At 72.1% G+C, this 56,568-nt stretch carries 50 protein-coding genes, 1 tRNA gene and 1 pseudogene (1 of these 52 only partly in view); 34 read left to right on the forward strand and 18 right to left on the reverse strand.

What is annotated here, in order from left to right:
• Nucleotides 1–104: 104 nt before the first annotated feature.
• From ACLZOT_RS24170 to ACLZOT_RS24180, 3 genes are read right to left on the reverse strand one after another with little or no spacing between them, the layout of a single operon-like run.
• A complete protein-coding gene (locus ACLZOT_RS24170; RefSeq protein ID WP_416971139.1) occupies nt 105–2,252 on the reverse strand; it encodes an acetate--CoA ligase family protein in 2,148 nt (715 codons plus the stop codon).
• A 1-nt stretch (nt 2,253) separates the two neighbouring features.
• Complete coding sequence (gene frc, locus ACLZOT_RS24175) at nt 2,254–3,486, reverse strand: formyl-CoA transferase (protein ID WP_416971343.1); 1,233 nt, start codon at nt 3,484–3,486, stop codon at nt 2,254–2,256.
• A gap of 11 nt (nt 3,487–3,497) precedes the next feature.
• Nucleotides 3,498–5,189, reverse strand: a complete 1,692-nt coding sequence (locus tag ACLZOT_RS24180; RefSeq protein ID WP_416971140.1) for a thiamine pyrophosphate-binding protein — start codon at nt 5,187–5,189, stop codon at nt 3,498–3,500.
• A 325-nt stretch (nt 5,190–5,514) separates the two neighbouring features.
• Between ACLZOT_RS24180 and ACLZOT_RS24185 the strand changes: the two genes are divergently transcribed.
• The 13 genes from ACLZOT_RS24185 (at nt 5,515) to ACLZOT_RS24245 (ending at nt 18,494) form a co-directional block, all read left to right on the forward strand.
• Nucleotides 5,515–5,602 (forward strand) — tRNA-Leu (locus tag ACLZOT_RS24185).
• Nucleotides 5,603–5,817: 215 nt separating this feature from the next.
• Complete coding sequence (locus tag ACLZOT_RS24190; protein WP_416971141.1) at nt 5,818–7,086, forward strand: ABC transporter substrate-binding protein; 1,269 nt, start codon at nt 5,818–5,820, stop codon at nt 7,084–7,086.
• 6 nt (nt 7,087–7,092) lie between these two features.
• Nucleotides 7,093–8,034, forward strand: coding sequence for a carbohydrate ABC transporter permease (locus ACLZOT_RS24195; protein ID WP_416971142.1), 942 nt, complete (start codon nt 7,093–7,095; stop codon nt 8,032–8,034).
• Nucleotides 8,034–8,975, forward strand: coding sequence for a carbohydrate ABC transporter permease (locus ACLZOT_RS24200; RefSeq protein WP_416971143.1), 942 nt, complete (start codon nt 8,034–8,036; stop codon nt 8,973–8,975). Before ACLZOT_RS24195 ends, ACLZOT_RS24200 begins: the two co-directional genes overlap by 1 nt.
• The gene (locus ACLZOT_RS24205) at nt 8,972–11,515 is read left to right on the forward strand and encodes a beta-galactosidase (protein ID WP_416971144.1); all 2,544 of its coding nucleotides are present in this window, start codon (nt 8,972–8,974) and stop codon (nt 11,513–11,515) included. The genes ACLZOT_RS24200 and ACLZOT_RS24205 overlap by 4 nt, the downstream gene beginning before the upstream one ends.
• 16 nt (nt 11,516–11,531) lie before the next feature.
• Nucleotides 11,532–12,755 (forward strand): ROK family protein, encoded by a 1,224-nt coding sequence (locus ACLZOT_RS24210; RefSeq protein WP_416971145.1) that lies wholly within the window; start codon nt 11,532–11,534, stop codon nt 12,753–12,755.
• A 303-nt stretch (nt 12,756–13,058) separates the two neighbouring features.
• The gene (locus tag ACLZOT_RS24215) at nt 13,059–14,261 is read left to right on the forward strand and encodes an ATP-binding protein (protein WP_416971146.1); all 1,203 of its coding nucleotides are present in this window, start codon (nt 13,059–13,061) and stop codon (nt 14,259–14,261) included.
• Nucleotides 14,258–14,659 (forward strand): roadblock/LC7 domain-containing protein, encoded by a 402-nt coding sequence (locus tag ACLZOT_RS24220; protein ID WP_416971147.1) that lies wholly within the window; start codon nt 14,258–14,260, stop codon nt 14,657–14,659. Before ACLZOT_RS24215 ends, ACLZOT_RS24220 begins: the two co-directional genes overlap by 4 nt.
• On the forward strand, nt 14,656–15,033 hold the full coding sequence (locus ACLZOT_RS24225) for a DUF742 domain-containing protein (protein ID WP_416971148.1): 378 nt from the start codon (nt 14,656–14,658) through the stop codon (nt 15,031–15,033). The genes ACLZOT_RS24220 and ACLZOT_RS24225 overlap by 4 nt, the downstream gene beginning before the upstream one ends.
• Entirely contained in the window at nt 15,008–15,601 is a 594-nt protein-coding gene (locus ACLZOT_RS24230) for a GTP-binding protein (RefSeq protein ID WP_416971149.1), read from the forward strand. The genes ACLZOT_RS24225 and ACLZOT_RS24230 overlap by 26 nt, the downstream gene beginning before the upstream one ends.
• A gap of 100 nt (nt 15,602–15,701) precedes the next feature.
• Complete coding sequence (locus tag ACLZOT_RS24235; protein ID WP_416971150.1) at nt 15,702–17,048, forward strand: cytochrome P450; 1,347 nt, start codon at nt 15,702–15,704, stop codon at nt 17,046–17,048.
• A gap of 103 nt (nt 17,049–17,151) precedes the next feature.
• The gene (locus ACLZOT_RS24240; protein WP_416971151.1) at nt 17,152–17,346 is read left to right on the forward strand and encodes a hypothetical protein; all 195 of its coding nucleotides are present in this window, start codon (nt 17,152–17,154) and stop codon (nt 17,344–17,346) included.
• Nucleotides 17,343–18,494, forward strand: a complete 1,152-nt coding sequence (locus ACLZOT_RS24245; protein WP_416971152.1) for a tryptophan dimethylallyltransferase family protein — start codon at nt 17,343–17,345, stop codon at nt 18,492–18,494. Before ACLZOT_RS24240 ends, ACLZOT_RS24245 begins: the two co-directional genes overlap by 4 nt.
• 71 nt (nt 18,495–18,565) lie before the next feature.
• Here ACLZOT_RS24245 and ACLZOT_RS24250 read toward each other — a convergent pair whose 3' ends face one another.
• From ACLZOT_RS24250 to ACLZOT_RS24280, 7 genes are all read right to left on the reverse strand, one after another.
• Nucleotides 18,566–19,879, reverse strand: a complete 1,314-nt coding sequence (locus ACLZOT_RS24250; protein ID WP_416971153.1) for a flavin-containing monooxygenase — start codon at nt 19,877–19,879, stop codon at nt 18,566–18,568.
• 174 nt (nt 19,880–20,053) lie between these two features.
• Nucleotides 20,054–20,716, reverse strand: a complete 663-nt coding sequence (locus tag ACLZOT_RS24255; RefSeq protein ID WP_416971154.1) for a GntR family transcriptional regulator — start codon at nt 20,714–20,716, stop codon at nt 20,054–20,056.
• Nucleotides 20,713–21,714, reverse strand: coding sequence for a proline racemase family protein (locus tag ACLZOT_RS24260; RefSeq protein WP_416971155.1), 1,002 nt, complete (start codon nt 21,712–21,714; stop codon nt 20,713–20,715). Before ACLZOT_RS24260 ends, ACLZOT_RS24255 begins: the two co-directional genes overlap by 4 nt.
• Before the next feature lie 58 nt (nt 21,715–21,772).
• Nucleotides 21,773–22,666 (reverse strand): dihydrodipicolinate synthase family protein, encoded by an 894-nt coding sequence (locus ACLZOT_RS24265; protein WP_416971156.1) that lies wholly within the window; start codon nt 22,664–22,666, stop codon nt 21,773–21,775.
• Nucleotides 22,667–22,724: 58 nt separating this feature from the next.
• Nucleotides 22,725–24,104: an NAD(P)/FAD-dependent oxidoreductase gene (locus tag ACLZOT_RS24270; RefSeq protein WP_416971157.1), complete on the reverse strand. Its 1,380-nt coding sequence runs from the start codon at nt 24,102–24,104 to the stop codon at nt 22,725–22,727.
• A complete protein-coding gene (locus tag ACLZOT_RS24275) occupies nt 24,097–24,393 on the reverse strand; it encodes a (2Fe-2S)-binding protein (protein WP_416971158.1) in 297 nt (98 codons plus the stop codon). The genes ACLZOT_RS24270 and ACLZOT_RS24275 overlap by 8 nt, the downstream gene beginning before the upstream one ends.
• Nucleotides 24,390–25,499: an NAD(P)/FAD-dependent oxidoreductase gene (locus tag ACLZOT_RS24280; protein ID WP_416971344.1), complete on the reverse strand. Its 1,110-nt coding sequence runs from the start codon at nt 25,497–25,499 to the stop codon at nt 24,390–24,392. The genes ACLZOT_RS24275 and ACLZOT_RS24280 overlap by 4 nt, the downstream gene beginning before the upstream one ends.
• A 175-nt stretch (nt 25,500–25,674) precedes the next feature.
• On the opposite strand from ACLZOT_RS24280, the gene ACLZOT_RS24285 reads away from it, so the two are divergent.
• Together ACLZOT_RS24285 and ACLZOT_RS24290 are read left to right on the forward strand one after the other, a co-directional pair.
• The gene (locus ACLZOT_RS24285) at nt 25,675–26,361 is read left to right on the forward strand and encodes a DNA polymerase beta superfamily protein (protein ID WP_416971159.1); all 687 of its coding nucleotides are present in this window, start codon (nt 25,675–25,677) and stop codon (nt 26,359–26,361) included.
• 352 nt (nt 26,362–26,713) lie between these two features.
• On the forward strand, nt 26,714–28,906 hold the full coding sequence (locus ACLZOT_RS24290; RefSeq protein ID WP_416971160.1) for an elongation factor G: 2,193 nt from the start codon (nt 26,714–26,716) through the stop codon (nt 28,904–28,906).
• 162 nt (nt 28,907–29,068) lie between these two features.
• Here the strand turns inward: ACLZOT_RS24290 and ACLZOT_RS24295 are convergent, their stop codons facing one another.
• Both ACLZOT_RS24295 and ACLZOT_RS24300 read right to left on the reverse strand, forming a co-directional pair.
• Nucleotides 29,069–29,461 carry an SCO5389 family protein gene (locus tag ACLZOT_RS24295; RefSeq protein WP_416971161.1) on the reverse strand — a complete coding sequence of 131 codons (393 nt, stop codon included), beginning with the start codon at nt 29,459–29,461 and terminating at the stop codon, nt 29,069–29,071.
• Between the two features lie 141 nt (nt 29,462–29,602).
• Nucleotides 29,603–30,550: an ArsA-related P-loop ATPase gene (locus ACLZOT_RS24300; RefSeq protein WP_416971162.1), complete on the reverse strand. Its 948-nt coding sequence runs from the start codon at nt 30,548–30,550 to the stop codon at nt 29,603–29,605.
• Nucleotides 30,551–31,121: 571 nt separating this feature from the next.
• Here ACLZOT_RS24300 and ACLZOT_RS24305 point away from each other — a divergent pair.
• The 6 genes from ACLZOT_RS24305 to ACLZOT_RS24330 are packed head-to-tail and all read left to right on the forward strand — an operon-like array spanning nt 31,122 to nt 37,644.
• Nucleotides 31,122–31,727: a GNAT family N-acetyltransferase gene (locus ACLZOT_RS24305; RefSeq protein ID WP_416971163.1), complete on the forward strand. Its 606-nt coding sequence runs from the start codon at nt 31,122–31,124 to the stop codon at nt 31,725–31,727.
• A 3-nt stretch (nt 31,728–31,730) separates the two neighbouring features.
• Entirely contained in the window at nt 31,731–33,230 is a 1,500-nt protein-coding gene (locus tag ACLZOT_RS24310) for an ABC transporter substrate-binding protein (protein ID WP_416971164.1), read from the forward strand.
• A gap of 4 nt (nt 33,231–33,234) precedes the next feature.
• Nucleotides 33,235–35,001, forward strand: coding sequence for an ABC transporter permease subunit (locus ACLZOT_RS24315; RefSeq protein ID WP_416971165.1), 1,767 nt, complete (start codon nt 33,235–33,237; stop codon nt 34,999–35,001).
• A complete protein-coding gene (locus tag ACLZOT_RS24320) occupies nt 34,998–36,281 on the forward strand; it encodes an MDR family MFS transporter (RefSeq protein ID WP_416971166.1) in 1,284 nt (427 codons plus the stop codon). Before ACLZOT_RS24315 ends, ACLZOT_RS24320 begins: the two co-directional genes overlap by 4 nt.
• 34 nt (nt 36,282–36,315) lie before the next feature.
• Entirely contained in the window at nt 36,316–36,924 is a 609-nt protein-coding gene (locus ACLZOT_RS24325; protein ID WP_416971167.1) for a hypothetical protein, read from the forward strand.
• 36 nt (nt 36,925–36,960) lie between these two features.
• Nucleotides 36,961–37,644: a YcnI family protein gene (locus ACLZOT_RS24330; RefSeq protein ID WP_416971168.1), complete on the forward strand. Its 684-nt coding sequence runs from the start codon at nt 36,961–36,963 to the stop codon at nt 37,642–37,644.
• A gap of 94 nt (nt 37,645–37,738) precedes the next feature.
• On the opposite strand, the gene ACLZOT_RS24335 is transcribed toward ACLZOT_RS24330, so the two are convergent.
• Nucleotides 37,739–38,644 carry a CDP-alcohol phosphatidyltransferase family protein gene (locus ACLZOT_RS24335; protein ID WP_416971169.1) on the reverse strand — a complete coding sequence of 302 codons (906 nt, stop codon included), beginning with the start codon at nt 38,642–38,644 and terminating at the stop codon, nt 37,739–37,741.
• A 108-nt stretch (nt 38,645–38,752) separates the two neighbouring features.
• On the opposite strand from ACLZOT_RS24335, the gene ACLZOT_RS24340 reads away from it, so the two are divergent.
• The 5 genes and pseudogenes from ACLZOT_RS24340 to ACLZOT_RS24360 all read left to right on the forward strand — a co-directional run.
• Nucleotides 38,753–39,730 carry a dehydrogenase gene (locus ACLZOT_RS24340; RefSeq protein ID WP_416971170.1) on the forward strand — a complete coding sequence of 326 codons (978 nt, stop codon included), beginning with the start codon at nt 38,753–38,755 and terminating at the stop codon, nt 39,728–39,730.
• A gap of 133 nt (nt 39,731–39,863) precedes the next feature.
• Nucleotides 39,864–40,262, forward strand: coding sequence for a 6-pyruvoyl trahydropterin synthase family protein (locus tag ACLZOT_RS24345; RefSeq protein WP_416971171.1), 399 nt, complete (start codon nt 39,864–39,866; stop codon nt 40,260–40,262).
• Nucleotides 40,259–41,473, forward strand: coding sequence for a glycosyltransferase family 4 protein (locus tag ACLZOT_RS24350; RefSeq protein ID WP_416971172.1), 1,215 nt, complete (start codon nt 40,259–40,261; stop codon nt 41,471–41,473). Before ACLZOT_RS24345 ends, ACLZOT_RS24350 begins: the two co-directional genes overlap by 4 nt.
• A complete protein-coding gene (locus ACLZOT_RS24355) occupies nt 41,470–42,381 on the forward strand; it encodes a methyltransferase domain-containing protein (protein WP_416971173.1) in 912 nt (303 codons plus the stop codon). The genes ACLZOT_RS24350 and ACLZOT_RS24355 overlap by 4 nt, the downstream gene beginning before the upstream one ends.
• Nucleotides 42,381–43,460 (forward strand): annotated as a pseudogene (locus ACLZOT_RS24360) (lysylphosphatidylglycerol synthase transmembrane domain-containing protein); the annotation flags it as partial. The gene ACLZOT_RS24355 and the pseudogene ACLZOT_RS24360, both read left to right, overlap by 1 nt.
• Before the next feature lie 86 nt (nt 43,461–43,546).
• On the opposite strand, the gene ACLZOT_RS24365 reads toward ACLZOT_RS24360, so the two are convergent.
• Nucleotides 43,547–44,323 carry a creatininase family protein gene (locus tag ACLZOT_RS24365; RefSeq protein ID WP_416971174.1) on the reverse strand — a complete coding sequence of 259 codons (777 nt, stop codon included), beginning with the start codon at nt 44,321–44,323 and terminating at the stop codon, nt 43,547–43,549.
• Between the two features lie 47 nt (nt 44,324–44,370).
• Here ACLZOT_RS24365 and ribA point away from each other — a divergent pair, with 47 nt between their 5' ends.
• From ribA to ACLZOT_RS24385, 4 genes are all read left to right on the forward strand, one after another.
• On the forward strand, nt 44,371–45,030 hold the full coding sequence (ribA, locus tag ACLZOT_RS24370; RefSeq protein ID WP_416971175.1) for a GTP cyclohydrolase II: 660 nt from the start codon (nt 44,371–44,373) through the stop codon (nt 45,028–45,030).
• A gap of 44 nt (nt 45,031–45,074) precedes the next feature.
• Nucleotides 45,075–46,220: an NAD(P)/FAD-dependent oxidoreductase gene (locus ACLZOT_RS24375; RefSeq protein ID WP_416971176.1), complete on the forward strand. Its 1,146-nt coding sequence runs from the start codon at nt 45,075–45,077 to the stop codon at nt 46,218–46,220.
• A complete protein-coding gene (locus ACLZOT_RS24380) occupies nt 46,217–47,260 on the forward strand; it encodes a saccharopine dehydrogenase (RefSeq protein WP_416971177.1) in 1,044 nt (347 codons plus the stop codon). The genes ACLZOT_RS24375 and ACLZOT_RS24380 overlap by 4 nt, the downstream gene beginning before the upstream one ends.
• A gap of 63 nt (nt 47,261–47,323) precedes the next feature.
• The gene (locus tag ACLZOT_RS24385; protein WP_416971178.1) at nt 47,324–48,469 is read left to right on the forward strand and encodes a saccharopine dehydrogenase family protein; all 1,146 of its coding nucleotides are present in this window, start codon (nt 47,324–47,326) and stop codon (nt 48,467–48,469) included.
• On the opposite strand, the gene ACLZOT_RS24390 is transcribed toward ACLZOT_RS24385, so the two are convergent.
• Both ACLZOT_RS24390 and ACLZOT_RS24395 read right to left on the reverse strand, forming a co-directional pair.
• On the reverse strand, nt 48,466–49,698 hold the full coding sequence (locus ACLZOT_RS24390) for a serine hydrolase domain-containing protein (RefSeq protein ID WP_416971179.1): 1,233 nt from the start codon (nt 49,696–49,698) through the stop codon (nt 48,466–48,468). The genes ACLZOT_RS24385 and ACLZOT_RS24390 overlap by 4 nt on opposite strands.
• 229 nt (nt 49,699–49,927) lie before the next feature.
• Nucleotides 49,928–50,803 carry a shikimate dehydrogenase gene (locus ACLZOT_RS24395; RefSeq protein ID WP_416971180.1) on the reverse strand — a complete coding sequence of 292 codons (876 nt, stop codon included), beginning with the start codon at nt 50,801–50,803 and terminating at the stop codon, nt 49,928–49,930.
• Nucleotides 50,804–50,943: 140 nt separating this feature from the next.
• Between ACLZOT_RS24395 and ACLZOT_RS24400 the strand changes: the two genes are divergently transcribed.
• Entirely contained in the window at nt 50,944–51,609 is a 666-nt protein-coding gene (locus tag ACLZOT_RS24400) for a TetR family transcriptional regulator (protein ID WP_416971181.1), read from the forward strand.
• A 229-nt stretch (nt 51,610–51,838) separates the two neighbouring features.
• A complete protein-coding gene (locus ACLZOT_RS24405; protein ID WP_416971182.1) occupies nt 51,839–53,188 on the forward strand; it encodes an MFS transporter in 1,350 nt (449 codons plus the stop codon).
• A gap of 50 nt (nt 53,189–53,238) precedes the next feature.
• Here the strand turns inward: ACLZOT_RS24405 and ACLZOT_RS24410 are convergent, their stop codons facing one another.
• Nucleotides 53,239–53,685 carry a PPOX class F420-dependent oxidoreductase gene (locus ACLZOT_RS24410; protein WP_416971183.1) on the reverse strand — a complete coding sequence of 149 codons (447 nt, stop codon included), beginning with the start codon at nt 53,683–53,685 and terminating at the stop codon, nt 53,239–53,241.
• Nucleotides 53,686–53,770: 85 nt separating this feature from the next.
• On the opposite strand from ACLZOT_RS24410, the gene ACLZOT_RS24415 reads away from it, so the two are divergent.
• Complete coding sequence (locus ACLZOT_RS24415; protein ID WP_416971184.1) at nt 53,771–54,331, forward strand: TetR/AcrR family transcriptional regulator; 561 nt, start codon at nt 53,771–53,773, stop codon at nt 54,329–54,331.
• Nucleotides 54,332–54,375: 44 nt separating this feature from the next.
• Nucleotides 54,376–55,671 (forward strand): MFS transporter, encoded by a 1,296-nt coding sequence (locus tag ACLZOT_RS24420; protein WP_416971345.1) that lies wholly within the window; start codon nt 54,376–54,378, stop codon nt 55,669–55,671.
• Here the strand turns inward: ACLZOT_RS24420 and ACLZOT_RS24425 are convergent.
• A protein-coding gene (locus tag ACLZOT_RS24425) for a membrane-associated oxidoreductase (RefSeq protein WP_416971185.1) crosses the window boundary here: on the reverse strand, nt 55,646–56,568 show its 3' portion. It continues 523 nt past the right edge of the window; 923 of the gene's 1,446 nt are visible here — the last part of the coding sequence; its start codon lies beyond the right edge, outside the window — the gene reads right to left on this strand; the stop codon is at nt 55,646–55,648. The two genes, ACLZOT_RS24420 and ACLZOT_RS24425, sit on opposite strands and share 26 nt — an antisense overlap.

A 56,568-nucleotide genomic window follows, 5' to 3' on the forward strand; every position in this document is an offset into this window, starting at 1 on the left:
GGGAGTAGCCGGGGGGGGGGGGGGGGGGGGGGCGGGGGGCGGGGCGGGGGGGGCGGGGGGGGGGGCCCCCGCCGCCCGGGGGCCCCCCCCCCGACCGCCTCACCTCATGAACCACCCCCGAGGAGCCCCGCCGCGCGCGCCCACCGGTACTTCGCGCCCAGCACGGCCACCGGCCGCTCCGTCGTGTACGGGTACGCGACGACCCCCCGCTCGAAGAGGTACTGGCACGCCTCCTCCACCTCGACGTCGCCCGCCAGCGACGCCACCACGGGCTTGTCGACGCCCCGTTCGCGGAACTCGGCCACCACGCGCGCGGTGAGCTCGGCGAAGACCATCGGGGGCGTGACGATCGTGTGCCAGTAACCGAGCACCAGCGCGTGCACGCGCGGGTCCTCCAGACCCAGCCGGATCGTCGCCTCGTACGTCGCGGGAGGCTCACCCCCGGTGATGTCCACCGGGTTGCCGGCCGCCCCGAACGGCGGGATGAACCGGCGGAACGCCGCATCCAGGTCCGGCGGGATCTCCATCAGGGACAGCCCGTTGTCCGTCACCGCGTCCGAAAGGAGCACCCCGCTGCCGCCCGCGCCGGTGATGATGACGACGTTGTCGCCGCGCGGCGTCGGCAGCACCGGCAACGCGCGCGCGTACTCCAGCATGTCGTGCAGCCCGGGAGCGCGGATCACCCCGGCCTGGCGCAGGATGTCGTCGTACACGGCGTCGTCGCCCGCCAGCGCGCCCGTGTGCGAGCCCGCGGCCCGCGCCCCAGCCGCCGTCCGCCCGGCCTTCAGGACGACGACCGGCTTCACCGGCACGGTCGCCCGCGCGGCCTCCACGAACGCCCGCCCGTCCTTCAGGTCCTCCAGGTGCATCGCCACGCACTCGGTGTGCGGGTCCTGCGCGAACCACGTCAGCAGGTCGTCCTCGTCCAGGTCCGACTTGTTGCCGAGGCCCACGATCGCCGACACGCCCGTGCGCGTACTGCGCGCGAACCCCAGGATCGCCATCCCGATCCCGCCCGACTGCGAGGTCAGCGCCACCCCGCCCTTCACGTCGTAGGGCGTGCAGAACGTCGCGCACAGGTCCTGCCAGGTCGAGTAGTAGCCGTAGATGTTCGGCCCCAGCAGCCGTACGCCGTACCGCTCGGCGATCTCCACGATCTCCGCCTGGAGGGCGTGCTCCCCGGTCTCCGCGAACCCCGAGGGGATCAGTACGGCGTTCGGGATGCCCTTGCGGCCGACCTCCTCCAGGGCGGCGGCGACGAACCGCGCGGGGATCGCGAACACGGCGACGTCCACCTCGCCCGGCACGTCCGCGACACTCCGGTACGCCTTGCGCCCCAGGATGTCGTCCGCCTTCGGGTTGACGGGGTGGATGTCCCCCGCGAACCCGCCGTCGACCAGGTTGCGCATCACCGAGTTGCCGATCTTGCCCGCCTCGTTGGACGCCCCGACGACAGCCACCGACCGGGGCCGCATCAGCCGCCCCATCGACGCGAGGATCTCCTCCCGCGAGTAACGCCGCCTCGCGCGCGCGGGCGCGTCGGACAGGATGATCCGTACGTCCGCCGCGCGCGCCCCCTCCGGGGTCGCGATCACCGGGTTGAGGTCCACCTCGGCGATCTCCGGGAACTCCGCGACCAGCAGCGACACCCGCCGGATCTGCTCCGCGAGCGCCCACCGGTCCACGCCGGGACGTCCCCGTACCCCTTCCAGTACGGGTGCCGCCCGGATCGAGTCCAGCATCGACAGCGCCTCGTCCGCGCTCACCGGCGCCAGCCGGAACGTGACGTCCTTCAGCACCTCGACGAGCACCCCGCCGAGCCCGAACGCCACCACCTTCCCGAACGTCGGATCGGTCACCGCCCCGACGATCACCTCCTGCCCCTCGGGCAGCAGCTCCTGGATCTGTACGCCCGTGATGCGCGCGTTCGCGTCGTACGCGCGCGCGTTGTCGACGATCCGGTGGAACGCGGCCCGCACGTCGGCCGCCCCCTCCACCCCGACGACCACCCCGCCGGCCTCCGTCTTGTGCAGGATGTCCGGCGACACGATCTTCATCACCACCGGCCCGCCGAACCGCGCCGCGTGCGCCACCGCCTCCTCGACGTCCCGCGCCAGCTCCTCGCCCGGTACGGCGATCCCGTACGCGTCGGCGACCTCCTTGCCCTCCGGCGCCGTCAGCGTCGTACGGCCCTGCGCGCGTACGGCGTCCAGCACCGCGCGCACGCGTGTCTCCCGGTCCTCGGCGAGCACCTCAGATCACCCCGTCCGACTTCAGCAGCCGCAGTTCGTCCGTGCCGAGGCCCAGCTCGGCGGCGTAGATCTCCTCGTTGTGCTCGCCCAGGAGCGGCGAACTCTTCACGTCGACGGGGGAGTCGGACAGTTTCAGCGGGCTGCCGACGGTCACGAACTCGCCCCGCTCCGGGTGCGCGACGCGCACGATCATCTCGTTCGCGATCAGCGACTCGTCCTCGACGATCTCCTTCGTCGACAGGATCGGCCCGCACGGCACGCCCCGGGCGTTCAGCCGGTCCAGGACCTCCCACTTCGGGAGCGTCGCCGACCACTCCTCGATCAGCTGGAACATCTTGTTCAGCTTCGGCAGCCGGGCCTGCGGGGTCGCCCACTCGGGGTCGTCGGCCAGCTCCGGACGCCCGATCAGCTCGGCGATCGGCCGCCAGCCGACGGGCTGCACGATGACGTACACGTAGTCGTTCGGACCGCCCGGGGCGCACCTGACCGCCCAGCCCGGCTGGCCGCCGCCGGACGCGTTTCCGGAACGGGGAACTTCCGTGCCGAAGTCGTCGTTCGGATATTCAGAGAGCGGCCCTCGTGCCAGGCGCTGCTGGTCCCGGAGCTTCACCCGGCACAGGTTGAGTACGGCGTGCTGCATGGCCACGCCGACCCGCTGACCGCGCCCGGTTTTCTCGCGCTGGAGCAGAGCCGCGAGAATCCCCGCCACGGCGTGCACCCCCGTCCCCGAGTCCCCGATCTGGGCCCCCGTCGCCAGCGGCGGCCCGTCCTCGAACCCCGTGGTCGACATCGACCCGCCCATCGCCTGAGCGACGACCTCGTACGCCTTGAAGTTCGTGTACGGGCCGTCCCCGAACCCCTTGATGGAGGCATAGACGATCCGTGGATTGATCTCCTGGACCCGCTCCCAGGTGAACCCCATCCGGTCCACCGCGCCCGGGCCGAAGTTCTCGACCAGGACGTCCGAGCGCCGGATCAGCTCGGTGAGGATCTCCTTGCCGCGCTCGGTCTTGGTGTTGAGGGTGATGCTGCGCTTGTTGCAGTTCAGCATCGTGAAGTACAGCGAGTCGACGTCCGGGAGGTCGCGCAGCTGGCCGCGCGTGATGTCCCCGGAGGGCGCCTCCAGCTTCACGACGTCCGCGCCGAGCCAGGCGAGCAGCTGGGTCGCGGAGGGGCCGGACTGGACGTGGGTCATGTCGAGGACACGGATGCCGTCTAGGGCCTTGCCGGTCATGGGCGTCAACCTCACTTGTACATCGTCTGGTTCATGGTTCCGGGGGCGTACGCGTCCGGGTCGACCCAGACGTTGATCAGCGAGGGCTTGCCAGACTCGCGGGCCCGCCGGAGCGCGGGGGCGATGTCGGTGGGGTCGCGGACCTCCTCGCCGTAGCCGCCGAGCATCCGCGCGAACTGGTCGTAGTGGACGTCGCCGAGGGTGTTGCCGACCCGCTGGCGGGCCTCGCCGTACTTGCGGGCCTGGCCGTAACGGATCTGGTTCATCGAGGAGTTGTTGCCGACGATGCCGACGAACGGCAGGTCGTAGCGCACGAGGGTCTCGAAGTCCCAGCCGGTCAGGGAGAACGCGCCGTCCCCGAACAGGGCGACGACCTCCTTGTCGGGGCGGGCCTGCTTCGCGGCGAGCACGAAGGGGACGCCGACGCCGAGGGTGCCGAGTGGGCCCGGGTCCATCCAGTGGCCGGGGGACTTGGGCTGCACGACCTGCCCCGAGAAGGTGACGATGTCGCCGCCGTCGCCGATGTAGATCGAGTCCTCGGTGAGGAAGTCGTTGATCTCGCTGACCAGCCGGTAGGGGTGGATCGGCGAGGCGTCCGACCGCAGTTGCGGCAACCGCTTCTCGAGCGCGGCCTGTTCGACGGCCCGCAGCTCGTCCAGCCACTCCTTGCGGCCCGCCGCACCGCCGTTGAGGCGCCCGGACGCGGCCTCGGTGACCTGCTTCAGGACGAGCCCCGCGTCGCCGACGATCCCGAGGTCGATGTCCCGGTTCTTGCCGACGGTGCGGTAGTCGAGGTCGATCTGGACGACCGTCGCGTCGGGGGAGAGGCGCTTGCCGTAGCCCATGCGGAAGTCGAACGGCGTCCCGACGATCACGATGACGTCGGCGCCGGAGAACGCGTAGCGGCGCGAGAGCTGGAAGTGGTGGGGGTCGCCGGGCGGGAGGGTGCCGCGGCCCGCGCCGTTCATGTACGCCGGGATGTTCAGGGTGCGGACCAGGTCGATCGCCGCCTCGGTGCCGCGCGTCGTCCACACCTGGCTGCCCAGCAGGATCGCCGGTTTCGCGGCGTGTATCAGCAGGTCGGCGAGGCGCTCGACCGCCTCGGGGTCGCCGGCCGAGCGGGTCGAGGCGCGGTAGGCGCCGGCCTGCGGGACACGGGCCTTGTCGACGGGGACCTTCGCGTCCAGGACGTCGCGCGGGATCTCCAGGAACGCCGGTCCCGGGGCGCCGTGGTAGCACTCGCGGAACGCCATCGACACCATGTCGGCGGCGCGGGCCGTGTCCGGGACGGTCGCCGCGAACTTCGTGATCGGCGCCATCATGTCGACGTGCGGGAGATCCTGGAGGGAGCCCATCTTGTGCTGGGTGAGCGCCCCTTGACCGCCGATCAGCAGCATCGGCGACTCGGCGCGGAAGGCGTTCGCGACGCCGGTCACCGCGTCCGTCGTACCCGGGCCCGCGGTGACGACCGCGCAGCCCGGTTTGCCGGTGATCCGGGCGTAGCCGTCGGCGGCGTGGGCGGCGACCTGTTCGTGGCGGACGTCGACTACTTCTATCCCCTCGTCGACGCAGCCGTCGTAGATGTCGATGATGTGGCCGCCGCAGAGCGTGTAGATGCGGTCGACCCCTTCGGCCTTCAGTGCTTTGGCGACGAGATGACCGCCGGAGACGGTGCTCCCGGCGTCCTGGGTGTCCTCGGGCATGGCGGAACCTGTCCCTTCGTAGGGGTGGTCGCAGGAGGAAGGAATGCCGTATGCGGCACATTGCATACAGTCGACGAATACTGTATGGACCTTGTTATCCCGCATCCGGGGGGCGGTGTCCAGAGGGTGCGGAACACTTTCGGACATCCGGATTCCGGCCCGCGGGGCCCTGTGGGGGTAGGGGCCGCAAGGTCGTGTGACGGGCCCGTCGCTCAAGGTGACGGCGCCCTCCGGCCTGCGGATACGCAGGTGAAACCCACCCCGAAACCTTGGTATTGTTGTCCATGTCGCCGCGGGGAACACCCCCGCGAACGGCAGACACCTTGTCCGGGTGGCGGAATGGCAGACGCGCTAGCTTGAGGTGCTAGTGCCCTTTATCGGGCGTGGGGGTTCAAGTCCCCCCTCGGACACCAGCGAAGACCCCTGTTGATCAGGGGTCTTTTTGTTGTCCAGGGCCCTCCCCGAAGTGGAACCCTGCCGAAACCGATGCGGAACAAGGGCTTGTGGCCGGTTTCATCGAGGGTTAATTTAACCGCCACGCAAAGCCGCGGCTGGCTGATCGGAACGTCCTGATGTGCGTTCGCACACCTCAACCTGGGGATGAGTCATGCCAGTTGACAGAATTCAGATGTCGCGCCGAGGGTTCCTCGGGATGAGCGCGGCGGCCGGGGTCGTCACGCTCACGGCGTGTGGGAGCTCCGCTTCGGGGTCCAGCGGGGGTCCGCTCGTGATGACCGTGTGGGGCGGCGACCCGGACCGCAAGGCGTACCAGGCGCGGATCGACGCGCTGGTGAAGAAGTTCCCGGAGCTGAAGGTCAAACTCCAGCTCATCCCCAGCGACTCGTACCCGCAGAAGGTCCAGACGATGATCGCGGGCGGCAACGGCCCCGACATCATGCAGGTCGCCGAGAGCGTCAACACCTACGCCAGCAAGAACCAGTTGCTGCCCCTCGACGACCTGGCCAAGAAGGCGTCCCTCGACACCACGCAGCGCTTCGGCCCGGTCGGTGACATCTACGCCTACCAGGACAAGAAGTACGCGATCCCGGACCGCTCCGGCGCGATGATCGTCTACTACAACAAGGAACTCTTCGCGAAGAAGGGCATCAAGGCCCCGACCGCCGAGTGGACGTGGGACGACGCGCTCGCCGCGTTCAAGGAACTCACCATCCCCGGCAAGCAGTGGGGCTACGGCGGCGCCGGCTGGTGGCCGCAGTGGTGGAGCTTCGTCTACCAGAACGGCGGCCAGATCATCGACGACAACGGCCGCCCCGCCGTCGACAGCGACGCGGCGGTCGAGGCCCTCCAGTGGGCCGGCGACCTGCTCTTCAAGCACAAGGTCGTGCCCAGCGCCAAGGACTACGCCGACATGGGCGCGAACATCGGCGGCGACCAGGCGTTCGCCAACCAGAAGGTCGCCGTCAACGCGACCGGCTTCTGGGCCATCGCCGGCCTGACGACCACGAAGTTCGCCTGGGACATCGCCCCGCTGTGGCGCGGCAAGAAGCAGGCGGTGTCCGCGTTCGGCAGCGGCCTCGCCATCTCCCGCACCTCGAAGCGGTCCGAGGACGCCTTCAAGGCCATCGACTTCCTCACCTCCGCCGAGGCCCAGAAGGAGATCATCTCCTCCGGTCAGGACGTCCCCGCCAACCTCGAAGTGCAGAAGAGCGACGCCTTCCTGAAGCCGGCGTGGATGAAGACCCAGGTCGACATGGGCGTGTTCGCCGAGTCCAGCGAGTTCGTCTTCCGCGCGCCCTTCATCCCCGAGTGGAACGAGATGCAGGCCGCGATGCAGAGCGGTCTCGCCGACTTCTGGCTCGGCAAGCAGACCGACGCCAAGAAGGTCCTGACGGCCGTTCAGAAGAGCCTCGAGTCCATCATCAAGTCCGCGGGATGACCGGCCATGGCAACCCCCACCGTGCCCTCGGCTCCCCTGAAGAAGCCGGGCGCCTCGAAGCGCCGCAGGCGTGAGGCCCTCGCCTTCTACCTCTTCATCTCCCCCTGGATCATCGGCTTCCTGGTCTTCCTCCTCGGGCCCATGATCGCGTCGGTCTACTACTCCCTCACCGACTGGGACTCCTTCACCCCGCCCAAGTGGGTCGGCCTCGACAACTACACGAAGCTCCTCACCGACGACCCGGTGTTCTGGAAGGCCCTCTGGAACACCTTCTACTACGCGGCCATCTCGGTCCCTCTCGGCCTGATCCTCGGCCTGTGGCTCGCGAACCTCCTCAACAAGCAGGTCAGGGCACGGAAGTTGTTCCGCACCCTGATCTACCTGCCCACGCTGGTCCCGCTCGTCGCCACCGCGATGATCTTCAAGATGGTCCTCGCCCCCTCGGGGCCGGTCAACGACTTCCTCGGCCTCTTCGGCATCTCGGGCCCGGCCTGGCTGATCGACGGACCCTGGGTGAAGCCCGCCCTCATCCTGATGTCCGTCTGGGGCGCGGGCAGCGCGACCGTCCTGCTTCTCGCCGCGATGAAGGGCATCCCGAGGGAGCTGTACGAGGCCGCCGAGGTCGACGGCGCCAGTGCCACCCGGCAGTTCTGGAGCATCACCCTGCCCCACCTGACGCCGATCATCTTCTTCAACCTGATCATGGGCCTGATCGGCGCGTTCCAGGTGTTCGCGCAGGTCTACATCCTCACCCCGAAGAGCAACGCGGCGGCCTACGACGCGGCCCAGACCATGGTGCCGCTCCTGTTCGACCAGGCGTTCGGCTTCTACCACATGGGATACGCCTCGGCGATCTCCTGGCTCCTGTTCGCCGTGATCCTCGTCTTCACGGCGCTCGCCTTCCGCACCGCCCGCCGCTGGGTGTTCTACGAGACCGAGGTGAAGTGATGGCCGGCCTGCTCACCGCCGCGCCCCCGCAGCCGGACGCGGCCCAGGAGCCGCAGGGCAAGCGGCGCCTGATCAAACGTCAGGAAGCTCCCGCCGTGCGGGCGTTCCGCGCGACCCCGTTCACCTACGGCACGCTCCTCATCGTCGCGGCGATCCTCTCCACCCCGCTGGTCTTCGTCGGCTCGATCGCGCTGTCCAGCGACGCGACCGTGAACGCCAACACCTTCACGATCATTCCGCGCGAGTTCCACTGGGACAACTTCTCCCGGGTCTTCGGCACCGAGCTGCCGATGGGCACCTTCCTGCTCAACTCCGTGCTCATCTCGCTGTTCTCGGTCGTCGGCCAGGTCCTCTCCAGCGGCCTCGTCGGCTACGCCTTCGCCCGGCTGCGCGCCCCCGGCAAGAACGCGATCTTCCTCGTCGTCATCGCCACGATGATGATCCCGACGCAGATCACGATGATCCCCCAGTTCATCCTCTTCCGGGACCTCGGCTGGGTGAACACCTACCTCCCGCTGATCGTGCCGAACTTCTTCTCCAACGCGTTCAACGTGTTCCTGGTACGGCAGTTCGTCTCGCGGCTGCCCAGCCAGCTCGACGAGGCGGCCATGATGGACGGGCTCGGCTTCTTCGGGATCTACCGGCGGATCATGTTCCCGATGCTGCGCCCGGTCCTGATCGCGATCGGCATCTTCACCCTCACCCATACGTGGGGCGACTTCATGGGCCCCCTCATCTACCTCAACGACGAGTCCAAGATGCCGCTCGCGCTCGGCGTGCAGTACATCACCAGCACCTCGGCCGCCATGCAGGCCCCGCCCTGGAACCTCGTCATGGTCGGCTCGATCCTGCTCGCCCTCCCCATGATCATCGTCTACTACATCGGACAGAAATACCTCTACGAGATGGACATCAGCGGCGGAAGCGCAGGAGTCAAGTGAGTATCCGTATCGACGGCCGCGCCATCTGGCTCGACGGCCGCCCCCGCACCCTCCTGTGCGCCTCCCTCTTCTACTTCCGCCTCCCCAGGGAGCAGTGGCGGTCCCGCCTGGCGCAGGTGAAGGCGTCCGGGTACACCTGTGTCGACGTCTACCTCCCGTGGAACTTCCACGAACTCGCCCCGGGCGAGTGGTCGTTCGAGGGCCGGCGGGACGTCGCCGCGTTCCTCGACCTCGCGCACGAGCAGGGGTTGTACGTCATCGCCCGGCCCGGACCCTATATCTGCTCGGAGTGGGACGGCGGCGCCCTGCCCGCCTGGCTGGGCCTGGACGAGGAGTTGAGGGTCCGTCAGAACGAGCCGCGCTTCCTGGAGCGGGTCGCCGAATGGTACGACCGTGCGCTTCCGCTGCTCGCCGAGCGGCAGTACCCGGCGGGCGGCCCGGTCGTCATGGTGCAGTTGGAGAACGAGCTCGACTTCTTCGACTGCGCCGACCGCACGGGGTACTTGACGGCGCTGAGGGACATGGCGCTGGCCCACGGCGTCACCGTCCCCCTGATCGCCTGCTCCGGGCAAGGGGACATCGCCGGCGCGACCGGCGACGTACCCGGCATCGTCGCGGCCTGTAACTTCTACCCGGACGACGACTCCCCGGACATCGAGCCCGAAGTCCGCCACTACGCCGACCTGTTGGCGAAGCGGGACGTCCCGCTCCTGGTCACCGAGACCAACCGGCGCCACCGCACCCTGCGCCGGCTGCTGGCGAGCGGGGCGAAGCTGATCGCGCCGTATCTCCAGGCGTCCGGCTGGAACTTCGGCTACACCCCGTCCGCCGGGAACTGGGGCAGCCCCGGCAACTTCATGAGCCACGGCTACGACTTCGGCGGCTATGTCTCCTCGACCGGCGTCGAACGCCCCGAGTTCACCGAGGCGAAGCTCCTCGCGAAGGTCCTCGACACCTGGGGCGACCGGCTCGCCCTCGCGACGCCGGGGGATCAACTGGCCGACGTACGCTGCGACTTCGTGACCAGCTCGACGGCCGCGACGCTGGACCTCCCGGGCGGCGGGCACCTCGTCGCCGTACCGCATCTGGGGACGGCCCCGGGTACGGCCGTCGTCGGCGGCACCTCCGTCGAAGTCGCCCCGGACTCGTGCCCCTTGATGGCCGTCGGCGTGCCCCTGGAGCCCTGGGGGATCGACGCCACCCTGGCCCTCGCCTCGGCGGATCTCGTCGCGGCCGGGGAAGGCACCCTGGTGTTCGCCGCCACGGTCCCGGTGACCGTCGTCGTCGACGACGCCCACGCCGTGGTCCCCGTGCCGGGGCGGGCGGTGGTTGCGGGAGCGACGGTCGTCGTGCTGGCGCCGGACGAGGCGGTGCGGGTGCGGGAGGTCGGTGCGGACGGTGCCGTGGTCCTCGCCGACGCGGGCCGCGCACCGGTCGTCGTGGAGCCGGCCCGCGTGGAGGAGGTGCGGGTGCGGACGGAGGCGGCGCCCGAGCGGGCCGCCGGGGTGCACACGCTGCCGCCCGCGCTGGAGGCGCTCGGCGTGTACCGGGGGCGCGGCACCTACCGCGCCACCACCGACCTGACCGGCGTCGACGAGCTGCTGCTGACCGGGGCCGCCGACATCGTGGACCTGACGGTCGCGGGGCGTGTCCACGCCACGCTCACCGGGTTCGGGGCCGCGCACAGCATCGACGTACGGGACGTGACGGGGGCCGTCGACGTCGAGGCCGTCGTCGAGATCTGGGGGCACGCCAACTTCGACGACGCCCGGCTGCCCGCGCTCGGGCTCGGCGCGCTGCGCGGGCTCGGGCGGCTGTGGAAGGTCCGCGAGTCGGCCGACGTGTCCGCGGTGTGGACGGTCGGCGGACACTGGGCGGGCGACCCGGCGCCGCTGCGCACGCTCGGAGGCTGGAGCAGCACCCGGATCGGGACGCCCGTCACCTATACCCGTACGCTGCACGCCGCGACCGACGCCGCGTTGCAGGTGCAAGGGGTGGTCGAGCCGATCGTGGCGCGTGTCGACGGGGGCGGGCCGCAGGTCCTGAACGCCGAGAACCCGTGGCTGGCGCTGCCTCCCGGCGCCCATGAGGTCGCCCTCACCCTGCCGCATCACCCGAGCGGACCGGGGCTGCGGGCGCGGCTGCTCGGCCTGGACGCCGTACAGGAGTGGTCCTGCGCGGTGCAGGACGACGTCCGGCTCACGGCGTTCGCGGGGGAGCGGGGGCTCGCGGAGGTCGTCCGGCTGCCGCTGGCGCTGAAGCCGGGGCAGGAGGCGTGGATCGACCTCGATCTGCCGGACGACGCCGGGCGGCTGATCCGGCTCGACGGCACGCAGGTGCGGGTGACCGCGTGGGCGGCCGGGGAGTGTCTCGGGCGGGTCTGGGCGGGGCCGCGGCCCGTGTTCTCCGGCGGGAACCCGGACGTGCTGTGGGTGCCGCGCGGCTGGCAAGGGCCCGTCACCCTGCTCGCGCGGGGAATGGAGGGGCGCGGCGAGCCGGAGATCCGTACCCTGACGCTGGAGTCGGCGACAGGAGCCTGAACCAGGGGGGAACAGCGTGGCGCGGCACACGGCACAGGACCTGCGCAGCGAGAACCGTTTCGCGGTGCTGCACGCGCTGTTCGACCTCGGGCCCTCCTCCCGCCAGGAGCTGGCCCGGCACACCGGGCTCAGCCAGGCGACCGTGACGACCCTGGTCGGCGAGTTCCTGGCGGAGGGCGTCCTCGTCATCACGGCGCGGGAGCGCGGCGGGGTCGGCCGGCCCTACGAGCGGCTCGCCATCGACCCCGGCCGGGGCCGGATCGTCGGCGTCGACGTCGCCGAGACCTATGTCGCCGCCGCCGTGTACGACCTCACCCTGGGCGTCCTCGGCGAGGGCGAGGTGGCGCTCGACGAGCACGAGAACGGCCAGGGGTACGTCGTCGACGGCATCGTCGCCGCGATCGGCCAGGCCGTCGACGCCGGCGGCACCGGCCGGGACCGGATCGTCGGTGTCGGGGTGAGCATGCCCGGGCACGTCCACCCAGGCGCCGGTGTCTCGGTGTTCGCCCCGAACTGGGACTGGCACGACGTCAGGATCGAGGAACTCCTCGCCGACCGGCTGGAGCTGCCCGTCCACGTCGACAACCCGCTGAAGGCGGTCGCCCTGTCCGAGATGTGGTTCGGGGTGGGGCGCGGCGTCGACAGCATGGCCGTCGTCAACCTCGGCACGGGCGTCGGCGCCGGCCTCGCCCTGGACGGCTCGCTGATCCGGGGCGCCACCAACAACGCGGGGGAGTGGGGCCACACCCTCCTGGAGCTGGACGGCCGCCCCTGCCGCTGCGGGCGGCGCGGCTGCGTCGAGGCGTACCTCGGGGCCGCGGGCCTGGAGGCGACGCTCGCCGCGATCACCCCGGACCACCCGGCGCTGGGGCGCAGAGGGCAGCGGGACTTCGTGGTCGCCGTCGCCGAAGGGCTCGCCGCGGGCGACCCCGCCGTACGGGAACTCCTCGCGCGGACCGCGCGTTATCTGGGTGCGGCGCTCGGGGACCTGGTCAATCTGCTGAACGTGCCGACGATCACGCTCACCGGCTGGATGTCCCGCGCCCTGGCCGAGTGGCTCGTCCCGGCCGTCCGTGAGGAGCTGCCCCGGCATGTGCTGCCGGGCTCGCTGCCGGGGCTGACGCTCCAGGCGTCCCCGGTGCCGGGGAACGCGGTGGCGCTGGGAATGGCCGCGTTCACGCTGGAACGGTTCCTGGAGCGGCTGGGGCTGGCGAGTCCGGCGCGCGCCCGGGTCCAGTAGCCCGGGTTCAGTAGGGGGCGCGGTCCACTACCGCCGGTTACACCGCGGGCCTGGGCGTACGGATTGCTTCGGCTCCTTGTCGACAAGTCATCGCCGCTCCCTTACTTCGCAACTGACTGACCGTCAATGTCCATTCGGGCCACGGGATTGGCGGTCCTTGACCGGTTCTCGCGGTGATACGATCACGGCGCTTGCAGAGCGGGCGGATGGGTGCACGACGATGCCCCCGGTGCGGGCGGTCCGCCGGTCCTCCCGCAGTGACGGAATTCAGCTACTGGCCGTCAGTCGCCTGAAGAGAGTCTTATGACGCATTACATAGAGAAACCGGCCTTTTGGGCTCTCCTCGCATTGTTGGCCTTGTTGGCCCTCGCGATCGCCCTCGTCGTCCGCCTGCGCCGGACGGCCCGCGAATTGAGGCAGGAAGTCACCGGCCTCAAGACGCACTACGCCGAACTGGAGAACCAGTACACGGAATCCGTCGAAGCCGCCCAGGAAAGGGCGGAAGAAGCGACGAAGACGGTACTGAAATCCGCGATGCGCACCCTCCAGGGCCTCGCCCTGGAACAGCAGCTCATCGTCTCCCGGCTCCAGAACAAGTACGGTGACTCGGTCATGCTCCAGGACCTCCTGGAGATCGACCACACCAACTCCCAGTTCGGCCGCCGCGCCCAGTCCATCGCCGTGCTCTGCGACGGCTGGCTCGGCCGCCAGCGCGACGTCGCCTCCGTCTACGACGTGGTCCGCAGCGCCCAGGGACGCGTCCGCCACTACCGCCGGATCGAGATCCTCTCGCAGGTCGACTTCGGCATCACCAGCCGCGCCGTCGAACCCGTCGCGCTCGCCCTCGCCGAGATCCTCGACAACGCCACCAGCTATTCCAGCCCGGACACGGTCGTCGAGATCAACATTCGCACCGTGCCCAAGGGAATCTGCATCGTCGTCGACGACGCCGGTGTCGGCATGAACGACGAGGAACGCGTCAAGGCGGAGAAACTCCTCTCCAGCGAACGCGTCAACGGCGTCTCCGCACTCGGAAATCCCCCGCAGTTCGGCTTCGCGGTCATCGGCGTGCTCAGCGAGCGTTTCGGCTTCGAGGTGTCCGTCGACTCCTCCTCCCCGTACGGCGGCGTCCGCGCCGTCCTGCTCCTGCCGCACGACCTCCTCACCGGCGCTCCCCAGCAGAAGGAGCCCGCACCGGTCGTCACCACGGTCAGCGCCTCCGAGTACGGCGGCCCCGAGGCGGCCACCCCGCTCACCACCGCCACGACCTCCGACGGCCTGCCCAAGCGGCGCCGCAAGCGGCCGATGGCGATCGTGCCGGGCAGCTCCTCGGACGACACCCCCGCCCGCGCGAACGGGCGCGGCTCACGCTCCGGCGCGGAGACCGCCGCGATCATGGGCGCCTTCCAGCGCGGCACCCAGTCCGGCCGGGCCGGCCGCGGCGACGGCGCGGACCAGACGAGCAGCACAAGAGGTGCGAGCAGCGAAGGGCATGATGTCTCGTGAACGCCGATCTGTCATGGATGCTTGACAGCGCCCTGGAGATTCCAGGCGCCCTGCACGCCGTCCTGATCTCCGCCGACGGGCTCCTGATGGCCCGCACCAAGGAGTTCGACAAGGACAACGCCGACCGGGTGGCCGCCGCGATGAGCGGCGTGCAGTCGCTCAGCCGTTCCCTCGCCTTCTTCTGCGAGGACAGCTCCCAGCAGTGGCGCCAGACCCTCGTCGAGTTCGACGGCGGCTGGGTCTTCCTCATCTCCGCGGGCGAGGGCGCCTACCTCGGCGTCTCCGCGACCCCGGAGGTCGACATGCAGGACATCACGTTCCGCATGCAGCAACTCGTCGGCCAGCTCGGCAAGGCGCTCACCACGCCGCCGCGCGAGAACATCGGCGTCCAGGCATGACCGGATACGGCGAACTCGAACCCCAGACGCCGGAATTAGTGCGACCGTACGTCATCACCCGGGGCCGCGGACTGCCCGACGAGGGCCAGCTCTCGCTGATCACCCTGGTCACGGCCGCCCCCGGCGACCGGCGCCGGCCGACGAGGCTCACCCCCGAGGAGCAGAGCCTCCTCGACCTGTGCGAGGCCGGTTACCTGTCGGTCGCCGAGATCGCCGGGCACACCCAACTGCCCCTGGGCGTCGTGAAGATCCTCCTCGCAGCCCTCGTCGAGGCCGGTCATCTCGTCACCCGCCCGCCCGTCCAGCGGGCTCCCCTCGCCGACCGGGAAATCCTGGAGGAGGTGCTGAATGGTCTCCGCGCAAAGTTTGGATGAGACGGCGTACGTCCGCGGCGGCGAGCAGCAGACGGCCGTCAAGATCCTCGTCGTGGGCCACTTCGCGGTGGGCAAGACCACGTTCATCGGGGCGATCTCCGAGATCGAGCCGCTGACCACCGAGGAGACGATGACCCGGGCCGCCGAGTCCGTCGACGACCTCAAGGGCGTCCAGGGCAAGACCACCACCACGGTCGCCATGGACTTCGGCCGCCTCACCATCAGCGACCGGGTCGTGCTCTACCTGTTCGGCACCCCCGGACAGCAGCGCTTCGTGCAGATGTGGGAGGACATGGCACGCGGCGCGCTCGGCGCGCTCGTCCTCGTCGACCCCGAGCGGCTCGCCGACTCCTTCAACGTCATCGACCTCATCGAGCAGTACGGCCTCGACTACGCCATCGCCGTCAACCACTTCGACGGCTCGCCCCCGCGCGACGAGGCGGCCCTGCGCGAGGCCCTCGACCTGCTGGACGACACCCCCGTCGTCACCTGCGACGCGCGCGACGAGAAATCCTCGGCCGAGGCGCTGATCAAGCTGGTGGAGTTCCTGATGGCCCGCTCCCACTGACACCCACTCTTCTGACACGGGATCAACGGGGGTCCTGTCAGGGCGAGTTGCCCCGACCGTTCACCGAACTTGCTCACTGGAAAAGGCAGACGAAGCAAACATGGACGACGACCGATCCACCACCCCGGTGCCCCCGCCCGGGTGCCCGGCGCACAACTCGGGCGGCCGAGTGCCGCTGTACGGGCCGGAGTTCGCGGCCGACCCGCAGGCGTACTACAGCTACATGCGCCACTACGGGCCGACCGCACCGGTGGAACTCGCCCCCGGAGTCGAGGCCACCCTCGTCACCGACTACGCCACCGCCCTCCAACTCCTCCAGGACACCGGCTCGTTCCGCAAGGACGCGCGCCGCTGGCGGGACTTCATGAACGGCAAGGTCGCCCCGGACAGCCCGGTGACCCCGCTGCTCGCCTACCGGCCCAACTGCATGTTCAGCGACGGTGCCGAACACCTGAGGCTGCGTCAGGCCGTCACCGACAGCCTCGCGAAGATCGACTCGCGCAAGCTCGGCCACAGCATCGAGCGGATCTCCGGCTACCTCATCGCCCAGTTCTCCGCACGCGGTTCGGCCGACCTCCTCGGCGACTACGCCAAGCAGCTCCCGCTGTTCGTCTTCAACGAACTCTTCGGCTGCCCCGCCGACATCGGCGACCGCGTCCTGTTCGGCATCTCCGGCATGTTCGACGGCATCAACGCCGAGAAGTCCGCCGAGGTCCTCTACCAGGCCATCGGCGAACTCGTCGTCCTCAAGCGCTCCCGCCCCGGCGAGGACGTCACCACCTGGCTGATGCGCCACCCGTCGGCGCTCACCGACGAGGAGATGGTCCACCAGCTCGCCCTGCTCCTCGGCGCCGGCATCGAGCCGCTGCGCAACCTCATCGGCAACACCCTGCACCGGCTCCTGACCCACGACCGCTACGGCGGGGGCGGCGGACTCATCGAGGAGGCGATGGACGACACCCTGTGGGAGAACCCCCCGATATCGAACTTCGCCGCCCACTACCCCTCCGCCGACCTGGAGTTCGCCGGCCACAAGGCGGCCGAGGGCGACCTCATGCTCGTCAGCTTCGTCGCCGCCAACACCGGCCCCGCGCTGACCGCCGCCCGGCAGGCCGGCAGCAACCGCGCCCACCTCTCCTGGAGCGCGGGCCCGCACGCCTGCCCCGCCAAGGACCCCGGGCGGCACATCGCCGTCGCCGCCATCGAGAACCTCCTCAACCAGCTCCCCGACGTCGAACTCGCCGTCCCCGAGGGCAGCCTGACCTGGCGTCCGGGACCCTTCCACCGGGCGCTCGCCGCGCTGCCCGCGCGCTTCACGCCGGTCCAGCCGGTGCAGCGGCCCGCGCCGCAGCCGCGTACCCAGGCACCGGCGCCGAGCGTCGACGCCGGGCGCAGGCCCGAACGCGGGGGTGTGTGGAGCCAGTTCCTCAACTGGCTCACGAAGTGATTCACACAACATCCACAGGGTTCGTCATATCCGCATGATGGTTCGTCACCGGGGGTAGTGAGCAACGCGGTATCCGTGTTGCTCATGAGACGAAGGAGGCGTCATGGAGCTGAAGTTCCGCGACACCACCGCGCTCCCGCGCCCCGCCCGGCAGGCCCGCAGCGGGCCGTACATACCCGGGGGGCGCCCGGCCGCCCCCACCCCGACGGCCCAACTCCACAGCAGCGACCACGAGATACCCGCCCGGCAGGGCGGGTATTTCCACGTCGGCACCGCGCTCCCGGGGGTGGCGCGATGACTGTCACCGCCCCCCGGCCCGGCGAGGGGGCGCCGACCCTCGGAGCCCTCACCGTCGGCCAGTTGCTCCGCCTGTGCGACGTCGCCGGGCTCGCCCCCGCCGACGCCGAGCACTACGCCGCCGTCCTCCTCACCGCCCTCGGGCCGGTCGCCGAACGGCCGTTGGACCTGCCGCCGCCGACCCGCACCTTCCTCTCCGACGATCACACCCCCGTCGAGTTCTCCCTCGCCCACCTCCCCGGCAGACCACCCGCCCTGCGCGTCCTGCTCGAACCCGGCTGCCTGGAAGACGACTTGGCGGGCAACGGTCGTAGGGGACTCGCCGCCGTCCATGAACTGGCCCGCGCCTGGAACTTCTCCACCGCCCAACTCGACGCGCTCACCGACCTGTTCCTCCCCGACGACCCCCACGGGCCGCTCGCCCTGTGGATCGCCCTCGAACTGCGGGCCGGCGGCGTACCGGCCGTGAAGGTCTACCTCAACCCCGCCGCCTCAGGACCCCGGCACGCGGCGGCGACCGTACGGGAAGCCCTCGGGCGCCTCGGCCACCGGGACGCGTTCGCCGCGCTGCCCGAAGCCGACGGCTACCCCTTCCTCGCCCTCGACCTCGGTGACTGGGACACACCCCGGGCGAAGGTCTACCTCCGGCACGACGACCTCACCGCCGCCCGCGCCGGCACCCTCTGCAGGACCGTACCCGGCCCCTCGGCCGAGGAGATCGAGGAGTTCCTCACGCTCGCCGGGGGCTTCGACGGCGCTCGCGACCGGCTGCGCGTGCCACTGGCCGGACGGCCCGGGCTGACCTGCCACGCCTTCACCGAGAACCGCACCGGGCTGCCCAGCGGGTTCACCCTGCACATCCCGGTCCGCGACTACGTCCGCCACGACGGGGACGCCCTCGCCCGCGCCGCCTCGGCCCTGCGCCGCTACGGCATGAACCCGGCGGCCCTGCGCCGCGCCATGGCCGCCCTCACCTCCCGCCGCCCCGAGGACGGCGCCGGGCTCATCGCCTACCTGGCCCTCGTCCACCAGCAGGACCGGCCCGCCCGCATCACCACCTACCTGTCCGCCGAGGCGTACGAGGTCCGCGCGCCGCTGGTGCGGATGCCGGCGCATGCCGGGGTGCTGTCCGACATGGAGATGTCATGAGCATGGCATAAAAGCCGAGGGGGGTGGGGGGACTCCCCTCGGAGCGATCAGAAGGCGTACGGCCCTGCGCCTCACTCGTCGCGCAGCTCCGCCAGGTGCTCCGCGACCGCGACCTGGGTCGACGAGCCCTCCACCTGGCCGTACTGACCGGCGATCCCCGCGAGGTAGTCCGCGATCTCCTTGCGCATGACCTCGGGGTCCGGGAGGACCGCCTCGCCCGTGACGATCCGGGCGATCCAGCGGGCCTGGGCCTCCACGAGACGGGTGATGGAGCCGAGGGGGCGGACCAGGCCGGTGAAGTACAGGCCCGGCCGGCCGGCCGCGACGACCCGCTTGTACAGCTCCACCGCGCCGCCCGGCCCGGTCGGGCAACCGGCGGGCAGGAAAGGGAAGTCCATGCGGTAGCCGGTGCAGTAGACGATCGTGTCGGCGGCCACCGACGTGCCGTCGGTGAACACGGCCCGGCCGCCGTCGAGGCGCTCCAGCGCGGGCTTCGGGGTGACCGCGCCGTGCCGGATCCGGCTCAGGATCTCGTCCGAGATGGTGACCGCCGAGGCGAACAGCGGGTGGTCGGGCTCGGGCAGGCCGTAGTCCGACAGCTTGCCCCGGACGACGAGCAACGCCTGCTCGATCAGGCGCCGTTGCTCCTCCAGGGACATCGCCGTCCACCACGGCGCGTCCGCGATCTCGTCCAGGGCCATGCCGAAGAGCTGCTTCGGCAGCACGTGCAGCCCCCGGCGCACCGACAGCACCGTGTGCTCCGCGTGCCGGGACAGGTCGGCGGCGATGTCGACGGCCGAGGCGCCGAGGCCGACGACCACGACACGGCGGCCGGCGAAATCGCTGCCGTCGCGGTAGTCGAGGGCGTGGAGAATCGTTCCGTCGAAGGTGTCGGCGCCCTCGGGGAGGGCCGGCATCACGGGCTGCGTGTTGTGGCCGGAGGCGACGATGACGTGGTCGAAGCGGCGCTCGGTGCCTGCGCCGGTGTCTGTGCCTGTGCTGGTGTCTGTGCTGGTGCCTTTGCTGGTGACGGTCCACGAACCGTCGTCCTCCTGGCGCACCGACTCGACCGTCGTGTTCAGCTCGATGTGGTCCGTGAGGCCGGCCCACTCGGCGAACGACCGCAGATACGCGGCGACTTCGCTGTGCCGGGGGTACAGCGGGTACGCGGCCGGCATCGGGAAACCGGCGTAACCGGTCAGCTGCTTGGCCGTGTTGAGGTGCAGCGACAGGTAACCGGGGCCGCGCTCACCGGCGTCGGGCTGCCGCCACAGGCCGCCGACCTCCGGCGCCTTCTCCAGGCAGACGAAGTCGACGCCGTGCTCCTTGAGGGCCCGCGCCGTCGCCAGTCCCGACAGTCCCGCGCCGATCAGGCATACGCGCATGCTGATTTCCCCACTTCCCGCACAGGAACGACACCATCCTTTCGCCCAGCGGGGATTGACATGCCCACATGACGCTCACGTCACTCACGCCACAGCGGCGACAAGGATCACAGGAGGCGGTCTTGTGCGCCGGGGACCGTGCGGTGGGGGCTCAGCGCCCTTTGGTGCGGCGGCTCAGTCCCGCGCCGCCGCCCACAGCCCCCGTACATGGCCCAGATGACGGGCCATGACCGCGCGGACGGCCCCCTCGTCGCGAGCCGACAACGCGTCGAGGAGATCGAGGTGCTCCTCTGCGGAGGCGGTCAGCCGGCCCGAGGCGGCGAGGGCCTCCAGACCGTACAGCCGGGAGCGGCTGCGCAGGTCGCGGACCACCTCCACCAGGTGCGCGTTGCCCGCCAGGGCGAGCAGGTCCAGATGGAAACGGGTGTCCGCCTCGACGTACGCGATCAGGTCACCGGCCGCCGCCGCGGTCACGATCTCCTGGGCGACGGGCCTCAGCGCCGCCAGGGCCGCCGGATCCGTGGTCATGGCGAGCGAGACCACCGTGGGGATCTCGATCAGCGCCCTGATCTGCTTGTACTCGTCGAGCTGTACGTCGGACACCCCCGTGACCCGGAACCCCTTGTTCGGCACCGCGGCGACTAGACCCTCCTTCGCCAGCACGAGCATCGCCTCCCGCACGGGCGTCACCGACACCCCGAACCGCGCCGCCACCCCCGGCGCCGAGTACACCTCCCCGGGCCGCAGCTCGCCCGCGATCATCGCCGCCCGCAGCGCGTCCACGACCTTCTCCCGGTAACTGCTGCGCCGGCCCAGCTCGGGGAGGTTCTCCGTCACAGGACGAACCCCGCCGGGAACGGGTCGGTCGGGTCCAGCAGGTACTGGGCCGTCCCCGTGATCCACGCGCGGCCCGTGAAACTGGGGAGCACGGCGGGGCGGCCGGCCACCTCCGTCGTCCCGAGGAGCCGGCCGGTGAAGCGGGTGCCGATGAAGGACTCGTTCACGAACTCGGTGTGCAGGGGGAGTTCACCGCGCGCGTGGAGCTGCGCCATGCGCGCGCTCGTGCCCGTACCGCACGGGGAGCGGTCGAACCAGCCCGGGTGGATCGCCATCGCGTGCCGGGAGTGGCGGGCCGTGGAGCCGGGGGCGATCAGGTGGACGTGGTGACAGCCCCGGATCGACGGGTCCTCCGGATGTACGGGCTCCTCCTCGGCGTTGATCGCCGCCATCAGGGACAGCCCCGCCCGGAGGAGGTCGTCCTTGCGGGCACGGTCGAAGGGCAGCCCGAACTGGTCCAGCGGCAGGATCGCGTAGAAATTGCCGCCGTACGCAAGGTCGTACGTCACCGTTCGCCCGTCGGCCAGCGTGATCTTGCGGTCGAGCGCCACCGAGAACGACGGCACGTTCTGGAGCGTCACGTTCTTCGCCCGGCCGTCCTCCACCGTGACCTCGGCGACGACCAGGCCCGCCGGGGTGTCCAGCCGGATCGTCGTGACCGGCTCGGTGACCTCCACCATGCCGGTCTCCACCAGGACGGTCGCCACGCCGATCGTGCCGTGCCCGCACATCGGGAGATAGCCGGACACCTCGATGTAGACGACACCCCAGTCGCAGTCCGGGCGGGTCGGCGGCTGGAGGATCGCGCCGCTCATCGCCGCGTGCCCGCGCGGCTCGTTCATCAGCAACTGCTTGACGTCGTCGCGGTGTTCACGGAAGTACAGCCGCCGCTCGTTCATCGTCGCGCCGGGGACGGTGCCGATGCCGCCGGTGATCACCCGGGTCGGCATGCCCTCGGTGTGCGAGTCGACGGCGTGCAGGACGAGTTTGCTGCGCATGTCCGGTTCCCTTTCCCTGAGTTGACCAAGTCGCCGGTGACGTACGCGAGTTGAGGCGTCACGCGAGGCCGGCGGCCACGGCCTTCTCGGTCGCCGCGCGTACCGCCGCCTCCTGCTCCGGGAGCAACTCGACGCGGGGCGGGCGGCATCGGCCTCCGTGGCGGCCCACGACGTCCATCGACAGCTTGATCGCCTGGACGAACTCGACGCGTGAGTCCCAGCGGAGCAGGGGGTGCAACTGGCGGTACAGCGGGAGCGCGGTGGCGAGGTCCTGCGCCACCGCCGCCCGGTACAACTCGACCGAGGCGCGCGGCAACGCGTTCGGGTAGCCGGCGACCCAGCCCTTCGCACCCGCCACGGCCAGCTCCAGCAGGACGTCGTCCGCGCCGATCAACAGGTCCAGTTCCGGGGCCAGTTCGGCGATGCGGTAGGCCCTTCGGACGTCGCCGGAGAACTCCTTCACACCCTGGATGTGACCCTCGCCGTGCAACCTCGCGAGCAGCTCCGGGACCAGGTCGACCTTGGTGTCGATCGGGTTGTTGTACGCCACGACCGGCAGCCCGGCCGCCGCGACCTCGGCGTAGTGGCCGACCACCGCGCGGTCGTCCGCGCGGTACGCGTTCGGCGGGAGCAGCATCACCGCGCCGCAGCCCGCCTCGGCCGCCTGCTCGGTCCAGCGGCGGGACTCCGCCGCGCCGTACGCCGCGACCCCGGGCATGACACGGTCGCCGCCGATCGCCGCGACGGCCGTTTCGACGACCCTCGTCCGCTCCTCGGGGGTCAGGGTCTGGTACTCGCCGAGGGAGCCGTTCGGGACCACGCCGTCGCAGCCGTTGGCGATGAGCCAGGTGCAGTGGTCGGCGTACTTGTCGTAGTCGACGGAGAGGTCGTCGTCGAGGGGGAGGGCGGTGGCTACGAGGACGCCGTGCCAGGGGCGGGAAGTGGTGGTCATGGGGTCCCTCCGGGGCGGGTTCGGTGGTGCTCGGTGGGTGGGGGCGGGGTGCTGTGTGTCATGGGCCGTCAGCCGTACCGCCGGCCTCGTCCTGCTCCGCCAGCACCCCCAGCGGTACGGGTCTGGCCAGCATCCGGCGTCCTGGTACGAGTGCGCAGCCCGCGATGCCGGCCACTCCCGGTTCGCACATGCGGCCCTGGCACCAGCCCATTCCCGCCCTGGTCAGCAGCTTCACGGTGCGCAGGTCGCCCGCGCCCAGGTCGTCCACGGCCTCGCGGACGGCGCCGGCCGTGACCTCCTCGCAGCGGCATACGACCGTGTCGTCCGTGACGTGGTCCGTCCAGCGGGCGGGTGGGGCGTACGCGCTGTCGAGTGCCGCGAAGAACGTGCGCAGCCGGGTCCTGGTACGGGTAGCGGGTGCCCAACTCGCCGGGTCTGGGCGGGTGTTGTGCAGGCGAGCGGCGGCCGAGCGGCCCGCGATGTGGCCCTCCGCGAGGGAGAGGGCCGCGCCGCCGATGCCGGTGGCCTCGCCGGCGGCCCAGACGCCGGGGACGTCGGTGCGCTGCTCGGTGTCGACGCGTACGGCGGGGCCGTCGAGGGTGCAGCCGAGGCCGTCGGCGAGGTCGGTGTGGGGGAGGAGGCCGTGGCTGACGGCGAGGGTGTCGCAGGGGATGCGGTGCGTGCGGTGCGACCGGACGTCGGTGACGGTCACGGCCTCCAGGCGGTCGGTGCCGTGCGCCTCGACGACGGTGTGACGCGTCATCACCTTCGTTCTGTGGCGCAGGAGTTGGGCCGCGTACCCTGCCCCCTCGGCGAGCTTGGCCGGCTCTCGGACCAGGGCACCCGTACGCCGTACGAAGGCCCGGGGGTCGGCGGAGTCCACCAGTGCGACGACCCGTGCGCCCGCCGAGGCGAGGCCGGTCGCGACCGGCAGGAGCAGGGGGCCGGTGCCCGCGACGACGGCGGTGCGGCCGGGCAGGACGAGGGCGCCCTTGAGCATGGCCTGCGCGCCGCCCGCCGTGAGGACGCCGGGGAGGGTCCAGCCGGGGAAGGGGAGGACCTTCTCGTAGCCGCCGGTCGCGAGCAGGACGCCGTCGGCGCGCACGGCGACGGATTCTTGTTGCTCGGGTCCGAGGAGTGCGTGCACGGTGAGGCCCGCCGGCTCCCGCTCCACGCACCAGACATGATGATCCGTCAGGAGTGTGACGCGGTGGGTTTCGAGGCCCGCGCGCAGACGTTCCCAGGTGCGCCACTGATGGTGCAGGGACTGCGGGCGGCGGGCGCCGAGGGCCGGAGCGGGCTGGCGGTAGAACTGGCCGCCGGGGCCCTGGCCGGCGTCCACCACGGTGACGCGGACGCCGCGCGCGGAGGCCGCCAGGGCGGCGGCGAGCCCTGCCGGACCGGCGCCGATCACCGCGAGGTGGGGAGGTTCAGTCATGGCCGGTTCCTGACTGGGTGCGGACATCCGCCCCGGGTTCGGCCGGGACCAGGCATGCGCGCTGGTCTGTGCGGCCGTCGACGGTGACGAGGCAGTCGTGGCAGACCCCGATCCCGCAGAAGACGCCGCGTGGGGTGGCGGTGGCGCGGGTCGTGCGCCAGGACACGACACCTGCCGTCCAGAGGGCGGCGGCCACTGTCTGGCCGGGGAGCGCCTCGACGGGGCGGCCGTCGAACGTGAGGGTGAAGGCGGGGCCGGGGCGGGCGCGGACCAGGTCGAGGGGGTTCACGCGGCGGCCTCCTCGGGGAAGCGGTCCGGGCGGAACGGGGTCAGGTCGAGGTCGGGCCTTGTGCCGTGCAGGAGTTGGGCGATCAGGTGGCCGGTGCCGGTCGCCAGGCCGATGCCCGCGCCCTCGTGTCCGCAGGCGTGGTAGAGGCCCGGCACCCTCAAGTCGGCGCCGATGGCCGGGAGATGGTCGGGGAGGTAGGGGCGGAAACCCAAGTACGTGCGCATCGCCCGGACTTGGGCGAGGAACGGGAACAGCCGGGTGGCACCCGCGGCGAGCGCCCGTACGACGGGCAGGGAGAACGAGCGGTCGAAGCCGACGCGTTCACGGCTCGCGCCGATCAGCACGGGACCCGCCGCCGTACCCTCGACGACCGGCGAGGTCTGGAGCGCCGCCGAGTCGCTGGCCACGTCCGAGACGTAGTCGGCGGCGTACACCTTGTGCCGGACGCGGCGCGGCAACGCCTCCGTGACCAGCACGAACCCGCGACGCGGGAGCACCGGAAGACGCACCCCGGCGAGCGCGGCGACCTCACCGCCCCAGGTCCCGGCCGCGTTCACCACGGCCGGCGCGTACAGGTCGCCCCGGTCGGTACGTACGCCGCGTACGGCGCCGTCGGCCCCGCGCAGCACCTCGGTGACGGTCCGGCCGGTCTCGACGCGTGCACCCGAGGCCCGCAACAGGTGGGCGGCGGCGAGGGTCGGCATCACCTGGGCGTCCTGCGGATACAGCACCCCGCCCGCGAGACCGGGCGCCAAGTACGGCTCCAAGTCCGGGAGTTCGTCGGGGGCGACCGGTGTCGTCGTCACCCCGGCGGCGCGCTGTGAGCCGGCCAGGGCCGTGAGGGCGGTGAGGCTCTCGGACGTGGCCGCGACGACCAGGCCGCCCTTCGGCTCGTACTCAAGGGCAGGGCCGTGCTTCTGTGCCAGTTCGGTCCACAACCGGCCGGACAGCAGGGCGAGTTCGAGTTCCGGGCCGGGTTCCTTGTCGGAGACGAGGAGGTTCCCCTCGCCCGCGCCGGTCGTCCCGCCGGCCACCGGGCCCCGGTCCACGACGACGACGTCCAGTCCGGCACGGGCGGCGTACAGCGCACAGGCGGCGCCGACCATGCCGGCACCCACGACCACGACATCACCGCTGGACTGCTTGGTCACGGCAGTAATATGTCACACCCTATTCGGGACCGAAATACCCCGAACGTGAGGATCGGCGGAAACCCGGAGGTGGGCGGGGCGGCCCGGACGGCATCATGTCCGGACGAGGGAACCATCACGGGGGTATGACATGACCGTCCAGAACATCCTGCTGTCCGGAGTCGTCGGCTCGACCGCCTACGGGCTCGCCCGCGAGGGCTCCGACATCGACCGCCTCGGCATGTTCGCGGCCCCCACCGAGGACCTGCACGGCCTGCACCGGCCGAAGGAGTCCCACGTCACCACTGCCCCGGACCGCACCCTGCACGAGGCGGCCAAGTGGTGCCGCCTCGCCCTCTCCGGCAACCCGACCGTGATGGAACTCGTCTGGCTGTCCGACGAGTTGTACGAGACACGTACGCCCCTCGGGGACGAACTCATCGGCATCCGGGGCGCGTTGCTCAGCTCCGACCGGGTCCGGGACGCGTATCTCGGGTACGCCACCCAGCAGTTCCGGCGGCTCCAGGGGCGCGGGGACGGGTCGTTCTCGGCGGACACGCGGAAACGGACCGCCAAGCACGCGCGGCATCTCAAGAGGCTGTGCCATCAGGGGTTCGAGCTGTACAGCACCGGGCGGTTGACCGTCCGCGTCGAGGATCCGGAGAGCTATCACCGGTTCGGCGAGGAGGTCGCCACCGATTCGGACGCCGCTCTGCCGTTGCTGCGGTATTTCGAAGAGGCGTTCGCGAAGTACCGGACGGTGTTGGCGGACGAGCCGGACGAGCGTGCGGTCGAGGCTTGGCTGCGGCGGGTGCGGAGGAACTTCTTTGCCGTGTAGGTGAGTTGGGGTGGGGAAGGCGGGGTGGGCGGTTGTTGCGGCCGTTGTGGCCGTTCCGGTCGGAAAATCATGTGACCTGGTTGGACCGTCGTCCCTACACTCACGTCTGTCGTTGCGCCGCCCACGGCAAGGGCAGCGCGTACACCGAGTCGTAGAAGGGGAGTTGGCCATGCGTGAGCACACCGCTGTCGCAACTCCCCGTGCCCGGTACGAGGTGATCCTCGTGTCCTGGGGCGTCCGGTGCTCGCTGCGCGCCCGGCACCGGTCTCTGTGACGAAGCTCTGAGTCTCGCGGGACTTCGTCCTTCCATCACGCCTCCCCTTTTCGGAAGCACCTCGAAAGGCCAAGGGCCGTGCGCACCAACCTCGAACGTCAGCTCGCCGCCGTACGCAATCTCGGCATCCTCGCCCACGTCGACGCGGGCAAGACCACCGTCACGGAGCGGATCCTCTATGCCACCGGAACCACGCACAAACGGGGGGAAGTCCACGACGGGACGACCGTCACCGACTTCGATCCGCAGGAACGCGACCGGGGGATCACCATCTTCTCGGCGGCCGTCAGCTGTGACTGGGACGGGCATCGGCTCAACCTGATCGACACTCCCGGGCACGTCGACTTCGCCGACGAGGTCGAACGGGCCCTGCGGGTGCTCGACGGTGCGGTCGCCGTGTTCGACGCGGTGGCCGGCGTCGAGCCGCAGAGCGAGTCCGTGTGGCGCCAGGCCGACCGGCACGGTGTGCCGCGTATCGCCTTCGTCAACAAGCTCGACCGCGCGGGCGCCGACCTCGATGCGGCCGTCGCCTCCATCCGTGAACGCCTCCACCCGACACCGCTGGTCGTCCAACTGCCCATCGGTGCCGAGGAGTCGTTCACCGGTGTGGTCGACCTCGTGCAGCTGCGGGCGCTGGTCTGGGCCGACGGCGAGGACACCGCCGTATCGGGCGAAGTCCCCGCCGGACTGCTCGCCGAGGCGCTGCGCCGGCGGCGGCTCCTGGAGGAGGCCGTGGCCGAGCGGCATCCGGCGGCGCTGGAGGAGTTCTGCGAGCGGGAGACGGTGTCGGCGCCGACCCTCGTCGCCGCGCTGCGGGACATGACGCGCGGCGGGGACGGCGTGGTCGTGCTGTGCGGCTCCGCGTACCGGAACCGGGGCATCGAACCGTTGCTCGACGCGGTGGTGGCGTATCTGCCGTCGCCGTTGGATGTGCCGGCGGTGCGGGGCGCGGCGGTTGCGGGTGGGCGGCAGCCGGGGCGTGAAGCGCCGGAGGGCGGGGCCGTCATGCGTGACGTGCTGTCGGTCGAACTCGCCCCGAGTGCTGGGGCGTTGACTGTCGATGCCGACCTCACCGAGACCCGTCCCGCCGACCCCTCCGCCCCGTTCTCCGCGCTCGTGTTCAAGGTCGCCGTCACGCCCACCGGGCGGTTGACCTACCTGCGGATCTACTCGGGGACCGTCGAGAAGGGGGACGTGGTGTGGGACGCGGTGGCCGGGCGTGCTGAGCGGGTCGGGCGGATCCTGCGGGTGCAGGCCGACCGGCATGTGCAGGTGGAGCGCGCGGTCGCCGGGGACATCGTGGCCGTCGTCGGCGTCAAGTCGGCGCGGACCGGGGCGACTTTGTGCGCGCCGGACGCTCCGCTGGTGCTGGAGCCGCCCGGCGTGGCGGAGCCGGTCGTGTCCGTGGCGGTCGAGGCGTGCCGGGGTACGCAGACCGGCCGGCTCGCGTCCGCGCTGGCCCGACTCGCCGAGGAGGACCCGTCGTTGGCGGTGCGGACCGACCCGGAGACGGGTCAGACCGTCCTGTCCGGCATGGGCGAACTGCATCTGGAGGTGGCCGTGGAGAAGATCCGCAGTGCACTCGGGGTCGACGTCAACATCGGCCGCCCCCGGGTGACTTACCGCGAGACCGTCGGCCGGGGCGTGTCCGGAGTCGTGTACCGGCACGTCAAACAGGACGGTGGGGCGGGCCAGTTCGCTCAGGTCGTGCTCGAAGTCGAGCCGTACGAAGGGGAGTTCGTGTTCCGTTCGGCGGTCGTCGGCGGGCGCGTACCGCAGGAGTACGTCCGCGCGGTCGAGGCCGGCTGCCGGGACGCCCTCGCGGAAGGGCCGCTCGGCGGGCACCGGGTGACCGGGCTGCGGGTCACGCTCACCGACGGGGCGACGCATGTGAAGGACTCGTCCGAGCAGGCGTTCCGTACGGCGGGCCGGTTCGGGCTCCGGGAGGCGCTGCGGGCCTGCGCGATGCTGCTGCTCGAACCGGTCGCCGAGGTCACGGTCACCGTGCCCGAGGCGGTCGTCGGCGCGGTCCTCGGGGAACTCGCCGCGCGGCGCGGGCGGGTCACCGGGTCCGAGGTGCGGTCCGGGTCGGCGGTCGTCACCGCGAGTGTTCCGCTGGCCGAACTCTTCGGTTACGCGGGCCGGTTGCGGGGGCGGACGCAGGGGCGGGGGACGTTCACGGCCCGGCCCACCGGGTACGCGGTGGCGCCCGCTTCGGTGGTGGCGGGCGGTGTGCAGGACCGTCGGTGCGTGACGGCGGTCGGCAGGTAGTTCGGTAGGCAGGGAAAGCGCTCCTCGGTCAACGGGGAATCGAATGTCACCCCATCGGGTGACATTTCGGTTTCTGGGCACGTGTTCGAGGGGCGGTCCGTTGGCCGGGTGTCGGGAGATTTTCCCGGCACCCGGATCGGACGGAGGTGACGAGGTGCCTGGTCAGCAGTCGCGGAACTCCGGGGACTGGTTGAGGAGCTGGGAGCGGACGGAGGTGAAGCGCGCGTACGTCTCGCCGGTGCGGGCGTCCGGGTGGAAGGCCGCCACGCGGTGGCAGTTCTGGAAGGCGAGGGCGACGCCGAAGTGGCGTTCCAGGCTGGTGCGGATGGCGTCGCTGGCGAGGGCGCGCAGGAGCTGGCCGCGTTCCTGTTCGGAGGGGGGAGGGGTCTGGTTGTCGGCGAACTCGGCGGTGCCGGCCTTGAGGTCGGCGCAGACGGAGGCGATCAGGTTGTAGGCGTACGGGAGAGAGGTGCGGACGGTGTCCACGAAGTCCTCCTCGCGGACGTCACCGGCTTCGGCCTGGGCGAGGAGGGTGGGGGAGACGTCGAGAGACATGGGGGTCCTGTTCGGAGGTTCGCGCGGAGTGGATCGGAAGGAGAAGGTCGGAGCACATCAGAGGAAGGCAAAGGGAGTTCAAGAAAAGGAGGAGAGGTGGATCCCAACTGGACCCTGATCCCGGCGGGACGCTGACCCCGGTCAGTCGCTCGGCGGCCGGCCCGGTACGTACTCCGGGTCGACCTGGGCCGCCAGGTCCCGGCCGGTCGCCTCGTTCGCCCAGGCGCGGGCGTTGCGCAGGTGGAAGTCGACGGCGTGGCGGTGGAGGGCCGGCCAGTCCTTGGGGCGGGCGTCGACCGTGGCGCGCAGGACGTCGAGGGCGTGGCGGTTGCCGTCCTCCAGCTCGCCCTGGGGGGTGCCGCGTTCGGCGGAGCGTACCCAGGAGGAGTGGCTGAGGTGGGTGAGGAGGTGGTCGCCGGTCTGCTCCTTGAGGAAGAGGAGGTCGTCCTCGCCGGTGACCTTGTTGCCGATCACGGCGAGGGGGATGCCGAACTCCTGGGCGTGGTCGCGGTACTGGCGGTAGACGGAGACGCCTCGGCGGGTGGGTTCGGCGACGAGGAAGGTCATGTCGAACCGGGTGAACAGTCCGGAGGCGAAGGCGTCGGCGCCGGCGGTCATGTCGACGACGACGTACTCGCCGGGGCCGTCCACCAGGTGCCCGAGGTACAGCTCCACCGCGCCCAGCTTGGAGTGGTAGCAGGCCACCCCGAGGTCGCTCTCGTCGAACTCGCCGGTCACCATCAGCGGGACGCCGCCGACCCGTTGGACATGGCGGGCGTGGAGTTCGTCGTCACCGAGGAGGCTCAGCAGCCGGGAGCCGCGTCCGGGCGGGGTCGTCTTGACCATCGCCTCCCGGGACGGGACCAGCGGGTTGGTCCCCCGCAGGAGGTCCTTGATCTCGCCGATGTGCCCGGCGAGCGGGGGCGCGGTGAACGGGGCGGCATCAGGGTCGAGGGCCTCGGCCAGGTGCTGGTTGATGTCACCGTCCACGGCGAGGACGGGGGCACCGCTCCGGGCGAGATGCCGGGCGAAGAGGGCGGACAGGGTGGTCTTCCCGCTTCCGCCTTTGCCGACGAAGGCTATGCGCATTGCCGCCCACTCTCTACGGGACGGGGGTGAGACAGGGGAGAGGTGCCGAGGGGGACGGGGCTCGTCGGGGCGGAGGCCGCGCGACGAGGCCGGGCGACGGTGAGTTTCGCCGGGGCGGGAGCCGGCGTGTCGGCGGAGGCGCGGGTCGCAGGTGCCGGGACTGCGAGGGGTGCCGGGGTCGCGGAGGGTGCTGGGGCGGTGACGAGGGTACGGCCCGTCGGGGCGGAGGGCGTGCGGGGGCTTGGGGCGGAGGACCCGAGAGGCGCGGGGGTCGGCGTGACCCGGAGTGGGGCGGCGCTGGTCGGGAGAGACGCCTCGCCCGCTGCGGGGGCCGGTTCGGCTGTGGGGTGAGTGGAGGCCGCTCGTCCCCCTGTCTCGCCCGCCGCCAGGCGCAGGCGCGGGCGCACCCTGGCCCGCCCCGCCTCCTCCGCCGCGAGGGCCGGGGTTTTGAAAATGGGTTTCATGTGACTAGGTTTTAGGAGGGCGAGTGAGGGCTGTCAAATCGGGGGTCGGAGGAGTGTGCGGGTATCCTCTTGATCGCACTGACGTGCTAACTGCGTATGATGTGCAAGTGCGTGAATACTGCATAAGGCCAGCCCGCCCGGAGGACCTCGACGAGGCGCGGGCCGTCATGCTCGACACGGTGTACCGGGACTTCGGCACGGGGTACGTGCCGAGGTGGCACGGCGACATCATCGACCTGGCCGGCGCGTACCTGGCACCGGCGCGGCACACGCTGCTCGTGGCGGTCGACGCCGAGGGCGAGGTCGTCGCGACCGGCGCCCTGGACTCACGCGGCCCCCTGCACCCCCCGAACCCCGCACACCTCGCCGAGCGCTACCCCTCCGGGACGACCGCGCAGCTCCGCCGGATCTACACCCGGCGTGAACACCGTCGCCGGGGCCTGGCGCGGCGCCTGGTCGCCGAGTTGCTCGACTTCGCGGCGGCGGCCGGCGGCTACCGCTCCGTGTACCTGCACACCGACCCCTCGGTGGAGGGCGCCGAGGGCTTCTGGCGCTCACTCGGCGAGGTGGTGCTCGACGAGCGGAACAACCCGCACGGCGAGGCCCAGTCGGTCGTGCACTTCGAGGTGCCGTTCGACGCGGTCCGCACTGGCCGGGTCCCCGCCGCGCACGGCATGACCAGTTCCCCGTCCGACCTCCTGACAGACCGGTAACACATGCGCATCCCCCACAGCTCCCGATTCCTCGCCGCTCTCGTCGCCCTGCCGCTGCTGGCGGGCTGTTTCTCGTCCGGCGGGGGTGACGACAAGGCGTCCGACGCGAAGGACGGCGCCCGCCTGCGCGTAGCCCTCGCGTTCCCGCCCGCCGAGAAGCTCTCCCCGTACGGCGCCGACGCGACGATCCTCAGCCGGCTCGGTGTCACCGAGGGGCTGACCGCGCTGGACGCGAACGGCGCACCGGCCCCGGCGCTGGCCCAGTCCTGGCAGCGCGTGGACGACCGCACCTGGGTGTTCACGCTCAGGGACGCCACCTTCCAGGACGGCACCCGGGTCACCCCCGCCGCCGTCTCCGCCTCCCTGGGCCACGCCACGCAGGCCAAGCCCGCGCCCGCCGCGCTCGCCGGAGTGACGCTCACGGCGAAGGCCGAGGGCGCGACCGGCGTACGGATCACGACGACGGCTCCCGACCCCGTGCTGCCGCTGCGGCTGACCAGCCCGAGCCTCGCGATCCTCGCGCCGAAGGCGTACGGCGCGCAGGGCGCGGCGAACCCGGTCGGGACCGCGACGGGACCGTTCGAGATCAGCAAGCTGACCGGCACGACGGCCGCGACCCTGAACCGTTTCGACGACTACTGGGGCGGCCGGGCCCAGGCGGCCGGCGTCGACGCCCGCTTCATAGCCGACGGCACCGCCCGCGCCAACGCCCTGCGCACCGGCGAGGTCGACATCGCCGAGGCGATCCCCGTCGCCCAGGCGGCCACCCTGGACGCCACGACCCGCAAGGAGACGGCGACCACCCGCACGACGAGCCTCCTGCTCAACGCGAAGACGGGCACCTTCAAGAACCCGGCGCTGCGCGCGGCGGCCCGCGCCGCCGTCGACACCTCGACGCTCGCCAAGGGCGTCTACGAGAACCACGCCGACGCGGGCACCGGCATCTACGGCCCCGCCGTCACCTGGGCCGCGGGCAAGCGCACCGCCCCCACCGGCCGCGCCACCCCCGCCAAGCCGGACAACGCGACGGTCACCCTCGCGACGTACGACAACCGCCCCGAACTCCCCGAGGCCGCGCAGGTCCTGAAGCAGCAGCTGGAGAAGGCCGGGTTCAAGGTCACCCTGGAGGTGCGGGAGTACTCGCGCCTGGAGGGCGACGCGCTGGCCGGGAAGTTCGACGCGTTCGTGCTGGCCCGCAACACGCTCGTCGACACCGGCGACCCGGTCGCGGTCCTGGCCAGCGACTACACCTGCGCCGGCGGCTTCAACATCGCGCAGCTCTGCGACAAGAAGGTCGACCGGGCCGTCGCGACCGCGCAGGGCATCGCCGACACCGGCAAGCGCCAGGACGCGGCGATGGCCGCCGAGGCCGCGATCCTCGGCACGGACGCGGTCGTCCCCCTCGTCCACCAGCGGGTCATCACCGGCATCGGCGCGAACGTGCGCGGCGCCCTCCTCGACCCGTACGAGCGCACGCTCGTCGGCACCGGCACCCGGCGCTGACCCGGTGGGACGGGTCACGGCGCTCCTGTGGCGGGCGGCCCTCGCCGCGGGCCTGGTCTGCGGCATCGGCCTCCTGCCCTGGCTGACGGACACGGACCCGGCGCGGACCGTCCTCAAGGCCCGCGCCGTCGACCGCGACCCCACCCCACAGGTCCTGGCGGACATCCGCGAGCAACTCGGCCTCGCCGACGGCCCGTTGCACCTCCTCGGCCAGTGGCTGTCCGGCCTCCCGCGCGGGGACGCCGGCCGGTCCTGGATCTCCGGCGAGGAGGTCACCCCGGCCGTCCTGGAGGCGCTCGGCGCGTCCCTGCTGCTCGTGACGGTCGCCTTGGCCGTCGCGACCACCACCGCTGCCCTGATCTGCGCACCCACCCTCCGCGGAGCCGGGCGTGCCCGCGCCCGCTCCGGCTCCGCGATGCTCGCCGCGCTGCCGGAGTTCCTCACGGCCTCCGTGCTCGCCACCGTCGTGGGCGTCCAGCTCGGCTGGCTGCCCGCGCTCGGCTGGTACGGGTTCAAGTGGACGATCCTGCCCGCGCTCGCGCTGGGGCTGCCCGCCGGGGCCGTACTCGGGCGGCTGCTGGACGACCTGCTGCCCGCCGCGTTCGCCGAACCCTGGGCGAAGGCGGCCACCGCGCGCGGGGTCCCCGGCGGCCGGATCGCCCGGCACGCGGTACGGCGCAGCCTGCCCGGACTCCTGCCCAACCTGGGCCTGTTCGCGGTCGGGCTGACCGGCGGATCGGTCGTCGTCGAGCAGATCTTCGACATCCCCGGCCTCGGCCGCACCACCCTCCAGGCCGCCCTGGCCCAGGACCTCCCGGTCCTCCAGGCGGGCACCCTCGCGCTGGTCCTGTTCGCCGCCCTCGTCACCGGCGCCGCCCGCCTCGCCGCCCGCCCCCTCCTCGGCCCCGCCCTGCGCGACGGCGCCCTCCCCACCCTGCACCGCCCCGACCCGCCCGTACGCAGACTCCCGCCCCTGCTGTACGGCGGACTCCTGCTCGCCGTCGTCGCGGCCGGACTGCCCCGCGACCCGCTCGCCGTCGACACCACCCGGCGCCTCCAATCGCCGTCCCCCGCGCACCCGTTCGGCACCGACGCCCTCGGCCGCGACCTCCTCGCCCGCGTCGCGCACGGCGCGCTGGACACGCTGCTGCTGGCCGGCGGGATCAGCCTCGCCGCGTACGTGATCGGCGTCCTGCTCGGGCTCGTGCCGAGGCTGTCGGCGCCGCTCGTCGACACCGTCAACGCCGTACCGCCCGTCCTCGCCGCGCTGCTGGTCGCCGCCGTGTGGGGGAGCGGCGCGAGTACGCCCGCGCTCGCGGTGACCGTCGTCGCCTGGGCGCCCCTCGCCGCGCACACCTCCGCGCTGCTCGCCCAGGAGAAGGCGGCCCTCCACCTCGCCGCGACCCGCGCGCTCGGCGCCGGACGCCTCCACCTGGTGCGGCGCGCGCTGCTGCCCGCGATCCTCCCGCCCGTCGCCCGGCACGCCGCCCTGCGCCTGCCCGGCAACGCCCTCGCGCTCGCCACCCTCGGCTTCCTCGGCCTCGGCGCCCAACCCCCGTCCCCGGAATGGGGGTTGCTGCTCGCCGAGAACCAGCCCTACGCCGAACGCGCCCCGTGGGCCGTCCTCGCGCCCGCCGCCGCCCTCGCCGTCCTCGGGGCGCTCGCGGTGACCGCCGGAGGGCTCCGCGGACGCCGGGCGAGCGACCCGGGCGACGACCCGCGGATACCCGAACTCCCCGAACCCGTACGAGAGTTGGTGGCAGCCCGATGAGCGTGACGACCAAGGTGCGGCTCTCCCCGCTGCTGCGCCTGCTGATCCTCACCCAACTCGCCTTCAACGTCGGGTTCTTCGCGGTTCTGCCGTTCCTCGCCGAACACCTCGGGACCGGCATCGGGCTCGCGGGCTGGCTCGTCGGGTTCGTGCTCGGGCTCAGGACGTTCAGCCAGCAGGGCCTGTTCGTCGTCGGGGGCGCGCTCACCGACCGGTACGGGGTGCGGCCCGTCGTCCTCGTCGGCTGCGTCCTCAGGATCGCCGGGTTCGCCTGGCTCGGGTACGCCGACCACATCGCGTCCGTCATCGGGGCCGTGCTGCTCATCGGGTTCGCCGCCGCCCTCTTCTCCCCGGCCGTCGAGAGCGAGGTCGCCCGCCAGGCCGTCCTGTGGGAGGAGGCCGGGAACGGCCCCCGCACCCGGGTCCTCGCGCTGCTGACCGTCGCCGGACAGGCCGGGGCGTTCGTCGGCCCGCTCATCGGCGCGCTGCTGCTGTCCGTCGACTTCCGTACGGTGTGCCTGGCCGGCGCCGGGATCTTCGTCCTCGTCCTCGCCGGGCACGCCTGGCTGCTGCCCCAGCACATACCCGGGCGGCAGAAGACGCGGGTCAAGGGCGGGGTCGGGCCGATGCTGCGCAACCGGCGCTTCCTCGCGCTGTGCTGCGCGTACGGGGCCTACCTCCTCGCCTACAACCAGCTCTACCTGGCCCTGCCCGCCGAGGTCGAGCGCGCGGCCGGGTCGCAGACGCCCCTGTCCTGGCTGTTCGCGCTCTCCTCCGCGCTCGTCGTCGCAGCCCAACTGCCCGTCACCCGCTGGGTGGGGGAGCGGCTCAGCCTCCGGACGTCCATGGCGGGCGGGCTCGCGCTCATCTCCGCCGGGTTCGCGGTCGTCGCCGCCGCGCTCCCCGCCGACCTCGCGGGCAACGCCGGGCTGCTGCCCGCCGCCGGGTTCGTCGTGCTGCTCACGTTCGGGCAGATGCTGGTCGCGCCGGCCGCGCGGGCGTGGGTCCCCGACCTCGCGGCCGAGGGGCGGCTCGGGCTGTACACCGGGGCGCTGTCCTCGGTGTCCGGGCTGATCGTGCTGATCGGGAGCTCGCTGACGGGGACACTGCTGGACACGGGGCTGCCCGCGGCGGTGCCGTGGCTGGTCCTGGCGGCGGTACCGGTGGCGGCGATCGCGCTGCTGCCGCGCACGGAAACAGTCGGCAGCAGGGAAACAGCCAAGTACACCGAACCTGCCGAAGAGAGCGCGTCGATTCCCAAGAACAGTCAAGGCGGGTGAAGCGCCCCGGCCCGGCATGGCAGGATCCCGGGGCATGAGGGCGTCGCCGGGGGTTCGCGGGCTGCGTGCCGCCGTGTTCGCGGCGGTGTGCGTGCTGCTGGCCGCCGGTGCGCATCTCGTGGCCGTGGGGGAGACGCCGTCGGCCGGTGCGCAGGGGCTGGGCTTCTGTGTCGTCTTCGGCGCCGGGTGGATGCTCGGGGGGTGGGAGCGGAGTCTCGGCGGGATCGGCGGGGCGACGCTGGTGACGCAGGGGGCGTTGCATCTGGGGTTCGGGGCGGTGACGAGGGACGGGCGCCGGATGAAGGGCATGAACATGCAGCTCTCCCCACACTCCGCTCACCTCGGCCCCGCCCACCTCAACCTCGTACACCACTCCACCCCCCACACCCTCGCCGCCCACCTCCTCGCCGCGCTCCTCACCTCCTGGTGGCTCCGGCGGGGCGAGGCCGCGCTGTGGTCTCTCCTGCGCTGGGCCGTCGCGCTCGTGCCGGGGCTCGTCGCATGGTGGCGTGGGCCCGTCAGGGTCGGCGGCGCCCGCGAGGCCCTACGGCCGTGGCCGTATCTGCCCGCGCCCCGAAGGCTGTTGCTGCGGCACGCCGTACGGCGCAGAGGGCCGCCCGGGCCGGTTCCGTACCCGGCCTGAAGGAATCGACTCAATTCGTACGGAGATCAGTCAGCCATGTTCCGCACACGCACCGCGGCCCTCGCCGTCCTGTTCGCGGCGGGCGGTGTCCTCGTGGCGGCCGGCGCCGCGTCCGCGCACGTCACCGTCCACCCCGAGAGCTACGCCCAGGGAGCTACCGACGGGCTCCTCACGTTCCGCGTCCCCAACGAGGACGACAAGGCCAGTACCTCCGAGGTACAGGTCTTCCTGCCCACCGACCATCCCCTCCTCGGCGTCCTGGTCCGCTCCCAGGACGGCTGGACCCCGAAAGTCACCACCACCAAGCTGAAGACCCCGGTCAAGACCGACGACGGGACCATCACCGACGCGGTCTCCGAGATCACCTGGACCGGCGGGAAGATCGCGCCGGGGCGGTTCGAGGACTTCGACGTCGCCTTCGGCCAGCTCCCCGAGGACGCGCCGGAACTGGAGTTCAAGACCCTCCAGACGTACGACAGCGGCAAGGTGGTCCGCTGGATCGAGGCGGCCGGGCAGGGCGACGACGACCCGGAGAACCCGGCGCCCGTCCTGACCCTGACCCGGGCGAAGACGGTGGTCTCGACGAAACCCGTCGCGAAGAGCACCGCCGGCCACGACTCGGCGGCCCGCGAGATGGGGATCGGCGGACTGGCGCTCGGCGCGGTCGCGCTGGGGGCCGGGGGCTTCGCGGTGGCGCGGGCGCGCTCGCCGAGGCCGTAGCCCCGAAGTACTGACTCCGGAGTTGTAGCCCCGAGGTCGTAGACATGGAACGGCCCGGACTCCCCCCGCGGGGTCCGGGCCGGTTCCGCGAGGTTCAGCGCGCCGCCAGCACCGCCGTCTCCTTCGCCGCCAGAGCCGCCACGATCGGCTCCGAGATCACGACGACCGGCTCGGGCCGGACGACGACCGGCTCGGCGGCGGCGACCCGGGCCTCCACCGACAGCGGCTCGGCACTGCGGGGCTGCGGCACCGACACAGTCACCGGCTCCTCCACACCCTTCCCCGCCCCCGGCCGCGTCCGGAACAGCCACACCACGTCCCGCCCGAACGACCAGACCAGCGCGGCCAGCGACGTCCCGGCGATCGCCAGGTTCGCGGCGTACGGCAGGAGTTCGGAGCCGGCGAGGAGGAGGCAGACGCCCTGCGTCGCGGCGACCGTCTTGCGCGCCATGCTGTGCGGCAGCGCGGAGTTGAGCCACGGCCAGACGTACGCGGCGGCGACGAACACGTACCGCATGGCGCCCATCAGCAGCACCCACGGCCCGAGCTGGGTCGAGACGTACACGCTGAGCACCAGGATCAGGAACGCGTCGACCTCCATGTCGAAGCGGGCGCCGAGCGGCGTGGAGGTGTTCGTACGCCGCGCGACCTTGCCGTCCACCCCGTCCAGGATCAGCGCGACGGCGGTGAGGCCGACCAGCAGCGTGACCGGCGGCGCGGACTCGAAGGAGTCGGCGACCAGGGCCGTCACCCCGCCGACGAGGATCGCGCGGCCGAGAGTGACGCGGTTGGCGGGCCCGAACGTGCGGATTCCGGAGCGGTGGCAGGCGCCGGACAGCAGGGCCCAGGTGCCGAGGGCGAAGACGAGGCCGGTCGCCCAGCCCGCCGTACCCATGCCGATCACCGAGCCGAGCAGGGCCAGCAGCAGGAGCTGAGCGCCCGCTCCCAGAGCGGTCTCCTGCTGGACCAGCCTTGCTTCGTACGTGTTGTTCAGGGCCACCGCACATCCTCCGGCCGAGTGACAGAGTCGATCAACGCCGCGTACTGTGCGCGGCCTGTGCCACATCTCGGTACGTGAACCGGATGCCGATCGTTCAGGAGGTTTTCTATGAAGGGCGCCGCACGCGCGTTCTGGGTCAGCCGTCCGGGTGAGGGGGAGGTGCGCGAGACGGCGGTTCCGGAGCCCGGCGAGGGGGAGGTCCTGGTCCGGACGCTGTGGTCCGGGATCAGCCGCGGCACCGAGACGCTGGTGTTCGGCGGCAAGGTCCCCGAGAACCAGCACACGGCGATGCGCGCCCCGTTCCAGGAGGGCGATTTCCCGGCTCCGGTGAAGTACGGGTACCTCAATGTGGGCGAGGTCGAACAGGGCCCGGCGGACCTCGTCGGGAAAACGGTGTTCTGCCTGTACCCGCACCAGACGAGGTACGTGGTGCCAGCTGGAAGTGTGATTGTCGTACCCAATACCGTCCCCGCCGAACGAGCCATCCTCGCCGGCACCGTAGAAACCGCCGTCAACGCCCTCTGGGACGCGCAACCCATGATCGGCGACCGCGTCGCAGTCATCGGCGGCGGCATGGTCGGCTCCTCCGTCGCGGCCTTCCTCGCCAAGTTCCCCGGCGTCAAGGCCCAGCTCATCGACGCCGACCCCCGCCGAGCCGAGACGGCCGCGAAACTCGGCATCGACTTCGCCCTCCCCGAGGACGCGGCGGGCGACCTGGACCTCGTCATCCACGCCAGCGCCACCGAGGCCGGCCTCGACAAGGCCCTCGAACTCCTGCGCCCCGAAGGCACCGTCGTAGAACTCAGCTGGTATGGCGACCGCCGCATCGCCCTTCCCCTCGGCGAGGCGTTCCACTCCCGCCGCCTGACGATCCGCAGCAGCCAGGTCGGCACCGTCTCTCCCGCGCGCGCGAGCCGCACCTACGCCGACCGCCTCGCCCTGGCCCTCGACCTGCTCGCCGACCCGGCCCTCGACGCGCTGATCACCGGAGAGTGCGCGTTCGACGAACTCCCCGACGTCCTGCCGAAGCTGGCCTCGGGAGAGATCCCGGCACTCTGCCACCGCGTGCGCTACCCGGCGCCCTGACACCCGCGCGCGCCTGACCTGAGAAAGGAGTGAGAAGCGGCTGAACACGGGGAAGCGGTCAGCCGTACTACACGGCATCCCCCGGCGCGTAACGTCCGGGGGACCAGACGCGCCGCACCTGGAGGGTCGTCCGTTGTTCAGTGTCACCGTCCGCGATCACATCATGATCGCCCACAGCTTCCGCGGCGAGGTCTTCGGACCCGCGCAGCGCCTGCACGGAGCGACGTTCCTCGTGGACGCCACCTTCCGCCGCGAGCAGCTGGACGACGACAACATCGTCGTCGACATGGGACTCGCGAGCCAGGAGCTCGGGGCCGTGGTCGCGGAACTGAACTACCGGAATCTGGACAACGAGCCGGATTTCGCGGGGGTCAACACGTCCACGGAGTTCCTCGCGAAGGTCATCGCCGACCGGCTCGCCGAGCGGATCCAGAAGGGGGCGCTCGGCGAGGGCGCGCGGGGCATCTCCGCGCTCTCCGTCACGCTGCACGAGTCGCACATCGCCTGGGCGAGCTACGAGCGTGCCCTGTGACCGACACGACGATGGAGCGGACGCCGGTCCGCCTCGACAAGCCGGCGCTCACGTACGTGCCGAAGCAGCAGCCCGTGCAGCCCGTCGTACGGAAGAACGGCGATCTCATCCCGATGTCCCTGCGGACCGTGCACTTCGTCCTGCCGGCCGGGGTCGACGACCCCACCCGGCCCAGCGGCGGCAACGCCTACGACCGCCGGGTCTGCCTCGACCTGCCCGGCTTCGGCTGGCAGGTCCGCAAGCACCTCGCCGCCGGTGAGTGGCCGCAGCCGTCCGCCGAGGACCGCGACGCCCTCGCCCGCGCGCTGCGCGACCTGCCCGACGGGTCGGTCGTCCTGCTCGACGGGATCGTGGCCTGCGGGGTCCCCGAGGTCGTCGTCCCCGAGGCGGAGCGGCTGCGGCTCGCCGTCCTCGTGCACCTCCCCCTCGGCGACGAGACGGGCCTCGCGCCCGAGGTCGCCGCCGAACTCGACGCCCGCGAACGCGCCGTGCTGCGCGCGGTGCCCGCCGTCATCGCCACCAGCGACTGGGCCGTACGCCGTCTCGTCTCGCACCACGGGCTCGCCCCCGAGAAGGTGCACGTCGCCGCCCCCGGCGCCGACATCGCGCCGCTCGCCTCCGGCACCGACGGCGTCTCGCACCTGGTGTGCGTCGCCGCCGTCACCCCCCGCAAGGGCCAGCACCGCCTGGTCGAGGCGCTCGCCGCCGTCACGGAACTGCCCTGGACGTGCGACCTGGTCGGCGGCGTCGACCAGGACCCCGAGTACGTCGCCCACCTGCGCGAACTCATCGCCGCGCACGGCCTGGAGGACCGCCTGCACCTGGCCGGCCCGAAGTCCGGCGCCGCCCTCGACGCCAGCTACGCCCGCGCCGACCTGATGGTCCTCACCTCGTACGCCGAGACGTACGGCATGGCCGTCACCGAGGCCCTCGCGCGCGGTATCCCCGTCCTCGCCACCGATGTCGGCGGAGTCCCCGAGGCCGTCGGGCGCGCACCCGACGGCGGGGTCCCCGGGATCCTCGTGCCCCCGGAGAACCCGGCCGCCCTCGCGGCCGAACTGCGCGGCTGGTTCGGGGAGGCGGACGTGCGCCGCCGCCTCAAGTCCGCCGCCCGTAGCCGGCGTGCCGCGCTCGGCGGCTGGGCGTCCACCGCCAAGAGCCTCGCCGGCGTCCTCGGCCGGCTTCCCCGCGAGTCCTGGAGGGCCGCATGAGCACCGCGGACGTCATCCCCGGCGCCGGACCCGTCGCCGAACGCGCCACCGTACGGCTGCGCGAGGCCGGCCCCGACGACCCGCCCCGCTACGCCCCCGAGTGGCTCCAGCTGCGCGAGCCCGCCGACGCGGGCGCCCGCGCGCTGGACCTCCTCGACCCGCTGCGGATCCGCCTCGCCAACCTGCCGCGCGGCAAGGCCGGGATCGTCGTGCACGACCTCGGCTGCGGGACCGGGTCCATGGGCCGCTGGCTCGCGCCCCGGCTCGACGGGGCCCAGCACTGGGTCCTCCACGACCGCGACCCCTACCTGCTGCACTTCGCGGCCGTCGCCTCGCCCCGGGCCGCCGCCGACGGCAGCCGGGTCACCGTCGAGACCCGGCGCGGCGACGTCGCCCGGCTCACCCCGGACGCGCTCCAAGGGGCCTCCCTCGTCACGGCGTCGGCTCTGCTCGACGTGCTGACCCGGGAGGAGATCGACGCCCTCGTCGACGCGTGTGTGGGCGCCGGGTGCCCGGCGCTGCTCACGCTGTCCGTCGCCGGACGCGTCGAGTTCTCCGCCCCGGACCCGCTGGACGCGCAGCTCCAGGACGCCTTCAACGACCACCAGCGGCGCGACGGACTCCTCGGCCCCGACGCGGTGGACGTCGCCGCCGAGGCGTTCGGGGCGCGGGGGGCGACGGTCAAGCTGCACCCCAGCGCCTGGCGGCTCGGGCCCGCCGAGGCCGCGTTGACCGAGCAGTGGCTGCGGGGCTGGGTGGGCGCGGCCGTCGAGGAGCGACCGGAACTCGCCGACCGCGCGCGGGCGTACCTGGAGGCGCGGCTCGCGGCCGCCGCCGCCGGGGAGCTGACGGTCGCCGTGCACCACACGGACCTGCTGGCGCTGGCCCGGCCGGTGGGGAGCGTCTGATGACCGAGGGCCTGTGTCGCATCCCCGGTCGGATCAGCGCGCGTCGTCTGGTGCGTGCGATCGCAAGGCGCCGGAGCGCCCGCGTGGCGGAGTCACGTGGGCGCTCCGGCAACGCGGCGAGCGTGCGTGCCAGGCGGCGGGCGCCCGGCCGGGGATGCGACACAGGCCCTCAGGGTCCGGGGGGTGTCGGGGCGAGTGGGCGTCCCTTGCTGCGGGCCCTGCGGACCCACTTCGGTACCGTCGCCGGCGTCGCCATCATCGGCGTACTGCTGTGGCGGATGGGCACCGGCGTCTTCCTCGACGGGCTGCGGCGGATCGACGCGCTGTCGCTGCTGCTCGCGCTCGCCATCGGCGGGGTGACGACCTTCTTCAGCGCCTGGCGCTGGGCGCTGGTCGCACGCGGCCTGCGGATCCGGCTGCCGCTCGGGGCCGCGTTCGGCGACTACTACCGGGCGCTGTTCCTCAACGCGGCGCTGCCCGGCGGGATCCTCGGCGACGTCCACCGGGCCGTACGGCACGGACAGAGCGAGGGCGACGTCGGACGCGGCGTACGGGCCGTGTTCTGGGAGCGCGCCGCCGGACAGATCGCCCTCGCCGTCGTCGGCCTCGGCGTGCTGCTCGCCGTACCGTCACCGGTCGCGGGGGACGTACGGCACATCGTCCCGCTCGTCGCGCTCGGCGGGGTCGGGGCGCTCGCCGTCGCCCTCGCCGTCCGCATGAACCGGACGCCGTCCGCGGTGCCGTCCCGGCGCGGGAAGGCCGTCCGGCGCATGCTGGGCGAGGCCCGGGAAGCGCTGCTGTCCCGCCGCAACGGGCCCGGCGTCGCCCTCTCCTCGCTCGTCGTCCTCGCCGGGCACATCGGTACGTTCGTCCTCGCGGCGCGCGTCGCGGGGGCGTCGACCTCCGTCGTACGGCTGCTGCCGCTCGCCGTGCTGGCGCTGCTCGCGATGGGGGTGCCGCTGAACGTCGGGGGGTGGGGGCCACGGGAAGGGGTCACCGCGTGGGCGTTCGGGGCCGCCGGGCTGGGGGCCGACACGGGGTTCTCGGTGTCGGTCGTGTACGGGGTGCTGTGTTTCGTGGCCGCGCTGCCGGGGGCCGTGGTGCTGGTGGTGCGGTGGTGGACGGGGATGCGTGCCGCCACCCCCGTACCCGTCCCCGCGTCGTCCTACTCTCCGGAAACCCGCGAACTCAGCAGCGCGGAATACGCCCCGAAGGAATCCACCAGGCTCGCCAGAAGTCGCTCCCCCTTTTCCGCGGAGCCGAGCGAAGGCCGGCCGATGACACCCGAATCGGTATAGGCGGACATTCCCGAGGTGAGGAGATGACGGCGGTCGTCGGCGGTGAAATCGGCGGACTCGTAGCCGGGCCTGACGACTTCCGGGTGCGCGTGCAGAAGGATGGACGTCTCGATTTCACCGGCGTGCATGTCGGTGAGGAGGGAGGTTTCGACCCCCGCGGCGACACGCGCCTCCTCCCAGTCCTCCGGGGCCGGGAAGAGCGCGAGGTGCTCACCGCGCGCGGACGCCTCCTGGACGGCGTTGCCGAGGACGTAGTTCCCGCCGTGCGCGTTGACCACGACGAGCGCCTCGACTCCGGAACGGCGCAGCGAGTCCGCGATGTCCCGCACCACCGCGTGCAGTGTCACGGCGGAGATGCTGACGGTCCCGGGCCAGCCCGCGTGCTCGTGCGAGCAGGCGATGGTCACGGGCGGAAGGAGGTGCACGGGATGAACGGCCGCGATCTCCCGCGCGATGGCGCAGGCGACGAGCGTGTCGGTGGCCAGCGGGAGGTAGGAGCCGTGCTGCTCGTAGCTGCCGACGGGAAGGACCGCGATCCGCGTTGAGACAGCAGCCCCCCGCGTCCGTACGTCATCGGTGGTGTCCGTCGGCAGTGCCGAGGCCACCGTCCCACGCCCCGCCGCCCGTATTTCCGGACCACTCATCATTTCCCGCCCTTTCGACTCCCCATCGGACCCTTAGGAACCAGATCATGACAGAAAAAGTCGGTGTACTCGGCAAGAAGACCCCGCAGCGCACGGGCGTGGAACGCGTGGTGAATGCCCCCCTGCCCACCGTCTACGGCAAATTCCAGGCGGTCGGTTACATGGACCACGACCGCGGTGACGAACAGGTCGCCCTGGTCTACGGCGAACTCGGCGCCGAGGACGTCCTCACCCGGCTGCACTCCGAATGCCTCACGGGCGACGCGTTCGGCTCGCAGCACTGCGAATGCGGCGACCAGCTCGACTCGGCGCTGCGCGCGGTCGTCGCCGAGGGCAGCGGGGTCGTCGTCTACCTGCGCGGCCACGAGGGCCGGGGGATAGGTCTGCTGGGCAAGCTGCGCGCGATGGCCCTCCAGGCGGAGGGCCTGGACACGGTCGAGGCGAACGTCGCCCTCGGCTTCCCCGTCGACGCCCGCGACTACGGCGTGGCCGCGGAGATCCTGCGCGACCTCGGCGTGCGGTCCGTGCGCCTGATGTCCAACAACCCGCGCAAGCGCGAGGCGTTGACGGACAACGGCATCCGGGTCGCCGAGGAAGTGCCGCTGCTGATCCCGCCGTGCGAGAACAACATCACCTACCTGCGCACCAAGCGCGAGCGCCTGGACCACCACCTGCCCCACCTGGACGCCGTGGCGCACTGGTCCTGAACTCCCGTACCCAGGACGGCAACCGCCCACAAGGAGCCGCACGCTTGAACACGCATGCCTCGGTCGTCGTCATCGGCGGCGGGGTGATCGGCACCAGCATCGCCTGTCACCTCGCCGCCGCCGGGGTCCGTGACGTGGTGCTCGTCGAGCGCGACGAACTCGCCGCCGGGTCGACCTCGAAGGCCGCCGGCGGGGTCCGCGCCCAGTTCTCCGACGAGGTCAACATCCTGCTCGGGGCCCGCAGCCTGGAGGCGTTCGCCCGGTTCGGCGCGGACACCGGCCACGACATCGGCCTGCACCGCACCGGCTATCTCTTCCTCCTCACCACCCCCGAGGAGGTCGCCTCCTTCGAGGCGGGCATCGCCCTCCAGAACTCCCTCGGCGTCCCCAGCCGCCTCATCGACCCGGCGGAGGCGCAGCGTCTGAATCCGCTGATCAGGACAGACGGCCTGCTCGCCGCCGCGTACTCGCCCGAGGACGGCCACTGCACCCCCGAGGCGGTCGTGCACGGCTACGCGGCCGTCGCCCGCCACCACGGCGTACGGATCCTGCGGCGCACCGAGGTCACCGGCATCGACGTGCGGGGCACCGCGATCACCGCCGTGCACACCGGCATCGGCCGGATCACCACGAACACCGTGGTCTGCGCGGCGGGCGCCTGGTCGAGGTCGATCGGCGCGATGGTCGGCGTGGACCTGCCCGTCACCCCGCTCAGACGCCAGGTCGCGGTCACCGAAGCCTTTCCCGGGCTGCCGCCGGACCTCCCGATGACGATCGACTTCACCACCAGCCTCTACTTCCACCCCGAGGGCCCCGGCCTGCTGGTCGGCATGTCCGACCCGGACGAGCGCCCCGGCTTCGCCACCGACGCCCACGACCGCTGGATCCCCCGCCTCGCCACCGCGATGGAACACCGGGCACCGGCTCTCCTCGACCTGCGCCGCACGGGCGGCTGGGCGGGCCTGTACGAGGTCACCCCGGACCACAACGCCCTGATCGGCGAGGCGAGTTCGGTCTCCCGGTTCCTGTACGCCACCGGCTTCTCCGGGCACGGCTTCCTCCAGGGGCCCGCCGTCGGCGAGGTCGTGCGCGACCTGGTCCTCGGCCGCGTACCCTTCGTGGACGTCACCCCCCTGAGCGCCGGCCGCTTCGCCGCCGACGCCCCGCGCCCGGAGGCCAACCGCGTATGACCGCCGTCCACTTGTGGCTGCGCCACGAACCCCGCCCCACCGAACGCCGCACCCCGGTCGTCCCCGCCGACGCCCGCCGCCTGGTCGAGCACGGCATCACCCTGACGGTCGAGGAGTCCGCCCAGCGGATCTTCCCCGTCGAGGAGTACGAGGCCGTCGGCGCCGAAGTCGCGCCCGCGGGCTCGTGGGTGTCGGCGCCGGGCGACGCCGTGATCCTGGGCCTGAAGGAACTCCCCGACGAACCCGACGAGTTGACCCACCGGCACATCTTCTTCGGCCACGCCTACAAGCAACAGCCCGGCGCCGAAGCCCTGTTGACACGTTTCGCCCGAGGCGGGGGAGCCCTCCTCGACCTGGAGTACCTCACCGACGACTCCGGACGGCGGCTCGCCGCGTTCGGGTACTGGGCGGGGTTCCTCGGCGCCGCGCTCGCCGTTCTGCATCACCGGGGGCAGCTGGCGGGGGAGTTGACGCCGACGGACGAGAAGGCGCTCCGGGCGAAGCTCGGTTCGGCAGGCGGTGACATCAGGGCCCTGGTCATCGGAGCCCTGGGCCGCAGCGGGCGGGGTGCCCGGGACGCCCTCGCGGCGGCCGGTCTCTCGCCGACCACTTGGGACCTCGCGGAGACGCGAGACCTGGACCGGGACGCCCTGTTGGGGCACGACCTGCTCGTCAACTGCGTCCTCGCGACGACCCCCGTACCGCCGTTCGTCCGCCCCGAGGACCTCGACGCCCCCGGCCGCGCGCTGCGCACGGTCTCGGACGTCACCTGTGACGTCGGCTCGCCCCTCAACGTCCTGCCGGTCTACGACCGCACGACCGAATGGGCCGACCCCGTACGCCGGTTGCGCGACGAGCCGCCGTTCGACCTGATCGCGATCGACAACCTGCCCTCGCTGCTGCCGCTGGAGGCGAGCACCGACTTCTCGGCCAGTCTGCTGCCGCAGCTGCTCGGCTTCCGTACGGATACCGGGCCCTGGGCGCGCTGCCTGGAACGTTTCGCGTCGGCGTCGCGGGAACCCGGCATCAAACAGGGCTAGTCGGGAAGGGTCACAGTTCCGGGAGTGACGCCGAGGCAACGCAGCGAGACAGGGGAGGCAGCGGTGCAGATACCCGCGAGCGGTACGGTCCACTGGATAGGCGCCGGCCTCTCCACGGGCAGCGGACTGACCGCGCTCACCGCACAGGCGGACCGCGTCCGCCTCTGGCACCGTACGGCCGGCCGCGCCGCCGAGGCCCTCGACCGCCTCGGCATCGCCGACCGTGCCGAACCCCGTGCCTACACCCTCGACACCCTCGCCGCCGAACTCGCCCCGGGGGACGTGGTGGTGTCGATGCTCCCGGCCGGCGACCACCCCGCCCTGATCGCCGCCTGTCTCGCGGGCCGGGCCCACTTCGCCTGCTCCAGCTATGTCACCGACGAGATCGCGGGGCGGGCCGGGGCGGCACGGGCGGCGGGCCTCACCGTGCTCACCGAGGCGGGCCTCGACCCCGGCATCGACCACCTCTTCGCCCACAGCCTCGTCTCGCGGGCCCGCGCGGAGATCGGCGCGGAGAACCGGGCGTCCTACTCCCTCACCTCCTGGTGCGGAGGTCTGCCCGCCGTCCCCAACTCCTTCCGCTACCGCTTCAGCTGGGCCCCCCTCGGCGTCCTCAACGCCCTGCGCTCACCCGCCCGCCACATCGAGGACGGCGCGGAGAGGACGACCGCCCACCCCTGGGAGGCCACCCGCGAACTCGCCCTGGGCGGCGAGACGTTCGAGGCGTACCCCAACCGCGACAGCGTCCCCTTCATCACCCAGTACGACCTGCCGCCCGACTGGCGTGCCGACACCTTCGTCCGCGGCACCCTGCGCCTGAAGGGCTGGCAGCAGGCGTGGGACGCGGTGTTCGCCGAGCTGAAGAAGGGCGACGACGCCCGGATCGCCGAACTCGCGGGCGAGCTGGCCCGCACCTACCCCACGAGCCGCACCGACCGCGACCGCGTCGTCCTCGGCGTCTCCCTGACCGTCCGCAGCCCGGGCGGCCGTACCTGGTCCGGCAGTTACCTCCTCGACCGGGTCGGCACCGCCGAGGAGTCCGCCATGGCCCACACGGTCTCCCGGCCCCTCGCCCTCGGCGTCCGCCACATCCTCGACTCCTCCCTGCCGCCCGGCCTGAGCCGGGCGGCGCAGACGGCGATGCGCTCGGAGGAGTGGCTGAACGAACTCGCGGAGGAAGGGCTGGAGTTCACGATGCGCGTCGGCTAGCGCGCCAGCGCCTCGTGCACGAACCGCTTGATCTCCGGGTACAGGGCGTGCGACGAGCGCGGCCGGACCTGCGTCATGAACTGCACCGTCACATCGTGTTCCGGGTCCACCCAGAACGTGGTCGTCGCGACGCCGCTCCAGCCGTAAGTGCCCTTGCCCGCCGGGGCCTTGGTGCGGTCGGGGTCGATGACGACCGAGACGCCCAGACCGAAGCCGAGACCGTCCTTGCTGGGCTCGTCGTGCGCGGGACGGCTGCCGAAGGTGCGCATGTCGACGCCGCCGGGCAGATGGTTGCGGGTCATCAGGTCGACGGTCCCCGGCGACAGCAGCCGTACGCCGTCCAGCTCGCCGCGCCCGCGCAGGAACTCGGCGAACCGGTGGACGTCGTGCGCCCCCGCCACCATGCCGCCCGCACCGGACAGGAACCGGGGTCTGCCGCCCCGCAGCGGCAGCCCGGCGACCGGTTCGATCCCCCCGCCCGCCCGCTCCCCGTACAGCTCCGACAACCGCTCGGCCTGCGCGTCGTCCACACAGAACCCGGCGTCGGGCATGCCGAGCGGCCCGAACACGCGCTCCGCGAGGAACGCGTCCAGCGACTGCCCGGACACCACCTCCACGACCCGCGCGAGGACGTTCGTCGCCACCGAGTAGTTCCACTCGGTGCCGGGCTCGAACTGCAGCGGCAGCGAGGCGTACACGTCGACCGTGCCCGCGAGGTCCGTGCCGGGCGCCACCGACGAGTCGAGGCCCGCCTCGCGGTAGAGGGCGTCCACGGGGTGCGTGCCGTAGAACGCGAACGTCAGGCCCGCCGTATGGGTGAGGAGATGCCGTACCAGGACCGGGCCGTCCGCGGGGCGCGTCACCATGTCGCGCCCGCTGCCGCTGACGTACACGCGGGGTTCCGCGAACGACGGGATGTGCCGGGCCACCGGGTCGTCCAGGCCGAGCCTGCCCTCCTCGACCAGGAGCAGCGCCGCCACCGACGTCACCGGCTTGGTCATCGAGTACAGCCGCCACAGCGTGTCCGGCTCGACCGGGAGACCGGCGGCGACGTCGCGGTGCCCGTGCGTCGTGAGGTGGGCGACCCGGCCGCCGCGCGCCACGGAGACGAGGTAGCCGGGCAGGTGGCCCGCCTCCACCTCGTGCGCGATGTACTGGTCCATCCGGTCCAGCACCTTCGGATCCAGCCCGACCTCGCTCGGGTCGACCTCTTGCCGCAGCAGTGCCATCGTTCTCCTCCGGGGGCGACTGTCGAGACACACCCCGGCCCGCCTGCTCCGGAGCGCCTCACTTCCTCATCGTTCCGCAGGTGACGCCATGCGGAACCCCTTTCGGAGGTGTGCCGTGTGTGGGGTGCGTCGCTTCCGGCAGGGGTGGGGGGAGAGGAACGAGGCGGGTATGCGGCGTATGGCGGGTGATGTCGTACGCCGCGCGGTGGAGCCGCAACCGGACCTGAGGTCAACCACTCACCCCGGCCACCCCCGCCAACTCCCCGATGTCCGCCAGCATCCGCCCGCTGTCCGGCTCCAGCCCCGTGAACAGCCGGAACGCGTCCGCCGCCTGGAACACCGCCATCCCGCCCCCGTCGAGCGTCGCGCACCCCAACCCCCGCGCCACCCGCAGCAGTTCGGTCTCCAGCGGCCGGTACACCACCTCGGCGACCCACAGCTCGGCCCGCAACAGGGCGGCGGGGAGCGGCAGTCCGGGGTGGGCCGCCATTCCCGTGGGCGTCGCGTGGACGAGTCCGTCCGCGTCGGCGAGCAGGGCGGGGAGTGTGTCCGGGGTGGCGTACGCCGCGCGGTCCGGGCCGAAGTGGCCGTTCAGGGCGGACGCCAGTCCGGCGGCCCGCTCCGGCAGCGCGTCCACGACGGTCACCGTCCCCGCCCCCAGCGTCAGCGTGGCGTGGGCGACGGCCGCGCCCGCGCCGCCCGCGCCCAGCTGGACGACCCGCTCCAGCGGCACGTCCGGCAGCCCCCGGGCGAAGGACGCGGCGAACCCGGTGACGTCGGTGTTGTGTCCCACCGCCCGCCCGTCCTCGAAGACGACCGTGTTGACCGCGCCCAGCGCCTCGGCCTGCGGCGACAGCGCGTCGAGGTGGTCCAGGACCACCTGCTTGCAGGGGTGCGTGATGTTCAGCCCGTCGAACCCGAGGTCCCGGGCCGCCCGCACCAGCTCCCCGACCGCGTCCGGCCCGGCCCCGAGGGTGTCGAGGTCGATGAGCCGGTACAGGTACCGCACCCCCTGCCGGTCGGCCTCGCGTTCGTGCAGCGCGGGGCTGAGGGACGGCCCGATCCCGGAACCGATCAGTCCGACGAGATACGAGTCCTTGGCCACACGGACCTCCTGAGCCGATCGACGCGTACAGCTAATGTACGAACCAGTACGTTAGCTATAGCAGCCGTCCCCCACCGACGGGAACCCCCCTGACCCCCGCCTTCTAGAATCTGCGCACTGCACGAACTCCCGGAGGCCGCATGACCAGCGTCGACGAACCGCCACGCCCCAACGGACGGATCCGCGACGCGGCCCGCACCCGCGCCGAGATCCTCGACGTGGCGACCCAGGAGTTCGCCCGGGCCGGCTACGACGGCGCCCGCGTCGACGAGATCGCGGCCCGCACCCGCACCACGAAGCGGATGATCTACTACTACTTCGGCGGCAAGGAGCAGCTCTTCACGGCGGTCCTGGAACGCGCCTACGGCGTGATCCGCGAGGCCGAACAGCGCCTGGACGTCGACCACTTGGACCCGGTCGCGGCGATCCGCCGGCTCGCGGAGCTGACGTTCGACCACCACGAGGCCCACCCCGACTTCATCCGTCTGGTGACGATCGAGAACATCCACGGCGCCGAGCACATCGCGGCGTCCGAGAAGCTCGGCCGCATGGGCTCCCCCGCGCTGGACGTGATCCGCCGCATTCTGGCCGCCGGCCAGAAGTCCGGCCTGTTCACGGCGGACGTCGACGCCGTCGACCTGCACGCGATGATCAGCTCGTTCTGCTTCTTCCGGGTCGCCAACCGGCACACGTTCGGCGCCCTGTTCGGCCGCGACCTGGTGGACCCGGAACGCCGCGAGCAGTACCGGGTGATGCTCGGCGACATGGTGATCGCGTACCTGACGGCGGAACGCGCGGCGGACTGATCACCGGCGGCGAGTGCCGCGCGACCTCTTGACACCCGGGAAACCTCGGCGCAACATCCCTTCCCACCGAGACTAACTATCCAGTGGGTTAATTAAGCGCCTGGCCCGGCACGTAACCCGGTGCCCAGCCAGGCGGCCACCCCCTGCGCCCACCCAGCGCCCGACCAACCCCCCGCCCCTTCCTCACCGCTCGCCCCACGCCGTCGTGGAGCCCCCCGAAGGAGCCGCCGTGTCCGTCCCCGCCCCCTCCGCCGCCCCGCCGGGCCAGCCGAAGAAGGCCGCCGCCGCGGCCTGGATCGGCAGCGCCCTGGAGTACTACGACTTCTTCATCTACGGCAGCGCCGCCGCGCTGATCTTCCCGGACGTGTTCTTCGACGAGTCCGACCCGGCGACGGCGACGCTCCTGTCCCTGGCCACGTTCGGCGTCGCCTACGCCGCCCGGCCGGTGGGCGCGCTGTTCCTCGGCCACTACGGGGACCGCGTCGGCCGCAAGAAGATCATGGTCTTCACGCTGATGCTGATGGGCCTGTCGACGTTCCTGATCGGCTGTCTGCCCACCCGTGACCAGGTCGGCACCCTCGCTCCGGTCCTGCTGGTGCTGTGCCGGGTCCTCCAGGGCATCTCGGCGGCCGGCGAGCAGGCCAGCGCGGGGTCGATGACGCTGGAGCACGCGCCCTCGCACCGCCGGGGCTTCTTCACGAGCTTCACCCTGAGCGGCACGCAGGGCGGCCAGCTGATCGCGACCCTCGTGTTCATCCCGGTCGCGTCGCTGCCCGAGGACCAGTTGCTGTCGTGGGGCTGGCGCGTCCCGTTCTGGATGAGCGTCGCCGTCGCCGTCGTCGGCTACGTCATCCGCCGCAAGCTCGACGAGACCCCGGCGTTCGAGCAGCAGGCGGCCACCGAGGGCGTCGTCAAGATGCCGCTGCTCGTCCTCCTGCGCGAACACTGGGCGGACGTCCTGCGCGTGATCGCCGGCGCGCTGGTCGCCTCCGTCAGCACGATCTTCACGGTCTGGGCGCTGTCGTACGCGACGAGCGACGCGGTCGGCATGAGCCGTACGTCGATGCTGTGGGTCGGCGCGCTCGCCAACCTCGTCGCGCTCGCCGCGATCCCCCTGTGGGCGACCCTCTCCGACCGGATCGGCCGCCGCCCGGTGTTCCTGGCCGGCGCGGCCGGCAGCGCGGGCATGATGTTCCTCTACCTGTGGTCGATCTCGACCGGCTCCTACCCCCTGACGATGCTGCTCGGCATCCTCACCTTCGGCGTCGTCTACAGCGCCGCGAACGGCGTCTGGCCCTCCTTCTACGGCGAGATGTTCACGACCCGCGTCCGCCTCTCGGGCATGGCCATCGGCACCCAGATCGGCTTCGCGATCGCCGGTTTCGCGGTCACGTTCGCGGCGGAGATCGCGGGCCCGGACGGCGACGACTGGTCCTCGGTCGCCCTGTTCACGGCGGCCCTGTGCGTCCCCCCGGTCATCGCCGCCCTCACGGCCCGCGAGACGGCCAAGGTGCCCACCGAGTCCCTGGGCACGCACGCCCAGGGGAAACGGTCCGAACGCGAGTCGGTCTCGGCCTGACGCCAGGTCCCCGGACGCCTCAGGGCTCCGGGGACCCTGCCGTGTACGGGTCAGTCGCCCTTCCTCGCCGGGATCCCGTACGCCCGCTCCACCCGCAGCCGGACGACGAGCCGCCGGTCGCGGACCATCGCGGCGCGGAAGTCGTCCCAGTCGGGGTGTTCGCCCTGGACGGCGCGGTAGAGGCGGATCAGTTCCTCGACCGTGTCGTCGGCGGGGTCCTCGGCGGGCGGGGTGAGCTCGGCGGTGCCCTCGACGACCGTGTAGGCCCAGCGGTCGGCGCTGGTGACGTGGTAGCTCGTGCGGGGGTCGCGCTGGAGGTTGCGGGTCTTGGCGCGGTCGGCGGTGACGGAGATCCGCAGGGTGCGCTCGCCGGGGTCGTAGTGGTGGGTGACGTTCGAGAGCTGGGGGCGGCCGTCGCGTTTGAGGGTGACGAGCACCCCGCCCCGGGCCTCGGCGAGCAGGGCGAGGAGGGCGTCGGCCTTCGTGTCCTGGGTCATGTCCCCAGTCAACCCCGCAGGGAGATCGGGGCATTCCCGCAAGGGTGAGTAGACACTGTCTACGGCTGCCTGGTAGACACTGTCCATGCCCTCTCCCGACCTCCGCGCCCGCCTCGTCGACGCCGGCGTGGACCTCCTGGCCCGCGAAGGCGTCCAGGCCCTCACCCTGCGCGAGATCGCCCGCCGGGCCGGCGTCTCGCACGGCGCTCCCCGCCGCCACTTCCCCACCCACCTGGAACTGCTCTCCGCAATCGCCCGCCGGGGCTTCACCGACCTCGCGGCACGGGCCGGGAAGGCGGCGGAGGTCCCGCAGGCCCGGCCGCGCGTCGAACAACTCGCCCGGATCTACCTGGAGTTCGCCTTCGACAACCCCGGCATGTACGAACTGATGTTCCGTCACGACCTGCTGGAGAGCGGGCACTTGGGCCTGCGCGACACCAGCCTCCCGCTGTTCTCCGCCCTGGTGGAGTCGGTCGCACGGGTACGGCCCGACGCGGACGCCGGAGCCGTCGCCGCCGCCCTGTGGGCCAACCTGCACGGCATGGCCCAGCTCTGGAGCTGGGGCAGCCTCCAACTCGCCACCGGCTCCGAGGACTTCGGCCCGTTGCTGCGGACAGTGCTGGACGCGCACCTGGGACCGGCGTGAAGGGGAGCCGCTCGGCGGCCCTCGCCGCGAGCGTCGCCGGCGCGATGGCCGTCGCCCTCGACGGAACCTGCCTGACGGTCGCCCAGCCCACCCTGCAACGGGAGTTGGGGGCGAGCGTCGCCGAGGCACAGTGGACGAGCACCGGCTATCTCATCGCCGTCGCGGGCCTCCTCGTGTTCGCGGGGCGCCTCGGCGACCGGTACGGACACCGCCGCACCTTCGCCCTCGGCATGCTCGGCTTCGGCGCCGCCTCGGCGGGCCTCGTGGTGGCGCCGGACATCGGCTGGGTCATCGGACTCCGCGTCGTACAAGGCGTGTTCGGTGCCCTGCTCCAGCCGGCCGGCCTCGGCATGCTGCGCGCCGCGTACCCGCCGGACCTCCTGCGCACCCCGCTCGCCGTCCGCACGGCGTCGATCGGCGTGGCCGCGGCGGCGGGCCCGGTGGTGGGCGGCGCACTGGCGACGGCGTACGGCTGGCGCGCGGTGTTCGTGCTCACCCTCGCCCCGGCCCTGGTGTTCGGACTGCTCGCACTGGTGGGCCGGGACGGCGACACCCCGCGCCCGTCCACACCCCTCGACCTGCCGGGCGCCCTGCTGCTGGCGGTGACCCTGGCGTCTCTGGTGCACGCCCTGGTGACCCTGACCGTCCCGACCGCCGTCCTGGGTGCCGCCGCAGCACTCGCCTTCGCGCGGCACGAACGCCGGACCACAACTCCCCTGCTGCCACCGGAGGTCGCACGCTCACCCGCCATGCGCGGCGGACTCGCCGTGCTGGTCGTGGCGTCGGCCGCGCTCAACGGCGGCCTGTTCGCCTGCGTCTACCTCCTCCAGGGCGACCTGGACCTGACGCCCTTTCACAGCGCCCTGCTCAGCCTGCCGTTGGCGGTGACACTGATCGGATCGGCGCCGGTGTGCGCGGTGTCGCTGAAACGGCTGGGCAGCCGCCGTACGACCGCCGGGGCGCTGGCGCTGCTCGCGGCCGGGCTGCTGGTGCTGGCGGGGGCTTCGGCGCAGGGCGTGTTCTGCGTGGGGTTCGCGCTGGTGGGTGCCGGGTTCGGGGCGGTGATGGTGGCGGGGACGCACGTCGTGGTGAAGGAGGCGCCGGTGGCGGTGGCCGGGGTGGCGGGTGGCCTGCAGCAGACGGCGATGAACGTGGGGCCGGTGCTCGGCGTGGCCGTGGCGACGGTGCTGATGGGGTCGGCCCGTGTGCCGCTGGTGGCCTTGGCGGGGCTGACGGTGCTCGCGGTACCGGCGTGCCGGATGCTTCCGGGGGTGGTGGGAGCGACCGGAGCGGTGAAGGGCGAGCCGGCCGCGGTCACTGGCGGCTCACCGTCCGTGTGACGCCCGTGACCACCGTCGTCGCCAGGATCCAGCCCGTCACGATCAGGACGTACGACAGGGTCTGGTAGACGCCGGTCGGGGCGAACGCCCCTTCCTGGCCGAAGGAGATGATCGGGAGGAGGAGGTCGAGGGTGTAGAAGACGGGGCTGAAGTGGGGGGACTCGGCGGGCTTGAGCGGGGCGGGGTGGTGGAGGGTGAAGGTGAGGGTGCCGACGGCCAGGAGGGAGAGGAGCCAGATGCCCGCGCGCAGGGGGCGGAAGCCGTAGCCGACCGTCGTGTCCTGGACGTGGCCCCAGAGGCGGCCGTACCAGGGGAGGGTGCGGCGGTGGCGGCGTTGCTTGGCGAGCTGGACCAGGCGGGCCGAGGTGTCGTCGCCGGTCCGGCGGTAGGAGGCGGTGAGCTGCTCGTAGGCGTGGGGGTTGAAGGTGTCGTCGCGGTCCAGCATCGGGAGACGGGACTCCACCGGGGCGTGCGGGGTGAGGAACGTGTACGTCAGGTCCAACAGGCGTACCTGGTCCGGGAGTTTCTCCGGGGCCAGGTTCAACTGGCCGATCTCCGTGGCCCGCAGGTTCAGCATGCCGTCGATCGGCTCCCCCCGGCGCAGCCACAACTCCCCGATGACACAACTGCTCGCGCGCAGCGCCGTACCGCCGTGATTCGACAGCGCGCAGTCGAGGAGGTCGATCCGGCCGGGCACGCGGGCGCCGCGCAGGTCGATCCGGCCGGTGGCGCGCAGGCGGCGGGCGAGGAGGTTGGCGCCCACCTCCAGCGTCTCCGCCTGCACGGCGTTCGCGCCGGGGTGGGAGAGGTCCGCGTCCTGGAGGTCGACCGAGCCGGCGATGCGGGCGCCGTCGAGGCGGATCATGCCCCGCGCCTTCAGCCCCGCCGCGCACAGGT

Source organism: Streptomyces sp. 4F14 (genome assembly GCF_048159485.1).
In the GTDB taxonomy this organism is placed as follows: Bacteria; Actinomycetota; Actinomycetes; order Streptomycetales; family Streptomycetaceae; genus Streptomyces.

Excerpts from the sequence above, each read along its gene's own strand:
- frc (WP_416971343.1), bottom strand. The coding sequence starts at position 3,486 with ATGACCGGCAAGGCCCTAGACGGCATCCGTGTCCTCGACATGACCCAC.
- ACLZOT_RS24180 (WP_416971140.1), bottom strand. The coding sequence starts at position 5,189 with ATGCCCGAGGACACCCAGGACGCCGGGAGCACCGTCTCCGGCGGTCAT.
- ACLZOT_RS24190 (WP_416971141.1), top strand. The coding sequence starts at position 5,818 with ATGTCGCGCCGAGGGTTCCTCGGGATGAGCGCGGCGGCCGGGGTCGTC.
- ACLZOT_RS24195 (WP_416971142.1), top strand. The coding sequence starts at position 7,093 with ATGGCAACCCCCACCGTGCCCTCGGCTCCCCTGAAGAAGCCGGGCGCC.
- ACLZOT_RS24200 (WP_416971143.1), top strand. The coding sequence starts at position 8,034 with ATGGCCGGCCTGCTCACCGCCGCGCCCCCGCAGCCGGACGCGGCCCAG.
- ACLZOT_RS24215 (WP_416971146.1), top strand. The coding sequence starts at position 13,059 with ATGACGCATTACATAGAGAAACCGGCCTTTTGGGCTCTCCTCGCATTG.
- ACLZOT_RS24225 (WP_416971148.1), top strand. The coding sequence starts at position 14,656 with ATGACCGGATACGGCGAACTCGAACCCCAGACGCCGGAATTAGTGCGA.
- ACLZOT_RS24230 (WP_416971149.1), top strand. The coding sequence starts at position 15,008 with ATGGTCTCCGCGCAAAGTTTGGATGAGACGGCGTACGTCCGCGGCGGC.
- ACLZOT_RS24235 (WP_416971150.1), top strand. The coding sequence starts at position 15,702 with ATGGACGACGACCGATCCACCACCCCGGTGCCCCCGCCCGGGTGCCCG.
- ACLZOT_RS24240 (WP_416971151.1), top strand. The coding sequence starts at position 17,152 with ATGGAGCTGAAGTTCCGCGACACCACCGCGCTCCCGCGCCCCGCCCGG.
- ACLZOT_RS24245 (WP_416971152.1), top strand. The coding sequence starts at position 17,343 with ATGACTGTCACCGCCCCCCGGCCCGGCGAGGGGGCGCCGACCCTCGGA.
- ACLZOT_RS24250 (WP_416971153.1), bottom strand. The coding sequence starts at position 19,879 with ATGCGCGTATGCCTGATCGGCGCGGGACTGTCGGGACTGGCGACGGCG.
- ACLZOT_RS24260 (WP_416971155.1), bottom strand. The coding sequence starts at position 21,714 with ATGCGCAGCAAACTCGTCCTGCACGCCGTCGACTCGCACACCGAGGGC.
- ACLZOT_RS24265 (WP_416971156.1), bottom strand. The coding sequence starts at position 22,666 with ATGACCACCACTTCCCGCCCCTGGCACGGCGTCCTCGTAGCCACCGCC.
- ACLZOT_RS24270 (WP_416971157.1), bottom strand. The coding sequence starts at position 24,104 with ATGACTGAACCTCCCCACCTCGCGGTGATCGGCGCCGGTCCGGCAGGG.
- ACLZOT_RS24280 (WP_416971344.1), bottom strand. The coding sequence starts at position 25,499 with ATGGTCGGCGCCGCCTGTGCGCTGTACGCCGCCCGTGCCGGACTGGAC.
- ACLZOT_RS24285 (WP_416971159.1), top strand. The coding sequence starts at position 25,675 with ATGACCGTCCAGAACATCCTGCTGTCCGGAGTCGTCGGCTCGACCGCC.
- ACLZOT_RS24295 (WP_416971161.1), bottom strand. The coding sequence starts at position 29,461 with ATGTCTCTCGACGTCTCCCCCACCCTCCTCGCCCAGGCCGAAGCCGGT.
- ACLZOT_RS24300 (WP_416971162.1), bottom strand. The coding sequence starts at position 30,550 with ATGCGCATAGCCTTCGTCGGCAAAGGCGGAAGCGGGAAGACCACCCTG.
- ACLZOT_RS24310 (WP_416971164.1), top strand. The coding sequence starts at position 31,731 with ATGCGCATCCCCCACAGCTCCCGATTCCTCGCCGCTCTCGTCGCCCTG.
- ACLZOT_RS24320 (WP_416971166.1), top strand. The coding sequence starts at position 34,998 with ATGAGCGTGACGACCAAGGTGCGGCTCTCCCCGCTGCTGCGCCTGCTG.
- ACLZOT_RS24325 (WP_416971167.1), top strand. The coding sequence starts at position 36,316 with ATGAGGGCGTCGCCGGGGGTTCGCGGGCTGCGTGCCGCCGTGTTCGCG.
- ACLZOT_RS24330 (WP_416971168.1), top strand. The coding sequence starts at position 36,961 with ATGTTCCGCACACGCACCGCGGCCCTCGCCGTCCTGTTCGCGGCGGGC.
- ACLZOT_RS24340 (WP_416971170.1), top strand. The coding sequence starts at position 38,753 with ATGAAGGGCGCCGCACGCGCGTTCTGGGTCAGCCGTCCGGGTGAGGGG.
- ACLZOT_RS24355 (WP_416971173.1), top strand. The coding sequence starts at position 41,470 with ATGAGCACCGCGGACGTCATCCCCGGCGCCGGACCCGTCGCCGAACGC.
- ACLZOT_RS24365 (WP_416971174.1), bottom strand. The coding sequence starts at position 44,323 with ATGAGTGGTCCGGAAATACGGGCGGCGGGGCGTGGGACGGTGGCCTCG.
- ribA (WP_416971175.1), top strand. The coding sequence starts at position 44,371 with ATGACAGAAAAAGTCGGTGTACTCGGCAAGAAGACCCCGCAGCGCACG.
- ACLZOT_RS24380 (WP_416971177.1), top strand. The coding sequence starts at position 46,217 with ATGACCGCCGTCCACTTGTGGCTGCGCCACGAACCCCGCCCCACCGAA.
- ACLZOT_RS24390 (WP_416971179.1), bottom strand. The coding sequence starts at position 49,698 with ATGGCACTGCTGCGGCAAGAGGTCGACCCGAGCGAGGTCGGGCTGGAT.
- ACLZOT_RS24400 (WP_416971181.1), top strand. The coding sequence starts at position 50,944 with ATGACCAGCGTCGACGAACCGCCACGCCCCAACGGACGGATCCGCGAC.
- ACLZOT_RS24410 (WP_416971183.1), bottom strand. The coding sequence starts at position 53,685 with ATGACCCAGGACACGAAGGCCGACGCCCTCCTCGCCCTGCTCGCCGAG.
- ACLZOT_RS24415 (WP_416971184.1), top strand. The coding sequence starts at position 53,771 with ATGCCCTCTCCCGACCTCCGCGCCCGCCTCGTCGACGCCGGCGTGGAC.
- ACLZOT_RS24420 (WP_416971345.1), top strand. The coding sequence starts at position 54,376 with ATGGCCGTCGCCCTCGACGGAACCTGCCTGACGGTCGCCCAGCCCACC.